Here is a 47,005-nt window from a genome sequence, read left to right on the forward strand (position 1 = left end):
CTGCGTGACCTCCCCATCTTCCCCGCGCCTTGCCCTCGGCATCGCGACCCTGACGCTCGGCGCCCTCGCCATGGGCGCGTCGGTGCTGTTCGTGCGGCAGGCGGATGTGGGCCCGTTCGCCAGCGCCTTCTGGCGGGTGGCGCTGGCCCTGCCGGTGCTCGCCGCATGGGCCGCGCTGGCGGAAGGCCGCGCCGCGTTCCGGCCGGATCGCACGAGCCTCCTCGCCGGAGCCTTCTTCGCCGGAGACCTGATCTTCTGGCACCTCGCCATCCTCGGCACCACGGTGGCCAATGCCACGGTGCTCGCCACCACCTCCCCGGTCTGGATCACCGCCTTCGCCGTGCTGGTGCTGCGCCAGAAGGTCTCCCGGGCCGGCTGGTGCGGGCTCGGCCTGTGCATCCTGGGCGCGCTGGCGCTGGTGGGCCGCAGCTGGCAGTTCGATCCCGCCCATCTGCCCGGCGATGCCTCAGGCCTCGTCACCGCCATGTTCTTCGCCGGCTATTTCCTCGCGGTCAGCCGCGCCCGCGTCTCCCGTGGCGCGGCGGCGGTGATGCTGGTGTCGACGGCGGCGACCGCCGCGATCCTGTTCGCCGTCGCCCTCCTCGCCGAGCCGACGCTCTGGCCCGCCAGCGCCAAGGGCGCCGCCGCGCTGGTGGCGCTGGCCCTCGTCGCCCAGGTGGGCGGGCAGGGCCTGATGGCGGTGGGCCTCGCCTCCGTCCCGCCCGCCTTCGGGGCGCTGGTGTTCTTTCTGGAGGTGGTGTCGGCGGCAGTGCTGGGCGCCCTCCTTCTCCATGAGCCGATCACCGCGCTCCAGGCCCTGGGCGGGCTCCTCATCCTCGGCGGCCTTGTGGTGGCGCGGCCACGGCCGGGCGAGGCGCCGCCTCGCTCGCGCCCCGATCAGCCGGCAGAAGGAGCCGCGACGGAAGCCGGCCGGTCCGCGGAGAACGGACATTGACGGGCCGGCGCCGGAAAGGCACACACCATCCCGACATGTCCTTCCCCTCCGACGGCATGACCCTGATCGCCCCCCTGCCCCGGCGCGCCATGCGCGTGATGGCGCGCGGCCTGTCCGCAGCCATGCTGGCGCTGTGCGTCGCGGTGCCGGGCGCGGTCCTGTTCGCCACTCCCGCCGCCGCCGAGTTCCGCCTGTGCAACCGCACCCAGAGCCGCATCGGCGTTGCCCTCGGCTACAAGGACGGCGAGATCTGGACCACGGAAGGCTGGTGGAACGTGGCCGCCAACAGCTGTGAGACGCTGATGCGCGGCGACCTGCAGGCCCGCTTCTATTACCTCTACGCCGTGGATTACGACCAGGGCGGGGAATGGGCCGGCAAGGCCTATATGTGCACGCGGGAAAAGGAATTCACCATCAAGAGCGCCGAGGACTGCCTCGCGCGCGGCTTCGACCGCACCGGCTTCTTCGAGGTGGACACCCAGGAGCAGAAGGCCTGGACCGTGCAGCTGACCGAATCGGGCCAGAGCAAGCCGGCGCAGGCCAACGTGCCGCCTCCTCCGCCACCGCCCCCACCCCGGCCCCGGTAGAGCCGGCGGCGCTGCGCCCGGCAGGCGGCAGCGCGTCTCTGCGGGACCCGGATGGGCCGGGCCGTGGCGCCTGGACGGTGACGATCGGGAGATGGAATGATCGCTTGCCGGCCCGGATTTCCGGCACCCGGATTTCCGGCATTGTCGATAGCTGCATCGTCCATGGGCGCTCGGGCGAAATCCGCGCGCACCGCTCAAAGGCCGGCGACCGCAGACTCAGATGTCGCGGCCTTCCACCTTCACGGCAAGCTGGCTTTCCATCTCGTCGGCGCCGTCGAGGCGCGGATTGACGGCCCGCGCCTTGCGCAGCGCCTCCAGCGCGCGCTTGTCGTCGCCCAGCTCGCGCATGATGAGGGCGAGGCCGTAGAGCATGGAATAATGGCGCGGCTCACGCACCAGCACCTCGCGGATGTCGGCGAGGGCGCCGCCATAATCGTCGCGCATGTAGAGGATGGTCGCCCGCTTGCTGAGGGCGCCGATATAATCGGGCTCGATCTCGATGACCTGGTCGAGAAGCTGCAGCGCGAGGTCGAACGCCTTGGCCTCGGCGGCGGCGCCGGCACGCGCCATCAGGAGGTCCACGCTCGGGCTGCCCGAATCGGAGAAGAGCTGGTCGAGCCGGTCCGCGATCATCTTGGAGCTGCGGTCGTCCGGCGCCACCTTCAGCGCGGCGAACAGCCCATCGAGCTGGGTGCGCTTGTCCTTGGGCAGGCGCGGGCGCGCGGGCGCGGCATCCCCATGCGGCGAGGCAGCCGACGGCCCCATCGGCCCGCCCGGAAGCGGAACGGGAACGCGCTCTCCCGGCAGCACGGACTGGGCACCGGCGCCTGCGGACAGGGAGAGCAGGAGAGGGAATGAGAAAAGAAGCGCGACCGGCCGGACGCGCCTCTTCCATCGGCGGAAAGCACGGACGGAAGGGGCGGGAATGGGCGGCGTATCCTCAATCATCGCCTAAGTTTCGGCCCTCGCGCGGATCGCGTCAACTTGCCTGCCGGCGGGAGGCCGGGACGGCGCGGTCACGATGCGGGGAGGCGAACGACTCGAGGACGGGGACAAGAACCACGAGGTCAGGCGATGGCGCGGGCAAATTGGGGACAGCCCGCGCGCGGCTCAGCCCTGGCGCGCCTTGTAGCGCTTCTGGGTCTTGTTGATGATGTAGACGCGGCCCTTGCGGCGGACGAGACGATTGTCCCGGTGGCGCCCGAGCAGCGACTTCAGGGAATTGCGGATCTTCATGACAAACTCTTTCCGGCCGACCGCTGCGCGTCGCCGCGCGGCCCCATCGACGCCGTGTTGCTGGATCGAGCCGGCGTGATAAGGGGCGGCGGGGCCAATGTCAATGCAGGCTGGGCAGTTCGCCGGTCCGTCGTCGCCGCCTGCCCCTCACGCCCGGTGGTAGGGGTGGCCCGACAGGATGGTGACGGCGCGGTAGATCTGTTCCGCCAGCATCACCCGCACCAGCTGGTGCGGGAAGGTGGCGGTGCCGTAGGCGACCATGAGCGTGGCCTTCTCGCGCACCGCATCGCTCAGCCCGTCCGCGCCGCCGATGGCGAAGGCGAGGGCGGGCAGACCGCCGTCGCGCTGGGCGGCCATGCGGGCCGCGAAATCCTCGCTGGACACCTGGCGCCCGCGCGGGTCGAGCACCATCAGCCCCGCCCCCACGGGCAGGGCCGCGAGCAGGGCCGCGCCCTCCTCCGCCATGCGATCCTCGGCGCGACGGGCGGCGGATTCCGCAATCTCGATCATGTCGCAGGGGCCGAGGCCCAGTGGGCGCCCGGCGGGGCGGATGCGGTCCACATAGCGCGTGACGAGGTCACGCTCGGCTCCGGCTTTCAGCCGGCCGACACAGGCGAGGACGAGGCGCACGTTGTTCCTTCAGCCCGCCATCCGGGGACGCATCAGGGGCGCGTCCCGGACCACATCTTCTCGATATTGTAGAAGCTGCGGACCTCGGGCTGGAACACGTGCACGATCACGTCGTTCGCATCGATGAGCACCCAGTCGCAGGCCGGCTGGCCCTCGACCCGCACGTGCTTGATCCCCACCGCCTTCAGCGCCTCGATGAGGTGCTCGGCGACAGCGCCCACGTGCCGCTGCGAGCGGCCGGAGGCGATCACCATATAATCGGCGATGGAGGTCTTGCCACGCAGGTCGATGGAGACGATGTCCTCGGACTTGTCGTCTTCCAGCCGGGCAGTGACGAGGGCGAGAATCTCCGCAGCGTCGGGAAGCGCCTCGGAGACCGTGGCGGGCGGTGTCATCTCAGCGGCCGCCATAAGTGCCGTCGTGGACAGGGGTCCAAATCCTCTTCATGGAGGCGACGGCACACACCGTCGCACATGTACAGAATGGCGTTAAATCAACGAAAATTCAAGATGTTTGGCGCAGCGGGGCGGCAAGCCCCCTGCCGGCGGCCCTGATTCCCGTTGAAGACATGGGGGATTTCAGCCCGTGGAGGAACACCCAGGCGGGGGGCGAAAGGTCCGCCAGAAGGGGGGCGTCGGTCTCGTCGATGCGATAGCGCCCCAGCGCCTGCGCCGCCACGGAGGCGGTGGCGGCAAGGCTCTCGCCCATGCGGTCCACCACCGCCATGGGCATGAGATCGGCGATGGCCCGCCAGCGCTGCCAGCTGTCGAAGCGGGCGAGATTGTCCGCCCCCATGATCCACACGAAGCGCACCCGCGGCAGGCGCCGCGCCAGATAATCCACGGTCTCGTAGCTGTAGCGCACACCGAGATCCGCCTCGAAGCCGGTCACGTCGATGCGCGGATGGCGCGCCACCCGACGCGCGACGGCAACGCGCTCCTCCAGGGGAGGCAGCGCACGATTGTCCTTCAAGGGATTGCCCGGCGTCACCAGCCACCACACCCGGTCGAGCCTGAGGCGCCGCAAGGCGATGAGGCTCGCCGCGCGGTGCGCCTCGTGGGCCGGATTGAAGCTGCCGCCGAACAGGCCCACGCGCAGGCCGTCCGTCACCCACGGCATGTGGCGCGCGGCGCGCGGGCTCACCGCGCCGGCGTCCCGCATCCCCCCGCTGGCGGGCGGGAAGCTCACGGACGGGTCTGCCCCGAGCCGTGGATGCGGTATTTGAACGAGGTCAGCTGCTCGGCACCCACCGGGCCGCGGGCATGCATGCGCCCGGTGGCGATGCCGATCTCCCCGCCGAAGCCGAACTCCCCGCCGTCCGCGAACTGGGTGGAGGCATTGTGGAGTACGATGGCGGAATCCACCTCGGCCAGAAAGCGATCCGCCGCCGCCTGATCCTGCGTCACGATGGAATCCGTGTGGTGGGAGCCGTGGGCCTCGATATGGGCGACGGCGCCCTCCACCCCGTCCACCACCTTGGCGGCGATGATGGCGTCGAGATATTCCGTGTCCCAGTCCTGCGGCGTGGCGGGCTTCACGCGCGTGTCCGCCGCCTGCACCGCATCGTCGCCGCGCACCTCGCAGCCGGCGTCGATGAGCATCTCCACCAGCGGCTTGAGATGGGTGGCGGCCACCGCCTGGTCCACCAGCAGAGTCTCGGCCGCGCCGCAGACGCCGGTGCGGCGCATCTTGGCGTTCAGCACCACGGTCTTGGCCATGTCGAGGTCGGCGGCCTTGTCCACATAGACGTGGTTGATGCCGTCGAGATGGGCGAAGACCGGCACCCGCGCATCGCTCTGCACCCGCGCCACCAGGCTCTTGCCGCCACGGGGCACGATGACATCCATATTATTGTCGAGCCCGGCCAGCATCAGCCCCACCGCCGCCCGGTCGGCCACGGCGACGAACTGCACCGCATCCTCCGGCAGGCCGGCGGCCGCAAGGCCGGCGACGAAGGCGCGGTGGATGGCACCGGACGAGGCGATGCTGTCGGAGCCGCCGCGCAGGATCACCGCGTTGCCGGCGCGCAGGCACAGAGCGGCGGCGTCCGCCGTCACGTTGGGCCGGCTCTCGTAGATGACGCCGATGACGCCCAGCGGCGTGCGCACGCGCTCGATCTTCAAGCCGTTGGGGCGGGTCCAGCTCTCAGTCACCTCGCCCACGGGATCGGGCAGGGCCGCCACCTGCTCCACGCCATCGGCCATGGCCGCGATGCGGGCGGGGGTCAGGGTGAGGCGGTCGAGGAACGAGCCGGTCATGCCGTCCGCCTTGGCCTTGGCCACATCGCCGGCATTGGCGGCGAGGATCTCGGCCGCGGAGGCGCGAATGGCGGCGGCGGCGGCGTGCAGCGCCTGCGTCTTCGCCTCGGGCGCGGTGAGGGCGAGGGTGCGGGAGGCAGCGCGGGCACGCCGGCCCATGTCGGCCATGTAGGCGGCGAGGTCCGCCCCAACGTCCGCCGGCGGCACGGACCGGCCCGCGACGGCGGAAACATCGGTGCGGGCGGCGGAGGCGGTGGCCATGGCGGGGTCTTTCTGACGGATAAGACGATGACGCCTCATAAGATAGGCATCACCATCCTGATTAGCACGTCAGGGGCGAAATGCGACAGACCGGAACAGGGTACCGAAACTACCGGCTCGCGCCATTGTCAGCGGCGACCGGAATCGAAGCGTGGCAGTAATGCCCAGGGTCAACCCATGCGGGTTCTTCCCGCCCAAAGCGAGACTCCATCGTGCGTGCTTTACCTCTGGTCCTGCTCGGCTTTCTTGCCGCGCCGCTCACCGCCGCCACGAGCGTGAATGCCGCGGGCGAACTGCCACAGGCTCGCACGGCGCGCGGCACTGGCACCATTGCCGAGGCCAGACTCGTTCATCCCACCGACCGGTATCGACATTTCGTCCTTGGCGCCGAGGTGGAGGCCGCCGGCCTGCAGGTGCGCCTGAAGAACGGACTGACATTGGCGCTCGACCTTCCGGCCGACCAGGTGTTCGAGGACCGTCGCCCGCGCCTCGCCGATCTCGATGGCGACGGGCGCGACGAGGTGGTGCTGGTGCGGTCGTCGCTGAAAACCGGCTCGGCCATTGTCGTGGTGGCTGAACGCAATGGGACCCTCGCCATTGTCGCGGAAGGTCCGCCGACCGGCGCTCCGCGCCGCTGGCTCAACCCGGCCGGCATCGCCGATTTCGACGGCGACGGCCATCGGGACATCGCCTATGTGCAGCAGCCCCACGCCGTGGGACGGCTCCGCGTCTTCACCCTGCGTAATGGCGCGCTCGTGGAGATCGCCTCCACGGGAAACACCTCCAACCACGTGGCGGGCTCAGACCAGATGGGCCTTGACGCAATTGCCGATTTCGACGGGGACGGTGTGGCCGACCTCGCGGTGCCTAGCTTCGATCGTACCCGGCTGCGCTTCCTCTCCTTCAAGGGCGGCGTACACGAGATTGGCACGAAGCCTTTGAACGGGAAGGCGGCAACGGACTTCACGCTGGTGACAACGGCGGGTCATCCGGTGGTGGAAGTGGGCCTTGCGGGCGGGCGGCGCGAGCGGGTCTCGCCCTGAACCGTGCCCCTCACTCCACCCCCAGCGCCATGTCGTCCCGATGCACCATCTCCGAGCGGCCGGGGACGCCCAGCAGCGTCTCGATCTCGTGGGTGGAGCGGCCCATGATGCGGGCGGCGTGGGTGGAATCGTAGGCCACGAGGCCGCGGCCCACCTCGGCGCCGTCCGGGCCGCGCAGCACCACCGCGTCGCCCCGGTCGAACAGGCCTTCCACCCGCTTCACCCCGGCCGGCAGCAGGCTGGCGCCACGGCGCAGCGCCGCCACGGCGCCATCATCCAGATGCAGCGTGCCGCGCGGCTCCAGCGCCCCGGCGATCCAGCTCTTGCGGGCGCGCACCGGATTGGCGGAGGTGAGGAACCAGGTGCAGCGCCCGCCCTCCCGGATGCGCTTGAGCGGGTTCTTCACATGGCCGGAGGCGATCACCATGTGCGTGCCGGCGGAGGTGGCGATCTTGCCGGCCTCGATCTTGGTGCGCATGCCGCCGCGCGACAGCTCCGAGCCGGCATCCCCGGCGATGGCCTCGATCTCGGCGCCGATGCGCGGCACCACCGGGATGAGGGTGGCGGAGGGGTCCTGCGCCGGCGGGGCGGTATAGAGCCCGTCAATGTCCGAGAGCAGCACCAGGAGGTCAGCGCTCGCCATGGTGGCGACCCGGGCGGCGAGGCGATCGTTGTCGCCGTAGCGGATCTCGGTGGTGGCCACCGTGTCGTTCTCGTTGATGATGGGCACCGCCTTCAGGTCCATCAGCCGGCCGAGGGTGGAACGGGCGTTCAGGTAGCGCCGGCGCTCCTCGGTGTCTCCCAGGGTCAGCAGCACCTGGCCGGCGGTAATCCCGTAATGCCCGAGGATCTGCGCCCAGGTCCGCGACAGGGTGATCTGGCCCACGGCGGCGGCGGCCTGGCTGTCTTCCAGCTTCAGCGGCCCCTTGGGCAGGCCGAGCACGGTGCGCCCCAGCGCGATGGCGCCGGAGGACACCACCATCACCTCGCAGCCCCGCCCATGGAGCGTCGCGATGTCCTCCACCAGCGAGGTGAGCCAGGCGAGCTTCACCCGCCCGTGCTCGCGGTCCACCAGCAAGGCGGAGCCCACCTTGATCACGATGCGGCGGAAGTCGGTGAAGACGGGGGTCTTCGGGGCCGTCGCATCTGAAGTTGAATCTGTCGAAGTCATCGAAGTTCTGGAACCATGCTCGGGCACGCGCCGATCGGATCGCATCGCGATCTGATCGGATAACGCGTTCTCTCACCTTGAGTGTAGAGGGCGATTCACCGAACAAATTGATACAATTTGTCCGGATCGCGCTCTAGGGCCGCCATGCGTCCCGCGGGGCCTCTTCCTTCTCGGCGCCCCGCTCCTGCTCCACCACGCAGAGCAGCAGGCGCAACGCCTCCTGCACCCCCTGGCCCGACTGGGCCGAGACGAGAAGCGGCGTCTTCTTCGCCGCCCGCTTCAGGCGCTCTTTCTGCTGCTTGAGCAGTTCGGGGGACAGCGCATCCACCTTGGACAGGGCCACGATCTCAGGCTTCTCGTCGAGGCCGTTGCCGTAGGCGGCGAGCTCCGCCCGCACGGTCTTGTAGGCCTTGCCGGCGTGCTCGGAGGTACCGTCCACCAGGTGCAGCAGCGCCCGGCAGCGCTCCACATGGCCGAGGAAGCGGTCGCCGATGCCCACTCCCTCGTGCGCGCCCTCGATGAGGCCGGGAATGTCAGCCAGCACGAATTCGCGCCCGTCCACCCGCACCACGCCGAGGCCGGGATGAAGCGTGGTGAAGGGATAGTCGGCGATCTTGGGCTTGGCCGCCGTGGTGGCGGCGAGGAAGGTGGACTTGCCGGCATTGGGCAGGCCCACGAGGCCGGCGTCGGCGATCAGCTTCAGGCGCAGCCAGATCCACCGCTCCTGCCCCTCAAGGCCGGGATTGGCGCGGCGCGGGGCCTGGTTGGTGGAGGTCTTGAACTGGGCGTTGCCGAAGCCGCCGTTGCCACCTTCCAGCAGCTTGACGCGCTGGCCCACCTCGGTGAGGTCGGCGAGGACGGTCTCCTCGTTCTCGTCGAGGATCTGGGTGCCGGCGGGCACCTTCAGCACCACATCGGCGCCGCGGGCGCCGGTGCGGTTGGCGCCCTTGCCGTGGTCGCCCTTCCTGGCCTTGAAATGCTGCTGGTAGCGATAGTCGATGAGCGTGTTGAGGCCGTCCACGCACTCGATCCACACGTCGCCGCCGCGTCCGCCGTCGCCGCCGTCGGGACCGCCGAACTCAATGAATTTCTCGCGCCGGAAGGAGACGCAACCCGCCCCCCCGTCGCCGGAGCGCACATAGACCTTGGCCTGATCGAGGAATTTCATGGGTTGGAGGTAGACGGGAGGCGCCGCAAACGCAAGGGGCGCGCCAGATCCAGGGCCCCTTGCACGTCCCCTTTGACCTTTCCCGCGCCCCGGACCAAAACACCGCCATGAGTGCGCGCACGGTCGATGTCCTCCTGCCCCTGGGCCTCGACACCCCCTATTCCTACCTCCTGCCCGAGGGGATGACGCTCTCCCCCGGCGACCTCGTGCATGTGCCTCTGGGCGCGCGCGGGATGATCGGCTGCGTCTGGCCGCACAACCGCAACGACGGCCCCACCGGCAAGCCGGTGAATGCAACCAAGCTCAAGACGGTAAAGGCGAAGCTGGACTACGTCCCGCTGCCGCCGGAGCTGCTGAAACTCATCGACTGGATGGCCGACTACACCCTCGCCCCGCGCGGCATGGTGCTGCGCATGGCCCTGCGCCACGGGGAAAGCCCCGGCGCCGGCCGCGAGCGGGTGGGTGTGCGCCTCGGCGGCCCCGCCCCGGCGCGCATGACAGCGGCCCGCGCCCGGCTGCTCGATCTCCTCGCTGACGGCTTCGTGCGCGGCAAGTCGGAGGCGGCGCGGGAGGCCGGGGTCTCGCCCTCGGTGGTGGACGGGCTGGTGGACGAAGGCGCGCTCGAAACCGTGGTGCTGCCCCCGGAGCCCGCCGCCTATCCGCCCGACCCGGCTTTCGCCACGCCCACGCTGTCCGAGCCGCAGGCACAGGCCGCGCAGGCATTGAGCGCGGCGGTGGATGCCAAGGGTTTCGGCGTCTTCCTGCTGGACGGCGTCACCGGCTCGGGCAAGACCGAGGTCTATTTCGAGGCGGTGGCGCAGGCGATCCGCGACGGGCGGCAGGCGCTGATCCTGCTGCCGGAAATCGCCCTCACCCAGGCCTTCCTCGATCGCTTCACCACCCGCTTCGGGGTGAAGCCCGCCGAATGGCATTCCGGCGTCTCCACCCGGCGGCGCTCCCGCATCCTCAACGAGGTGGCCTCGGGACAGGTGAAGGTGGTGGCCGGCGCCCGCTCGGCCCTGTTCCTGCCGTTCCGCGACCTCGGCCTGATCGTCGTGGATGAGGAGCACGACCCGGCCTACAAGCAGGAGGACGGCGTCGCCTACCACGCCCGCGACATGGCGGTGGTGCGGGCGCGGCTCGCCGCAGCCCCCATCGTGCTCGCGTCAGCCACCCCCTCCATCGAGACCGAGGTGAATGCCCGGCGCGGGCGCTACCGCCGCCTCGCCCTGCCGGTGCGCTTCGGCGGGGCCAAGGTGCCCGGCCTCTCGCCCATCGACCTGCGCAAGGACGGCCCGCCCAAGGGCCGCTGGATTGCCCCGCGGCTCGAAGCGGAGATCGCCGACACGCTGGAGGCGGGCGGGCAGGCCCTCCTGTTCCTCAACCGGCGGGGCTATGCGCCGCTCACCCTCTGCCACTCCTGCGGGCACCGCATGCGCTGCCCCTCCTGCACGGCGTGGCTGGTGGAACACCGCTTCCGCCGTCGGCTTACCTGCCATCATTGCGGCTATCAGGCCCCGGTGCCGGAGGCCTGCCCCGCCTGCGGCGCCAAGGACAGCCTGATCCCCGTAGGGCCGGGCGTGGAACGGCTTCAGGAGGAAGTGCAGGCGCTGTTTCCCGCCGCCCGTTCCCTCGTCCTGTCCTCCGATCTCGCCGGCGGGGTGGAGCGCATGCGCGCCGAGCTGGACGCCGTGGCCAAGGGCGAGGTGGACGTGGTGGTGGGCACCCAGCTCGTGGCCAAGGGCCACAATTTCCCCGGTCTGGCGCTGGTGGGCGTGGTGGATGCGGACGTGGGCCTCGGCCAGGGCGACCCGCGCGCGGCCGAGCGCACCTTCCAGCTGGTGCACCAGGTGGCCGGGCGCGCCGGGCGCGGCAAGGCGGAAGGGCGCGGCTTCATCCAGACCCACATGCCCGAGCATCCGGTGATGCGCGCGCTGGTGACCGGCGACCGGGACGCTTTCTACGACACCGAGATCGCCGCCCGCGAGGAGGCCCAGCTGCCGCCCTTCGGCCGCATGGCGAGCCTCATCGTCTCCGCCAGCGAGGGCCATGTGGCGGAGGGCCATGCCCGCCGGCTCGCCGCCTCCGCCCCCATAGTGGCGGGGGTGCGCATCCTCGGCCCGGCGGAAGCCCCGCTCGCGGTGCTGCGCGGGCGCCACCGCTGGCGGCTGCTGGTGCGCGCCCCCCGCGCCTTCGACCTATCGCGCTACCTGCGCGACTGGCGGGCCACGGCGCCGAAGGTGACCGGCAACATCCGCGTGGCCATCGACGTGGACCCGCAGAGCTTCTTCTGAACCATCGTCCGGCTGAGCCCATGAGACAGCGCCCCTCCTCCCGCCTTCTGGTCGTGAACGCACAGGGCCACGTGCTGCTGTTCCGGTTCGTGCACCGCACGGGCGCGCTGGCCGGCGCCATCTTCTGGGCGCCGCCGGGTGGCGGGCTCGATGCCGGCGAGAGCTTCGAGCAGGCCGCGTGCCGGGAGCTGCTGGAGGAAACCGGACTTCACATCCCTCATCCCGGTCCGCAGGTCGCCCGTCGGATCGTCACCTTCACCATGCCGGACGGGATCGCGGTGGAGGCGGACGAACGCTATTTCCTCATCCGCGTCGCGACGTTGGAGGTGTCGTCGACGGGCTGGACTGCCGAGGAGCGGGCGGTCGTGGCCGATCACGCATGGTGGTCGCGCGCCGATCTGGCAGGAGCGACCGAACAGGTCTGGCCGGAAGACATGGCCGGGATGCTGGTGGAGGCGGGCGTGTGGGGCGGCTCCCGCTGAGGCCCGCGCACAGGTTATGCGTCCCGCCACTGCCCCGCTTGCCCGCTGCCGGCCATTGGGCACAATCCCCGCCATGCTCGCCCGCGCCGAATCAGTCGAATCCCCCCTCGCCACCATCGTCCTCGCGGGCGCGGAGCTGGTGCTGGACCCATCGGGCGCGCTGGCATGGCCCGACGAGAGGCTGATGGTGGTGGCGGACCTGCATCTGGAGAAGGGCTCCGCCTTCGCCCGGCGCGGCCAGATGCTGCCGCCCTATGACAGCCTCGATACGCTGAGACGCCTTGCCGCCGCCATCGCCGTGCACCAGCCGCGCATGGTGATCGCCCTCGGCGACAGCCTGCATGACCGCTGGGCGCTGGAGCGCATGGCCGATCCGGTCCGCGAGGAGATCCGCCGCATCCAGGCCGGACGAACCTTCATCTGGATCGCCGGCAACCATGACCCGGTGCCCCACGATCTCGGCGGCGAGGGAACGCAGGCGCTGGCCGTCGGCCCGCTGCTGTTCCGCCACGAGCCGGCGGAGGGCCCAGCGCCGGGGGAAGTCTGCGGGCACCTTCATCCCGCGGCCCGCATCGCCCTGCGTGGACGGGGCGTGCGGCGGCGCTGCTTCGTCACCGACGGCAGCCGCATGGTGCTGCCGGCCTTCGGCGCCTATGCGGGGGGCCTGAGCGTGCGCGATCCGGCCATTGCCGGCCTGTTTCCGCCGCGCGGCTTCACCGCCCATCTTCTGGGCGCCGGGCGCACCTACGAGATGCCCGCCTCGGCCTGCCTCGGGGATTGAGGCTCACACCGACTGAAGCTCAGGCTTTGCGCCGGCGGATGCGCACATAGAGCGCGCCTTCCCCGCCATGGCGGCGACCGGCCGATTCGAAGCCCACCACGATCATCCGCAGATCCGGCTCGGCCAGCCACAGGGGCACCGCGCGCTTGAGCACGCCCCGCCCCTCGCCGAAGGCGGGGCCGGTGCTCATGAGCCGCTCGGGATCGCCCTTGCCGGTGATGACCAGCACCACCGAATGCCCCAGCGCCTGCGCCTCCGTGAGGAACAGCCGCAGCCGGCGATGGGCGGCGGCCTGGGTGAGGCCATGCAAATCGAGACGCGCATCCACCTCCGCGCCGCGGCCGAGCCGCCGGCGGGCCTTCGGCTCCAGAGCGGCGAGAGGGGGAGCGGGCGGCACGGCAGGCGGGGCTTTCGGCCGGGCGGCCTTCACAGCCTTCGCCGGAGCAGCAGCGGCGGGCAGCTCCGGCGCCACCGGCGCCGCGTCCGGCACCAGCGGGGCGACATCCTGCGGCACCGCTGGCAGCTTCAGCGGCTTCACCGAGCGCACCACATGGTCCCAGAGCGCGCGCTCCTCAGCCGAGAGCTGCCGCCGTCGCCCGCGCCGGCTCATCGGGAGCGTCCCGGCGTCTCCGCAGGCGCGAAGCGCGGCACCAGCAAGGTGAAGGCGCCGGAATGGCGGATGCGCCCGGCCACCGCGCCGGCCTCGGGCCCGGTGCCGAAATAAAGGTCCGCCCGCGCCGGCCCGACAATGGCCGAGCCGGTATCCTGCGCGATCATGAGGCGACGGAACGGCTCGCGGCTGCCGGGGGCGGAAAGCGGCAGGTCCGCCGCCACGAACACCGGCGCGCCATAGGTGTAGAGCTTGCGATCCACCGCGATGGAGCGGCCGGCGGTCAGCGGCACGCCCTCAGCGCCCATGGCGCCGGCCTCCGCGCCGAGGTCGAGGGTCTTGAAGAAGACGTAGGACGGGTTCTCGCGCCGCAGCGCCCGGCCGGCCTCCGGATCTGCTTCCATGAAGGCGCGGATGCGGTCCATGGACATCTCCTCCCGCGGCACGAGGCCCCGCGCGATGAGAAGCCGGCCCACGGGCAGATAGGGATGGCCGTTATAGCCGTCATAGTTGAGCCGCAGCACCCGCCCGTCCGGCAGCCGGATCCGGGCCGAGCCCTGGATCTGCATGAAGAACAGGTCGATGGGGTCCTTCAGCCATGCGACTTCGAGCCCCCGGCCGGCCAGCGCCCCGTCCTCGATGGCGGCGCGGTCGAAATAGGGCACGAGGGCGTCGCCGTCCCGCCGCAAGGCGCCGCCCGAATTGGGGGTGGGGCCGCCGCCGCTCATCAGGAGGTCGGCGGGCCGGCCATAGACCGGCACGTCGAAGCCGTTGCCGGGCGCCAGCGCGCCAGCCACCTCCGGCTCGTAATAGCCGGTGAAGAAGCCTTCGCCCCCCTTGTCCGGCACCACCCGGTAGGGGCGGAAATTGGCCTCGAAGAACAGCCGCGCCACCTGCCGCGACGGCGCCTGCGTGCCCAGCGCCGCGGCGGCGGCGCAGGCATGGGCGAGGCCTGCGACCAGCGTCGGAACCGAGGCCGGGCCCACTTCGGCCGGCGGGGTGCGGCGGGCGGCGCAGCTGTTCAGGAAGGTCCGGAAGGCGCTGGCGTGGTCGTCCGCCGCCCAGCCGTCCATGGCGCCGAAGGCCACCGGAACCAGCTTCGCCCCGTCGATGGCGGGCGGGGGAACCTCGCTCAGCATGAGCGCGCGGGCCGGCGTGGCTGCAAGGGCGGCTGCAAGCGCCACCGCCCGGCAGAGCCCGCGTGCGCGGACTCCGGCCGCACCCGCGATCCGGCGGCGACCGGCGGACCAGCCGAGGTCCCGGCCTTGCGCATCGCCGTGAACACGGGCGCGTGCATGGCCGCCGCCCACACCAGGAGTGACCACGGCCCGCCCCACCTCTGCCTCACTGGGCGGCTTCGGTGGCCACCAGCTTCCAGTTGGGATCACGCGTGCCGAGGTCGCGGGCGAAGGTCCACACGTCGGTCACGTCGGCGACCGTGTCCGGGCTGCCGTCCACCACGGCGCCGTCGGGGCCGCGGGTGACCGAGATGAGCTTGGACACGAAGCGCACCGTGAGCTGGGCATTGCGGGCGCGCACGGTCACGTCCTGGAGCTCGGCCTGCTCGATGGCGACGAAGCGCGATTCCATGGTCTCGCGGCGGCTCTCGCGGTCGGCGATGGCGGCAACGAAACCGTCATAGACATCCTTGGCGAGCAGATCCTTGAGCATGCGGCGGTCGCCGGCGGCGAACGCGGTCACGATCATTTCATAAGCGGCGCGCGCGCCGGTCAGGAAGTGCTTGGCGTCGAAGTCGGGCTCGATGCGGGCGATCTCGTCGAGGGCTGCCGCCGTGGCGGTGCCCTCCTCGGCCACGCCTTCCCAGCGATAGGCCGGCGGGGCTTCGTCCACCGGGGCCGGGGCGCCGGGCACGGGGCGCTCGGGCAGGGGCACGACCTTGTCGGTCGCCGGTTGCGGCGGGCGGGCGGTATCGCGGGAATAGGGATCGTAAGGCGGCCGCTCGCGCCCGGTCCTTTGCCCGAGCACGCTGCGCAGTCGCACGAAGATGAAGACCGCGAGGGCCAGGAAGATGATCGTGTAAATGTCGAGCACTGCGCTTCGCCATGCCTTTCGGGCGCCGCGGTGAGCCGCACCGCCCTGTTGCCGTGTACCAGTGCCACCCCGCCGACACGCCGCGCGACGACACCGATCTCCGCTTATGTACGTCGAAGCTGCGGTCCCGCCAGCCCCCGCCTGCAAGAGACGCACAATTTGACCGAACGCACAATTTCCCCGTGAGCTTACGGCACGTGAGCCACCGGCGCCACCTCGCCACCGTCGCAGCCCGGCGTTGACCCATGGAAAGCGGCCCCTTAAGGTAAATCAAAACGATTAAGTTCCGGTCCCGAAATCCGGTTCTCCAGGGAGTGAAACATGCGCCGGCTCTTGCTCGCGGGGCTTGCCCTCGCCGCGTCCACCTTTGCAACCTTCACCGCCGCGACCCTTTCCGCCCCCGCCGCCATGGCGGCCTATCCCGATCGCCCCGTCACCCTCATCGTGCCCTGGGGCGCGGGCGGCGGCACCGATGCGGTGGCCCGCATCGTCGCCTCCCTGCTGGAGAAGGACCTCGGCCAGCCGGTGGCGGTGGTCAACCGCACCGGCGGACAGGGCGTGGTCGGGCACCAGGCCATCGCCGATGCGACGCCGGACGGCTACACCATCGGCATCGTCACGGTCGAGATCGCGATGATGCACTGGCAGGGGCTGACCCAGCTGTCCGGCGCCTCCTATACGCCGCTGGCGCTCATGAACGACGACCCGGCGGGGGTGCAGGTGCGCGCGGACGCGCCCTACAAGACCCTCGACGACCTGCTGGCCGACATCAAGGCCAACCCCGGCAGGTTCAAGGCCTCCGGCACCGGGCAGGGCGGCATCTGGCACCTCGCTCTCGCCGGCATGCTCTCCTCGGTCAAGATGGATCCGAAGAGCGTGCCGTGGGTGCCCTCCAACGGCGCCGCGGCGGGGCTCCAGGACCTCATGGCCGGCGGCGTGCAGGTGGTCACCTGCTCCCTGCCCGAGGCCCGCTCGCTCATCGACGCGGGCCGGGTGAAGAGCCTCGCCATCATGAGCACCGAACGCTCCAAGCTCATGCCCGCCATCCCCACCCTCAAGGAGGCGGCGGGCTCCCCGTGGACCATCGGCGCCTGGCGCGGCATCGTCGGTCCCAAGGGCCTCGACAAGGCCATTTCCGACAAGCTGCAGGCCGCCCTCAGGAAGGCCTACGACAGCAAGGAATACCAGGACTTCCTGTCCGGCCGCGGCTTCGGCGGGCGCTATGCGGACGGCCCGGGCTTCGCCGCCTTCATGGCCCAATCCGACGCCTCCCTCGGTGCTGTGATGAAGGAAGTCGGGCTCGCCAAGTAGTCCCCGGCGCTATCCGCCGCGTCGCGCGCCCGACAGCGACACCAGGGGCCGGCCACCGCCGGCCCACCGCCGGCCCCGGCCCATCCTCCATCCCCTGCCCGCCTCCAACGCCGGAACCGCATCATGCGCTTCAGCGACCTTTTCCTCGGGCTCGTCGTCCTCGGCGGCGCGGCCCTGCTGTTCTGGGCCGCATCCGGATTGCCGTCCGTTCCGGGCCAGAGCTACGGTGCCGACACCTTCCCGGTCCTGACCGCCGCGGGGCTTGCGGCCTGCGGCTTCATCCTGACCGTGGGCGCGGTGCGTGCCGGCCCGTTCCCGCTCGTCGAAGCCACCTGGGTGCGCGAGCCCGGAGCCCCGTTCCGCGCCGGGGCCACCATCGCGCTGGTGCTCGCCTATCTCGTCCTGGCGCCGCTGCTGGGCTTCGTGCTGGCCGCGACGATCACCCTCTTCGGCCTGTTCATGCTGGTGCGGGTGCGTCCGGTGACCGGCGCCGCGGTTGCGGCCGTGACCGCCCTCATCATCCATCTGTCGTTCAGCCTGCTGCTGCGGGTGCCTCTCCCGCGCGGGCTGGTGGAGGGCCTCCTGCCATGAATGCGGTCATCGCCGGCATCGAGATGGTGCTGCACTGGCACGTGCTCGCGACCATCTTCGTCGCCGCCGCCTTCGGCCTTCTGGTGGGCGCCATCCCCGGCCTCACCGCCACCATGGCCATCGCGCTCCTCGTCCCCGTCACCTTCTTCATGGACCCCATCTCGGCGGTGGGGGCCATGATCTCCTGCTCGGCCATGGCCATCTTCGCCGGCGACATCCCCGCGACCCTGATGCGCATGCCCGGAACACCGGCCTCCGCCGCCTATTCCGAGGAGTGCTACGCCATGACCCGCAAGGGCGAGGCGGAGGTGGCGCTCGGCGCCAACGTGCTGTTCTCGGCCCTGGGAGGCCTGTTCGGCACCGCCATCCTCATCGTGTCCGCGCCGGTCCTTGCCGAGGTGGCGCTGGGCTTCTCGTCGTTCGAATATTTCTGGCTGGCGCTGCTGGGGCTCACCTGCGCCATCTTCATCGGCTCCGGCTCACCGGTGAAGGGGCTGGTCTCCCTGTTCCTCGGCCTGTTCGTGGCCCAGATCGGCATCGACAACCCGGCCGGCACCCCGCGCTTCACCTTCGGCAACACCAACCTGCTCGGCGGCATCGACTTCATCCCGGCCATGATCGGCCTGTTCGCCATGTCGGAGGTGATCCGCACCATGGCCTCCGGCGCCCGCGACTGGTCGGTGCGCCAGACCGCGCTGGGCAACCCCTTGAAGGGCTGGGGGCGGCTGATGGTGAAATACTGGCCGCAGCAGCTGCGCGGCAATATCACCGGCACCGCCATCGGCATCCTGCCCGGCGCCGGAGCCGACATCGCCGCCTGGGTCTCCTACGCCATGAGCCGCAAGCTCTCGAAGACCCCGGAGAAGTTCGGCACCGGCCACGTGGAAGGCATCATCGAGAGCACCTCGTCCAACAATGCGGCGCTGGCGGGGGCCTGGGTACCGGCGCTGGTGTTCGGCATTCCCGGCGACAGCATCACCGCCATCGTCATCGGCGTGCTCTACCTGAAGGGGCTCAATCCAGGACCGACCCTGTTCCTCAACAACCCGGAATCCATCTACGCGGTGTTCACCGTCTTCGTCATCGCCAACCTCGCCATGATCCCGCTCGGGCTCGCGGCGCTGAAGGCGGGGACGGCGCTGCTGCGCTTCCCACGCAATATCCTCATCCCGCTCATCCTCATGTTCTGCATCGTCGGCGCCTATGCGGTGAACAACTCGGCCTATGGCGTGGTGTTGATGGTGGTGTTCGGGGTGCTCGGCTTCCTGATGGAGGAGCACGACATTCCAGTGGCGCCGTGCGTGCTGGGCATCGTGCTCGGCAAGATGCTGGAGGAGAGCTTCGTCACCTCCATGATCAAGTCGGACGGCAACCTCCTCGCCTTCTTCGAGCGGCCGATCTCGGCCGGGCTCGGGGTCGTGACCCTGCTGGTGCTGATCCTGCCGGTGTGGTCGGCCATCCGCGCCCGCCGCGCCGCCGCAACCTGACGCAGCCGCTCGAAAAGGAGGCCGCCCCCGGCGGCGGCGGAGCGGCAGCAGGCGCTTGCGTCCAGCCTGCGCATGGCGCACTAAAACACGCGCGGACCGGCTTGGACGGGCTGGTCCGCGCACGCGTATGCATCAGGGCGCTCAGCGCTGTGGGCCTCGATCGCAGCCGCATCGTCGCCGGCAAGCGGGGCGCACCCATCCATCGGACTCTCCCATGGCTCCCACCGTATTGCTTGCGGACATCGGCGGAACCACCACGCGCATCGCCCGCGCCGGCGTGGACGGCGTCCCGTTCGACATCCGTCTCGAGGCCAACGATTCCTACGGCTCCATCGAGGATCTGCTGAAGACCTACCTCGATTCCCTCGGCGGCGAACCGCCCCGCTGCGCGGCCCTCGCCGTCGCCGGGCCCATCGACGGCGACGCCGTGCGGCTCACCAACCGCCCCTGGCGTTTCTCCACCGCGGCGCTGGCCCAGGAGCTGTCGTTCCTGCGCCTCACCGTGCTCAACGATTTCGAGGCCTTCGCCCACGGCCTGCCCCTGCTCACCCGCGACGACCTGATGGAAGTGGGCACGGGCCGCGCGGTGGCCGGCGCGCCCATGCTGCTGTCCGGCCCCGGAACCGGGCTCGGCACCGCCCTCATCCTGCCCCGGGAGGAAGGATACGAGGTGCTTGCGAGCGAGGCCGGGCACATGCGCCTCGGCGCCGTGACCACGGACGAGGCCCGCATCGTCGCCCATCTGGTGCGCGACCTGGGGCCGGTCTCGGTGGAGCACGTGCTCTCCGGCCCCGGGCTGGTGCGGCTGCACCGCATCCTCTCCGGCGAGCAGCAATCCTCCCACGCCATCATCAAGGCGGCGCTGGACGGCCAGCGCCAGGAGAAGGAGAGCTGCCACATCTTCCTGCGCCTGCTCGGCCGGGTGCTGGGCGATCTCGCCCTCGCCTTCGACGCCAAAGGCGGCATCTATGTGGGCGGCGGCATCGGCCGGGCCATGGCACCCCTGTTCGCCGAAAGCCCGTTCCGCGCCGCGTTCGAGGAGCACCCGCCCTATCTGGACCGCCTGTCCCTCATGCCCATCCACGTGGTCACCCACGCCACGCCCGGCCTGATCGGCATCGGCGAGATCGGCCGGCGCCTGCTGGTGGACATATAGGGATCGCCCAGGCCGCGCGCCCCTCAGGCCGCCGCCGCGCAGGCGGCCTCCCGCTCGCAGAATGCCGCCACCATGGCCGCGAGGTCCCGCGTGGCGGCGCCGGCGGGGTCCGCCACGCTGAGGGCGAGTTCCGTGGGCGGCACCGGTGACCATGCGCCCGGCCGATGCCGCCGCTCGGGCTCGTGTTCGGCTGGCTGCTCCTGGGCGAGAAGGCGCCGCCCTTCGACCTCATGGGCATCGTGCCCATCGCGCGGGGCATCCGCCTCGTCACCGCCGTGCCCGAGACGCGGGACGGTCAGAAGCGGTAGAAGCCGGTGAGCACCACGCCGTTCTCCTGCGGCGCGTTGCGGGCGAAGACGGTGGACACGAAGGCGAGCCCCAGCGCCATGGCCGCGCTCAGGTCGTAGGCCGCGCCGAGCTGAAGCTTGTAATATTCATACGAGGTGCCGAAATACGGCCCCTCCCCGGCGCCTTCCGAAACCACGTTGAAGGACTGGAAGAGAAGCTGCCAGCGCTCCGCCACGCGCACGCCCAGGGTCAGGTCGAGATGAAACTCGTCGGGCGGGTCGCCGAAGCGCAGGCGCTGCGCCGCCTCCACATCAAGGAAGGCGGCCTTGCCGAAGAACGGGAACGACCAGCCGGCAAGCAGCCTGAGGTCGAGCTCGGCATCCTCGTAACCCACCGCCGCAGCGCTCCGGGAATTGCCGGTGCCGGGCAGGCGGCCGACCACCTGCGCGGAGACCACCGTGTCGTTCTCGTTGTAGAGCCGCACCCGCGCGCCAAGGTCCGTATAGCCCGGACCGGCATAGGACGAGGGGAACGGGTCACCCAGGTCCACGGCGAGGAATTGCGGGGCCGCGATCAGGGTCAGCCAGTCGGACACGCCGTACTCGAAGGCGAGGGTCACCTCCACCTTGTCGTAGGGCCGGCTGTCGTAGAGATCGGAGGACGGGCCGAACTCGGAACCGGAATGGACGGCGCTGCCCTGGAGGATGACCTGCCCGCGTCCCTCCTCCTGCGTCCAGGCTCCCGCCTCCGCGGCGCGCGGCGCGACGGGCAGAATTGCAAGGTGCGCCGCAGCAACGATCAGCGCGCGTGAAGCCGCGACGCCCCATGGCGCCCGGCGCCCGCAATGCCCCGCGGCACAAGGCTGTCCTTCGCTCCGGCCGCGCCCCACCGCCGTTTCCATGAAACCGTCGCCCCCACCAGATGCAATTATATGCAGGTGCGAAGGCAGGTCACCACCTGACGTAAAGTGACCTTGCGTAAATTTCATCCCGGCTTGTCTTGCCGCCCCTTCGCGAACCCACCATATTGACGCCGGATGCGAAGGGATGGCCTCGGCTACCGGCGCATCACTCGATTTCTCAAAGGGGAACGACGATGTCCGATTATGATCGCAACGTCGCCGGGCGTTTCAACCCGTCGGTGGCACGCTCGCAGGCCGCGATCGACCAGGGCCTCCGCGCGTACATGCTCAGCGTCTACAACTACATGGCGCTGGGCCTCGCCATTACGGGTGCGGCGGCGCTCGGCATTTACCTGCTGTCGGTGACCACCGATCCGAGCCAGGCGGCCGGTCGCGTGGCAGGCGGCATCATGCTGACGCAGTTCGGCTACGCGCTGTTCGTGAGCCCGCTCAAGTGGGTGGTGATGCTCGCCCCGCTGGCCGCGGTGTTTTTCCTGAGCTTCCGCATCGAGCGCATGAGCGTCTCGGCAGCGCAGATCACCTTCTGGGTGTATGCGGCGCTGGTGGGCGTATCGCTCTCCACGATCTTCCTCGTGTATACTCACGAGAGCATCGTGCGGGTGTTCTTCATCACCGCGGCTTCCTTCGGCGCGCTGAGCCTCTACGGCTACACCACGCAGAAGGACCTGAGCGGCATGGGCTCCTTCCTGATGATGGGCCTGTTCGGCATCATCATCGCCTCGCTGGTGAACATCTTCCTCGGCTCGACGATGCTGCAGTTCATCGTCTCCGTAGTGGGCGTGCTGGTGTTCGCGGGCCTCACCGCCTACGACACCCAGCGCATCAAGGAGATGTACTTTGCCGGCGACGACGTGGCCGTCGCGGGGAAGAAGGCCATCATGGGCGCCCTCGCGCTCTACCTGGACTTCATCAACCTGTTCATGATGCTGCTCCAGCTGTTTGGCAACCGCGGCAACGACTGACGCCAAAAGCCTCACGGGCTTGAGGATCATCCTTTCAGGGCCCCGGCATTTGCCGGGGCCTTTTCTTTTGGGCTCCCCCGCCCCACGCCTGCCGCGGCTCGCTCCGAAAGGGCCCTAGGCATCCGCCTTGATAGATGATATATCATATTTTATTAAACGACGGAGCCGCAGCGCCACCCGGCCGGCAACCTGCCGGCCCGGGGAGCGCCCAGACAGAGAGCCTTCATGAGCGTAAGCGAACGCACCCTGGCCCCCGACACGCGGCGGGCCTCCAATTTCCGCCCGACGGCGGAAACCCTTGCCATGCTCCGCGAGAAGGCGCGCTTCGTGCGGCTGGAGACCATCCGGCTGATCGAGGTGGCGAAGGTCGGCCACTACAGCTCGGTGTTCTCCGCCGCCGAGATCTTCGCCGCGCTCTATTACGACGTCATGGACATCACCAAGGGCGCGCCGCGCCGGCCCGACCGCGACCGCTTCCTGATGGGCAAGGGCCATGCCGCCGTGGGCCTGTTCCCCATCCTCGCCGAGCTCGGCTACATCGACCGCGAGACGCTGGACAACTACACCCGCCTCGGCAACCCGCTGGGCGACCACCCGGACATGCGCAAGGTGCCGGGCATCGACTTCTCCTCCGGCTCCATCGGCCACGCGCTCTCTGCCGGCCTCGGCATGGCCTTGGGCGGGCGGATGCAGGGCCGCGCCTTCAACGTCTTCGTCATGCTCGGCGACGGCGAGATGCAGGAGGGCCAAGTGTGGGAGGCGGCCATCTCGGCGGCCCACCACAAGGCCTCGAACCTCGTCGCCATCGTCGACCGCAACGGCTTCCAGCTCGATGGCGCGGTGGACGACGTGATGGGCATCGAGCCCCTGGACGAGAAATGGCGCGCCTTCGGCTGGGATGTCCATACCGTGGACGGCCACGACCTCGACGCCCTCACCACCCTGCTGCGGCAGGTGAAGGCGGACGAGGCGCGCACCAGGCCCTGTTGCATCATCGCCCGCACCCTGAAGGGCAAGGGCGTCTCCTACATGGAGACCGAGCCCGGCTGGCACCTCGGCTATCTCGATCCCTCGGACGCCGCCCGCGCCGTCGAGGAAATCATGACCCGCACCATCTGAGCCGAGGACACGCCCTCCATGACCCGTCCAGCCAACCGGCCCCTTTCGCCCAATTCCTGGCAATACCGCGAGTTGAACGCCAAGACCCCCGGCCTCAGCCATCTCTCCGACGCCCTGATCTCCCTCGCGGAGGCGGGCGAGCCGGTGGTCGCGGGCTCCGCCGACCTGCAATATTCCAACGGCCTCAACACGTTCGCGGCGCGTTATCCGGATCGCTACATCCAGTTCGGCATTTCCGAGCAGAACATGGTGACGGCCGCCGCCGGCCTCGCCACCACCGGGCTCAAGCCCTATGTGGCGACCTTCGCCTCCTTCCTCGGGCTGCTGTGCTGCGAGCAGATCCGCATGGACGTGGCCTATTGCGCCCAGCCGGTGCGGCTCATCGGCCATCACACCGGCATCTCGCTGGGCTTCTACGGCACCTCCCACCACGCCACGGAAGACATCGCCACCATGCGGGCCATCGCCGACCTCACCGTGGTCTCGCCGGCTGACGGTCCCCAGCTCGCTGCCGCCATCAAGGCGTCGGCGGACTATCCCGAGCCCATCTATTTCCGCATCGGCCGGGGCCGCGAGCCGGACGTGTACCCCCTCGACACCCCCTTCACCTTCGGCAAGGCCATCGAGCACCTGGTGGGTGAGGAGATCACGATCATCGCCTGCGGCATGACCGTGCATCCGGCGCTGGAAGCGGCGCGGACGCTGAATGCGCAGGGCCACAGCGTGGGCGTCATCGACATGCCCACCATCAAGCCCCTCGACCGGGCCGCCATCCTCGCCGCCGCGGCACGCTCGAAGGTGCTGATGAGCGTGGAGGAGCACAATGTGCTGGGCGGACTGGGCAGCGCCATCGCCGAGGTGTTGACTGACGAGGGCGCGGGCGTGCGCCTGGTGCGCCACGGCATCCACGACGAATACAGCCTGATCGCGCCGCCCACCCACCTCTATGCCCATTACCGCCTCGACGCGGCGGGCATCGCCGAGGTGGCGCGGGGTGCCATGGGTCTGCGCAAGGCGGCCTGATCACGGCTCTTAGCTCAGAACAGCGCCCCCGTGGCACGGGCCGTGGGGGCGATCACGGGAGGATCAAGAATGACCACCGCTGAACAGCGTGCCCCCGCACCCGTCGACGAGCGCTGGCAGCCCTATCGCAAGCCCCAGCCCGCCGAAGCCGTCCCCGAGCTGGTGGTGGCCCCGGCGGTGCCCGAAGACGAGCGGCTGTGGGTGCCCATCGAGGAGAATGTGTGGTTCCGCCCGCTGCTGCTCTCCGCGTCGTCCGGCTACTGGATGAGCGTGCTGCGGGTGCGGCGCGCCGGGGTGCTCTCGCGCCACCGCCATCCGCAGCCGGTGCACGGCTACGTCATCAAGGGCTCCTGGCGCTATCTGGAGCACGACTGGGTGGCGAGCGAGGGCGGCTATGTCTACGAGGCGCCCGGGGAGACCCACACGCTGGTGGTGGACCCGCACGTGGACGAGATGATCACCCTGTTCCAGGTGAACGGAACCATGATCTATGTGGACCCGGACGGGGCGGTCACCGGCTTCGACGATGTCTTCACCCGCATCGACAAATGCCGCGCCCACTATACGGCCGCGGGCCTCGGCGAAGGCTTCATCGACCAGTTCATCCGGTGATGAGGCTGCGGGCCGGCAGGGGGCCGGCCCGGCTCGCTCCGGAGGCAGGATCAGCCCCGGCCGATGAGGGGCATCTTGGTGGCCATGATGGTCATGAACTGCACGTTGGCATCCAGCGGCAGGCTCGCCATGTAGACCACCGCGCTCGCCACATGGGCCACGTCCATCACCGGCTCCACCTTGATGGAGAGGTCCGCCTGCGGCACGCCGGCCTTCATCTTCTGCGCCATGGGGGTATCGGCATTGCCGATGTCGATCTGACCGCAGGCGATGTCGTAGGCGCGCCCGTCCAGCGACGTGGACTTGGTGAGCCCGGTCATGGCGTGCTTGGTCGCCGTATAGGGGGCCGAATAGGGCCGCGGCGAGGTGGCCGAGATGGAGCCGTTGTTGATGATGCGCCCGCCGCGCGGCTCCTGCGCCTTCATCACGCGGAACGCTTCCTGGGTGCACAGGAACGGGCCGGTCAGGTTGGTGTCCACCACCTGCTTCCACTGGGCGAAGGTGAGGTCCTCCATGGGCACGGCGGGCGCGCCGGTGCCGGCATTGTTGAAGAGGACATCGACCCGGCCGAACTTCTGCACCGTGGCGGAGAACAAGGCGCGGACCGAATCCGGATCGGTCACGTCGGTGGGCACGCACAGCGCGTCGGCGCCGATCTCCGCGGCGGTCTCCTGAAGGGCTTCGAGGCGCCGGCCCGCCAGAGCCACGCCGTAACCCGCCTTGGCCAGCGCCACCGCCACGGCGCGCCCGACGCCCGACCCCGCGCCGGTCACGATGGCGATCTTCTTCCCCGTCCTGCTCATGGCCGTTCCTCCCAAGTCCCCTGCCACGTCTTGCCCCGCGTCTTGTCGCACGGGACCTGGGCGGTTTTAAATCGTTTTGAATACCCCCGACAACCAGCTGGCGGCTTTTTTCACGTGCCGGAACGTCAGTCCGGAGCGCGGGCGGCCAAGGCGTCGAAATCGATATAGTGGCCGGCGCGGTCGCGCTTGGAGGCAAGGTAGCGCACATTCTCGGCGGTGGGGCGGCCCAGCACCCGCTGGTCGGAGACCACGTCGAGCCCCGCCGCCTTCAGCGCCGCGATCTTCTGCGGATTGTTGGTGAAGACGCGCACCGCCTTCACCCCCAGCTGGCGCAGCATCTCGGCGGCGAAGTCGAAGCGCCGCTGGTCGAGGTCGAAGCCCAGCGCGGCGTCGGCGTCGTAGGTGTCGTAGCCCTGGGCCTGCAGGGCATAGGCCCGCATCTTGTTGGAGATGCCGTTGCCGCGCCCCTCCTGGTCCAGATAGAGCAGGATGCCGCCCTCGCCCTCCGCCATGCGGTGAACCGTGTCGCGCAGCTGGTCGCCGCAATCGCACTTCAGCGAGCCGAACAGGTCGCCGGTGAGGCAGGCCGAGTGCAGCCGCACCGCCACCGGCGCGGCAAGGTCCGGACGGCCCACCACGATGGCCACCTGGTCGCGCAGACCCTCGCCGCCGCGAAAGACCACGAACTCCGTCTCCGGCGCGCCTTCCAGCGGCACCGGCGCGCGGCCGACGATGGCGAGCCGCGCCACCTGGGCGGCGCGATAGGCCATCACGTCCGCCGCGTCCACGACGAGGAGGCCGGGCCCCGCTTCGGCCGGCACCGCGGACACCACGGCGGCGGGCAGGACCAGGGCAAGGCCGAGAAGCTCAAGGGCGGCGAGATCGGCGGAGCCGGCCGGCGCCACCGGCGCATCCACCCGCGCATCGGGACGCAGCGCAAGGGCGGCGACGCGCTCCGCGTCGAGCGACGGCAGGGCCACGGTACCGGACTGCGCGCGGGGGGCACCCATCTTCAGAAGGCGCGGCGCCGGCAGAACGAGACGGGCGTCGGATGCGCCCGCCGCAGCGAGGGCGGTGGCCGCGCCGGCATCGAAGGCCTCGGCGCCGATGACCAGCGCGGTCGCGCCCTCCGCGGCGATGCGCACGGCACGCCCGGCGCGCACTTCGCAAAGCGCCCGCTCCACCGCCAGTTCCCCGGCACCCCGACCAAGGCCGAGGCCGTCAACCACCGAAGTCATGAAGCCCCCCTTGCGGACAGAGGCGGCGCCGCCATGCGCCTAAAAAGATCCATGGATGCAGCAGGGGCGTAACAAACGCGGGCGTATAGCGTTCCTGCTCACATGCTCCATCTCTACGGCGGGCGAGGACCGATGGATGACAGGACCCCGCGGCGGCCGCCGCACCACGCGACGGTATCGCCTGAAGTGGCGACGGCCCGTCCGATCCACAAGGGCGAAGGCCCCTTCGTGGTCGCCCAGCTCGGCCAGTCGCTGGACGGGCGGATCGCGACGCCATCGGGAGAGTCCAAATATATCAACGGCCCGCACGCCCTCGACCACCTGCACGCCTTGCGCGCCGGCGTGGACGCGGTGGTGGTGGGGGTGGGCACGGTGTGTGCCGACGATCCGCTGCTCACCGTCCGCCGCGTCGCGGGGCGAAGCCCGGCGCGGGTGGTCATCGACCCGTCCGGCCGCGCCGATCCCGCCGCCCGCTGCTTCATGGCCGACGGCGCCCGCCGCATCGTCCTGCGCCGCGCCGGGATCACCGCCCCGGTCGCCGCGGGGGTGGAGGTGATCGCCTTCGCGGATGCCGGCACCTTCGATCCTGCGGCGATTCTCGAAGCCCTGGCGGCCCATGGCCTGACCCGCATCCTGGTGGAAGGCGGCGCGCGCACGCTCTCGGCCTTCATGGAGTCCGGATGCCTTGATGCGCTTCACGTTTTCGTGTCTCCGGTCATCCTTGGCGCCGGCCGCATCGGCCTGACGCGCAAGGCATGCGACACTTTGGCAGACGCCCTGCGGCCGGCCGCGCGGGCGCATGTATTTCCGGACGGCGACGTGCTGTTCGCGTGCGACTTCGCCCGAGCCGCGGGCCACGCTGGCGACCTCGACCGTCCGCAACACGCCGGGAGGGAGGCCCAAGCCCATGACGCCAGAGCCCATGACACCCAACCCCATGACACCCAACCCGACCGCGCCCAACCCGACCGCGCCCAACCCGACGACGGTCGGCCCGGAGGCGTCCGCGTCCATCGTGCCCGCCGCCTACGTGCGGCCGGCTAGGTGGCTCCACTGGATCATGGCCGTGCTGGTCCTGTCCGTGATCCCGGCCGGCTTCACCATGATGAACCTGCCGTCCGGGCCGGCGCAGGACCGGTTCTTCGACATTCACCGGTCGATCGGCTTCACCATCCTGTGCCTCGCGGTGCTGCGGGTGGTGGTGCGCATCCTCAATCCGCCCCCGCCCCGCCCCGCCAACCTGCCGTTCGCGCTCTGGCTCGGGGCCGAGGTGATACATTACGCCCTCTACACGCTGCTGCTGGTGATGCCGGTGCTGGGCTGGCTTGCTTCCAACGCCTTCGGCTCGGCGGTGCGCGTCTATGGCCTGTTCACCCTGCCCATGCTCGTGGGCAAGGACGACGCCCTCGCCGACCTGTTCGGCGTGACGCACCAGCGGCTCTGCTACCTGATGATCATGCTGCTGGTCCTGCACATCGGCGGTGGCCTCTGGCACGGCATCATCCGGCGCGACGGGGTGCTCTCGCGCATGCTGCCCCATCTCTCGCGCCCACGGGCGTGAGAGCCGAAGCGCGAGCCCGGTGGCCTTCCTCGGGCGGCTTCGGCCTGTGCTTCGCTTGCGTCTTCCGTTGACATGCCGGCGAAGCACTCCTACCACTTGTACTGCCGGCCGGTTTGTAATGCAGGGATGGGTCGAGATCTCGGCCCGTCCATAGGGGATCAAATCGCATGGCCCTACGCGTGTCCGGAAAGAATATCGACGTCGGCGAAGCCCTTCGCCAGCGTCTCACCGAGCGGGTCTCCGAAGTCCTTGCCAAATATTTCGACGGCGGATGGTCGGGACATGTCACCGTCTCCAGGGACGGATCGGGCTACCGCTCCGAATGCCTGCTCCATCTTGATTCAGGCGTGAACCTGCAAGCGCATGGCAGCGCCCAGGATGCCAATTCCTGCGCCGATTCGGCGGTGGAGAAGATCGAGAAGCGCCTGAGGCGCTACAAGCAGCGACTCAAGGATCGTCACGGCCATGGCAACGGCGCGAACGACTTCGCGGCCCAGAGCTACGTCCTCAGCGCCGCCCCCGAGGGGGAGACGGAAGAGGAGCTCGCAGGCTGGAGCCCCACTGTCGTGGCCGAACAGGTGACGCGCCTGCGCTCGCTGTCCGTCGCCGACGCGGTGGTGGAACTCGACATTACCGGCGCGCCGGTGGTGGTGTTCCGCCATGCCGGGCACGGGCGGGTGAGCGTGGTCTATCGCCGCCCGGACGGTCATGTGGGCTGGATCGACCCCGCCGCCGAAGATCTCCACTGAGCCTTTCGGCCCGCACGCGGGCCGTGGCTTGAGCCTGGAGCGCGATCCCATTAATGGAGGCCGCAACGACGACCTCCGGGAGGGGACGACCCTCCGCGTGTTGAACAGAGACGGATCTGGCCGGGTGGGGAAGCAAGGCCTTGCTCCCCGCCCGGCATCCGGCTCTCGCGTCCGCCGCTTATTTCGAGCCTCGGCCGCTCGCCGCAGGGATCCGATCCATGCCTCTCGCCGACCTTCTCGCCCCGGAAGCCATTTTTCCCATGCTGCGGGCGAGCAGCAAGAAACAGGCGCTCCAGGAATTGTCGCACCACGCGTCCCTCCTGATGGGCCGCGACCAGCGGGAGATCTTCGAGACCCTGCTCCAGCGCGAGCGCCTCGGCTCCACCGGCGTCGGCAACGGCATCGCCATCCCCCACGGCAAGCTGCCGGGGCTGACGAAGCTGTTCGGCCTGTTCGCGCGGCTGGAAAAGCCCATCGACTTCGAATCGCTGGACGGAGCCCCCGTGGACCTCGTCTTCCTGCTGCTGGCGCCGGAAGCGGCCGGCGCGGACCATCTGAAAGCGCTCGCCCGCGTCGCCCGCATGCTGCGCGATCCGGACGTGGTGGAAAAGCTGCGGGCCAACCGCGATGCCGGCACCATTCACACGCTGCTCACGGCGTCATCTGCATCCAACGCGGCCTGAGGGCCATTCAGGGCCTCAACCCGCGTTTCGAGCGAGGCGGATACCACCTCGCTCGAAAAAACGCAGGAAGCCGGATACTTCAGTGGACGCTGACGGGCACCAGCTGGTGCTGAACCGCATTGGCTAGGGCGGCCTCGCGGCTGTCGGTGAGCATGATGGGCGTGCCATCCGCCGCGTGCAGGGTGAACAGCGTCATCCCCGGCGCGATCTGCGGCGCCTGCGGAAACAGCGCCTGCACATCCTCTGAGCGGATGGTGCGCACATAGGCAATCTCGCCGCCGCCCAGAATCGCGAGGGCTTCGGGGGTGATCGCCTCGGCGGCGATCTGGTGTTCGGTGTCGTGGGTCATCTCAATACTCCTCACTCCGGGCAATGCGGCACAGCTCCCCTCAACGGCGGGAGACGATGTCGATGCGCTTGGCGTGGCGAGCAGGTTCCGGGCGAACCAGATCCACCGAAAGCAGACCGTTCTTCAATTCCGCCCCGAGCACATTCATGCCTTCGGCGAGAACGAAGGTGCGCTGGAATTGCCGGGCCGCGATCCCCCTGTGCAGGAAGACGCGGTCCTGCCCATCCTCGACCTGACGGCCCCGGATGGTCAGCTCCTTCTCCTCGAGAACGACTTCAAGCTGGTCCGCCGTGAAGCCCGCCACCGCCAGGGTAATCCTGAGGCGCAGCGGCTCGCCGGCGGCTTCGATCCTCTCCACATTGTAGGGAGGATATCCCTCCGCGCTCTTGGCGACCCGGTCGAGCGCCCGCTCGACCTCGTCGAACCCCAAGAGGAAGGGGGACGACAGCGAAGACATCCGCGACATCGGTCAAAGCCCTCGTCAAGCGACTTTGCATTGCCGGGCGCGCACCTATCCGGCCGCGCCCGCCGGGGCCCTTACGGCACCCCGACGCAACGGATATGGGAAGGCCCGGGCGGCACCGCAAGACATGTCGCCGTGCCTTCAGGGGGGAGCTTTCCATGCGCGGGCATGGGCCGGCATTCCCTTGGCCCGAAACGTTTCACGCGGCCCGGCGGGGACCCACGGCGGCGCGGGGGGCGAAGCTGTCGGCGTCCGCCGCCTGCCAGTCGGGCCCATAAGGCGTCTCGTCCGGCGCCTCCAGCAGCGCGCCGGCGGCCACGAAGGGATAGAGCCGGTCCAGCGGCTTCACCTCGATGGGGCTCACCCGGTGCCACACATGGTGCGGCAGCAGCTCGCCGGGATGGAAGAGGCCCGCCGCCGCCACCAGCTCGGCGAGGGCGTGCACGGTGCGGCGGTGGAAGCTCTCCACCCGCTCCGCCTTTTCCGGCACCACCAGGCCGCGCTGGAGATGGGGGTCGTTGGTGGTGACGCCGGTCGGGCAGGTGCCGGTGTGGCACCGCATGGACATGACGCAGCCCAGCGAGAACATGAAGGCGCGCCCGGCGTTGCACCAGTCGGCGCCGATGGCCATGTTCGCCGCCATGGAGAAGCCGGAGGTGACCTTCCCCGACGCGGCGAGCTTCACCTCCCGGCGCAGCCCCGTGCCCACCAAAGCATTGCGCATCAGGATGAGCCCCTCGCGCAGCGGCATGCCGAGATGGTCGGCCAGCTCCGGCGGCGCCGCCCCGGTGCCGCCTTCCGCGCCGTCCACGACGATGAAGTCCGGGCGGATGCCGGTCTTCAGCATGGCCTTGGCGAGGGCGAACACCTCGCTCGGATGGCCGACGCACAGCTTCAGCCCCACCGGCTTGCCGCCGGACAGCTCGCGCAGCCGGGCGACGAACTCCATCATCTGCGCCGGGGTCGAGAAGGCGGAGTGGCGCGCGGGGGAGATGCAGTCCTCGCCCATGGGAATGCCACGGGTCTCGGCGATCTCCGGCGTCACCTTGGCGGCGGGCAGCACGCCGCCGTGGCCGGGCTTGGCGCCCTGGGAGAGCTTGATCTCCACCATCTTCACCTGGTCGTCGGCGGCGCGCTCGGCGAAGCGCTCGGGCGAGAAGGTGCCGTCGCGGTTGCGGGCGCCGAAATAGCCCGAGCCCAGCTCCCACACGACGTCGCCGCCATGGGTGCGGTGATAGGGCGAGAAGCCGCCCTCCCCGGTGTCGTGATAGAAGCCGCCGTTGCGCGCCCCGAGATTGAGCGCCTCGATGGCATTGCGCCCCAGCGAGCCGAAGCTCATGGCCGAGATGTTGAGAACCGAGGCGGAATAAGGCTTCGTGCAGGCCGGCCCGCCCACCGTAACCCGGAACGGCTCGTGCACCACCGCTGCCGGGGCGAGCGAGTGGGTCATCCACTCATATTCGGCGGAATAGGTGTTGAGCTCGGTGCCGAAGGGCTGCCGGTCCTCCTCGTTCTTCGACCGGGCATAGACGATGGAGCGCTCGTCGCGGTTGAACGGGCGTTCGGAAAGGTCGTCCTCCATGAGGTACTGGCGCAGATAGGGCCGCAGCGCCTCGAACATCCAGCGCACGGAGCCCACCACCGGATAGTTGCGCAGCAGCGAATGCTCGGACTGGATGATGTCGAACACGCCCACCAGCACCAGCGGGAACAGGACGCAGAACCCGATGAGCCAGCGCGCGTGGTCCGTGAAGGACAGGACGAGGCTGAGCGCGGCCAGCGCCACCAGCGCGATGAAGACGCTGTAGCGGGCGAGAAGCGCGGCGAGGCTGGGCGAGATCAGGCGGCCGCCGGCGGCGGGGGCCGGTACCGGGATGGGAGGCGCAAGCGTGGGCTTTTCCGTTCTGGACGCGGCAGCGAGTGGCTCTTCGGCTCTGTGCATGGGCGATCCTCCCCAGCGCCAAGCTAGAGCATTCCCGCGGCCCGATGAAACGCGAAATGCTCTAGCACATTGTTTTGCCGTGTTTTCTCCCCACCCGCGGGGGAAGGCCGCCTCAGGCGGACGCGGTGGCGCCCGCGGTGGCGGCAAAGCGCTCGGCGAGGGCGCGGACGACCGGGATCTGGGCGGGAAGCTCGCTCCAGTAGCGGCGGTGAAGCTCCAGGTTCACCACGGTGCCGGGAGCGAAGCGGCAGCGGGCGGCCACGTCGTCCCATTTGATGCCGCCCCAGCCCACCGGCAAATGCAGGTCGCCCTCGCCCAAAGCGAGGCGCTCGGCCTCGTCCATGGTCCAGCTCTCCAGTGGACGGCCGAAGCTGTCATGCACATGGACGTGCCGGGCAAAGGGAGCCAGAGCACTGATTTCGTTCATGAAATCCACCCGTGCCTCGGTGGCCCGCAGGAAGGCGTGGCTCACGTCCAGGGTGGCGCGCACATGGGGATGATCGAGGGCGTCCAGCTCCCCGGCAAGGCGCGAGGGCAGCGCGGTCTCCCGCATGGGCTCGAAGCGGAATATGTTTTCAACGCAGAGAGTTACGCCCACCTCCGCAGCCTTGTCGCCGGCCCGGGCGAGGGCGTCGCGCTGGCGGGAATAGGCCACGTCCACGTCGTCCTCGCCGCGCACGCAGCCGGTGTGGAGGACGAGATTGACCGCGCCCAGGGCGCCGGAGATGGCGATCATGGCATCGAGCAGGGCGGCATGGCGGGGCAGGCGCGCCACCGGGGACATCAGATTGATGGCGAGCGGGCCATGGACCGTATAGCCGAAGGGCCGCTCCCGGGTCATCCCGACCAGCCGGTCGAGCCGGTCCTCGAGCACCCGCCCGTTTACCACGAGGTTCCAGGCGAATGCCGGAAGCTCAACGAAATCAACGCCTAGCGCCTCCGCCTCGTCGAGCTTTTCGGGCAGGTCCTCGAACTCCGGCGCACTGGCGCGGATCGAATAGCCGATGCCGCGAATGGGGGCGGCGGGCGTGCGGGCATCCATGGTGGATCTCCAGGTCGGCGCCGCCGGACCGGCGGTAACAAGGATCGCTACGCCACCATACCCCATGTGGATGACAATCGTGCGGGGCCCGGCCGCCATATCGGGAAGTTCGTCACCATCGGCAGGGTTCAGGCCGACTTCGGTTCAACTGGCCCGGGGCAGGGACCCAGAAAGGCATCGAGGAACGCGTCGAGCCAGCGGCACACCGCGCCATCGTACCGCCCCCACCCCTCCAGATGCGCCTCCCGGGGCTGGGCCCCCGGACTGGTGAGCCGGTGGGCGCCGCGCTCGGTCCAGGCGCACATCATCTCCCGCGTGACCTCCGGATGGAACTGGAGGCCGTAGGCGGAACCGCCATAGCGGAAGGCCTGGTTGGGGAAGGCCGCGCCGGTGGCGAGCAGCTCCGCCCCGGCCGGCAGGTCGAAGCCCTCGGAGTGCCAGTGATAGACATGGCTCGGCCACGGCATCAGGGCAGCGCCGGCCGCGGTGGCTTCCAGCGGATAGTAGCCGATCTCGCAGGCGCCCTCCTCGTGGGGGGCGACGCGGGCGCCGAGCGCGCGGGCCATGAGCTGGGCGCCAAGGCAGACGCCGAGGCTGGGGGTGGCGCAGGCCAGCGCCCGCTCGAGGAGGCGGATCTCCTGCGTGATGAAGGGAGCCGGATCGTTGGCGCTCATGGGGCCGCCGAACACCACCACTCCGTCATGGCCGTCGAGCCGGTCGGGCAAGGCGTCGCCCAGGGCCGGGCGGCGCACATCGAGGGCATAGCCGCGCCGCTCGAGGCGCTCGCCGATGCGACCGGGGGTAGAGCGGGCCTGATGCAGCACCACCAGCACGGTGCCGGCCGCAGGCGAGGCACCTGTTGCCGTGGCGATGTCCGCGGCCGTGTCGCCGGTCGGCTCCAGACCCGCCACCGTAACGCCTCTGCCAGAGCTATTCCGGTTGCTCACCGCCTGTTTCCGTTTCCTCCCGGACCTCGCGGCGGATGCGGATGCGATCGCGCGAGCCGACGTTCAGAAGCTCAGCCGCGCGCCACACGAGGTTGTCCTCGAACTCGCTGAGGCCACCATCGGCATAGGCGACCTCGAACATCATCTCCACGATGCGGCGGCGGCCCTCGTCGTCCAGCGCACGATTGAGCACGCTGGTGAAGGCATAAAGATCCACCGCCTCGGCATCCTTGGCAATGGCAAGCTCGACCAGAGCCTCGCTCTCCTTCCCGTCCAGCCCGAAGCGGCTGGCGAGGATGGCCTGCAGCACGGCCTGCTCCTCGGCGGTCACCGCGCCGTCGATGGACATCACATGCACCAGCAGGGCCGCCGCGGCGAGGCGATAGTCGGTCTCGTCGAATGCCGCCGCCTCGCGGGCGCCGCCGGTGATGTCGGTGATGAAGTCGGAGAGGGTGCGGAACATGCGCCTTCAATCCTTGGTCGGGGCTGATCCGCCTGTGCCATGCCGCCTTTCCGCGCGCAAGGGTCCCGCGGCGCTCGTGCCCGGACCGGGCGGGGAGGGCGACCCGGCGACGGCCCGTCCGGGCCGGCGGCTCCATGCACGGCGCAAGGACCTTGCCCGGCCGCGGCGCGCCACGCCGGCGCTTGCTGGCCCCCTTTCGCGGGGGCCGTGCACAAAATCAAGATTGGAACCCACCCCGGTGGACAGAGTTTATGAAGCAGCAGACGGAAGATGAAAGTCTTCCGCTGTCTGCAAGATTGGCACGAGTGATCGTCCAGCTTCCGGACCAGACGCACGGGAGCTTCATGCCCGACCGGTGAAGCTTTCGCCTTGGTGACGGCAATCTGGACCACTCGCGCATCCCAACAATCCATGAGGAGGACAACATGAAGAATACCCCGATCTACGCTGCCATCGCGACCATTCTTCTTTCCACCACCGCCCTGGCGCAGACCGCGACCACGCCGGCGAGCCCCACTCCTCCGGCCGCCACCACTCCGATGGCGCCGGGCGCGACCATGGGCCAGTCCGGCCAGGCCTTCATCCAGCAGCAGCGCGCCGACCAGCATCTCGCTTCCAGCCTCATCGGCATGTCCGTGCACGGCGCGGCCGACGAGACTCTCGGCGAGATCAACGACCTCCTCCTCGACCGCAACGGCATGGTCTCGGCCGCGGTGATCGGCGTCGGCGGCTTCCTCGGCGTCGGCGAGAAGGATGTGGCGGTGCCGTTCCAGGCGGTGGAGGTCACCCGCAATGCCGACGGCAAGAACCGGCTGGTGCTGCGCAAGACCAAGGACGAGCTGAAGGCCGCGCCGGAGTTCGCGAAGTACGAATCCGCCCCGGCCACCACCGGCAGCGTGGCCAAGCCGGCCACCACGCCCCCCGCTACCGCCCGCTGACGAGCGGGCGCAATCGGGGCTCCGCGGGACGGCATGCCGGAGGCGGAGCATCCGGACGGGGGAACGGGAGCCGCGCGGCTCCCGTTTTCATTTACCCGGCGCAGCGTGCTCCTTCTTGCGTTTAGAGGGCGATTCACCGAAACGGATGGTACCCATCCGTTTCGAAAAGTTGACCCACCAGATCAAAGAGTTGTGGTTCGACCTGCTCGCGACAGATGGGTTCCATCTGTCGCGGTCGAACCACCAGGCGCCGCCTGAAGGCCGCCGCAGGCCGTTCCACAGGAAACGTCAGAGCAGGGGCCTTGTCATGGAAACCGTGCGGCGGCTTGAAGGTTGAACCTTCCGCCCCTTCAAGGGCATTGTTGCCGCCCACCGCCGCAGGAGCATGGATGGACCTGTCCAGCCGGGGCCTGGCCGGCCTTTTTCTGAAGATCATCTCGGAGCCGCGTTCGCTCAAGTCGCGGCTCGGCTTCGCATGCGTCGTGCTTGCCGCCGCATTCGCCCTGCGATTCGGCCTCAGCCTCTCCATGCGGGAACTGGCGCCCTTCCTGTTCCAGCTTCCGGCCATCGTCGTGGTGACTCTGATCAGCGGCGCGCGGGTCGGCTTTGCCGCCGTCGCGCTCCTCGTCGCCGCCAACGCCGCGCTGCTGCCCGCCAGGGCCTGGAGCGACCTCGACGGCAGCTTCGGCGCCGTGGCGGGCCTGTTCTCCTTCACAGTGAACGGCTTCGGCCTGTGGCTGATCGGCACGCTCATGCGGGTCAGCGTCCGGCGCCTGAATGCCACCCATGGCGCGCTCCGCGCCGCCGTGGCCGAGCAGAACACCGTCGTCGCGACCCTGGAGGCGCTGCTGCAGCACGCCCCCGTGGGCTTCGCCTTCTTCGACCGGCGGCTGCGCTTCATGCGGGTCAACGAGACGCTGGCGCGCATGGTGGGCATTCCCGCCGGCGAGCATGTGGGCCGCTCGCTCATGGACATGCTGCCGCACCTGTCAGGCGCGATCACGCCGGGGCTGGAGCAGGTGCGCGCCACCGGCGCCGTCCTCGCCGACGTGGAGGTGGAAGGCGCCACCCCGGCCGAGCCGGGCGTGTGGCGGCACTTCCTGGTAAGCTTCTTCCCGGTGCGCACGAAGGGCGGCCCGGCCGCCACGAAAGGCGAGGCCATCGGCCAAGAACTCACGAAAGGCGAGGCCATTGGCCAAGAACCCGTGAAAGGCGAGGCCATCGGCCTCGTGGGCATGATCGTCACCGAGATCACCGGGCGCAAGAAGGCGGAAAAGGCGCTGGGCGAGAGCGAGCAGCGCTATCGCCTGCTCGCCGAGGCCCTGCCCAAGATGGTCTGGACCGCCCGGCCCGACGGCACGGGCGACTATTACAACCGCCGCTGGGGCGAATATACCGGCGTCACCGCCCCGGCGGGCGAGGTGGTGGAGTGGCACACCTTCCTGCATCCGGATGACCAGGCGGCCGCCCTCGATGCCTGGAAGTGCTCCCTCGCCTCGGGTGATCCCTACAGCCGCGAGTGCCGGTTCCGGGCCGGCGACGGCAGCTATCGCTGGTTCCTGTGCCGCGCCGTCCCGGTGCGCGACGAGGACGGGCGCATCGACCGCTGGTACGGCAGCTGCACCGACATTTCCGAGATCGTCGCCGCCCGCCAGGCCCTCGCCCGCACCAACGAGGACCTGGAGCGCATCGCCAGCGCGCGCACCGCGGAGCTGGCCCGCGCCAACGCCCTGCTCAAGCAGGAGATGGAGGACCGCCTGACGGCCGAGGCGCAGCTGCGGCAGGCCCAGAAGATGGAGGCGGTGGGCCAGCTCACCGGCGGCATCGCCCACGATTTCAACAACCTGCTCACCGTCATCGTCGGCAATCTGGAAGCCGCGGAGCGGCGCGTCGCCAAGGACCCCGGGAACAAGGACGCGGCCGACATCCGCCGCTTCCTCGACTATGGCCGGCAGGGCGCGCTCCGGGCCGCGACCCTGACCCAGCAATTGCTCGCCTTCTCCCGCCGCCAGCCGCTGAATCCGCGCCCCACCGACATCAACACCCTCATCACCGGCATGTCGGAGATGCTGCGCAGCGCGCTGGGCGAGCGGGTGACGGTGGAGACCGTGCTCGCCGGCGGCCTCTGGCGCGCCGAGATCGACCACAACCAGCTGGAGAACGCCATCCTCAACCTCGGGGTCAACGGCCGCGACGCCATGCCCTCGGGCGGCACGCTGACCATCGAGACCGCCAACGCCTATCTGGACGAGGCCTATTGCGCCGCCCACGAGGACCTGGTGCCGGGCCAGTACGTGGCCGTCTTCGTCAGCGATACCGGCACCGGCATGGCGGAGGAGGTGCGGGCGCGGGCGTTCGAGCCCTTCTTCACCACCAAGGGCCCGCGCGAGGGCACCGGGCTCGGCCTCAGCCAGGTCTACGGCTTCGTGAAGCAGTCCGGCGGCCATGTGGTGATCCACAGCGCGCCCGGCGCGGGCTCGACGGTGAAGCTCTATCTGCCGCGCCACCCCGACGCGGCCGCCCCTGAGCCCGCCGCCGGGCGCCCCGAGCGCCCGCGCCGCCGGGGAACCGCCCGCGTGCTCCTGGTGGAGGGCGACGCCGACCTCAGGGCCCGCGACGCCGCCACCCTGCGCGCCGCCGGACATGCGGTGACGGAAGCCGGGGACGCCGCCGCGGCCCTCGCGGCGCTCGACGGCGGCGCGGCGCCGGACCTGCTCGTCACCGACCTCGACCTCGACGCCGGCGAGGCCGGCCGGATGGACGGCCGCGACCTGGCCACGGCGGTGCGGCACCGGCTCACCTCGGTAAGGGTGCTATTTACGGCCGCCTATGCCAGAAATGCCGTCGTCCATCCCGGACGGCTCGACCATGGGGCGCGTCTCCTGAAGAAGCCGTTCAGCCAGGCGGAGCTCGTCGCGAAGGTGAAGGACGTTCTGGAAGCGCCGGGAATCCGTGGCACCGTCCTGCTGGTAGAGGACGAGCCCTTCGTCGCGCTGGTGGCGCGGCAGATCCTGGAGGATCACGGCTTCGAGGTCACGGTGGCCTCCCACGGCCACGCCGCCCTCGCTTATGCCGAGGCGGGCGTGGCCGACCCGTCGCGCGACGCCCTGGTTCTGGCGGTGGTGGATGTGGGCCTGCCGGACATGCGCGGCGACGAGGTGGTGCGCCGGCTCGCCGTCATCGCCCCTGCGCTGCCGGTCATCATCGCTACCGGCTACGGCACCCAGGATCTGGAAGGCGAGTTCGGCGGCATCGGGCGGATCGCGCTCATCGGCAAGCCCTATGACGGCGCCACCCTGCGCGGCGCCCTGCGCAACCTGGGCTTCGACATCGAAAGCGAATGAGGGAGCGGGCGGCGCCCACCCCCTCCCTCCGGCATGCGCTCCCGCTCGCGGCCCGGCGGCGGCGCGCTCAGCGCCGCAGCAGGATCTGGCCGAGGATGACGCCGACGCCGGCGGCGATAGCGCAGGCGGTGATGGGCTGCTCGCGGATGCTCTCGCGCAGGGTCATGTACTGACCCTCGGCCCAGTCGGACACATCCTCCGCGGCGCTTTCCGCCTCGCCCTTGGCACCCTTGACGCCGCTGCTGGCGGTCTTGCCGAGGGTCTCGATCAGCTGGGCGAAATCCGCCCTGAGCTGGTCGAGGTCCGCGCGGACGTCACTCAGGCTCGGCTCGGCGGTGGTGCTCACGATCTCGGGCTTCTGGACCATGTGGTGTCTCCACGGATGAACGGGTGTGACGGATGCGCCTTCCGGCCGGCAGGTGGCCCTATGGGCCGCCCGCGCTGCTGCCACAGGACTGCTGCCATAGTGCTCCTGCCGGAAATAAGGAATGGCCGGCCGGATGGTTCCCCTTCGGACCGCGCTTCAGGCGGTCCTTGCCTTGAGGTTCTCCGGCTCGGCCCGTGCCTCGTGGAAGAACAGCGCCTGGGCGATGGTGGCCTTCACCGTCTCGGTCAGGAACGGCTTGGTGATGAGATAGGTCGGCTCCGGCCGCTCGCCGGTGAGCAGGCGATCCGGGAAGGCGGTGATGAAGATCACCGGCACGTTGAAGCTCTCCAGGATCTCCGTCACCGCCTCGATGCCCGACGAGCCGTCGGCGAGCTGGATGTCGGCCAGCACCAGGCCGAAATTGCCCGCCCGCGCCAGCTCCACCGCCTTGGAGTGGGTGGGGGCGACGCCGATCACCTCGTGGCCGAGCTCCGCCACCAGGGTCTTCAGGTCGAGGGCGATCACCCATTCGTCCTCGATGATGAGGACGCGGGTGGCGAGCTGGCGGTCGATCTCGCGCTGCGCCGCCACCACCTGGGCCTCCACCTCGTCGAGGCCGGTGCCGAGGATGTTGGCGGTCTCGGCGAAGGAGAAGCCTTCCATGGCGGTGAGCAGCAGCGCCACCCGGGACGACAGGTCCATGGCCTGCAGGCGCTGGTCGGCGCGCAAGGCCACCGCCCCGCCTTGCGGCTGGCGGTTCCAGACCTCGTGGAACGCCTTGTAGAGCGCCACCCGGGGCGAGACCGCGGCATCCACCACCACCTTGCCGTCAAGGATGGCCTGGAGCGTATTCTGGACGAGGAGATCGCCGGCCGCCTGAGAGCCCACGAGCGCCCGCGTGTAGCGGCGCAGGAACGGAAGCTGCTTGACGAGCGAGTTCGATGCCATGCGAAATCCCTTGGAAGCTGACGTGTTGGACCCTGTCCAGCCGGGGCCGCCCTGGGACGGCCGGCCGATGCGGAAAGGGCTGTCAAAACCCAGTAACGCTTGGGCTGGGTGCGAAGTTCCCGAACCGAGGGGGAACCTCTCCCGGCGCGCCGCATTATACTGCAAGCGCAGACGAGCTTAAGCGGCGAGTTTCCGGCAGCGCCGGGACCGCGGAAGTGAGGCGTGGACACGGGTCGCCGACAGTCGGATGGTCTTTGAGGTCCTTGCGGAGCGATCATGGATTTGGGCAAGGCGGAGGCCGCACGGGCACGCCACAGGGAGCGCAATGCCATTTTTGCGTCGGCAGCCGGCCAGCCCCGCACGCTCTTCGACAGCGTGCGGCGGCGTCTCGTCCTCGTCGTACTCCTCGCTCTGGCGCCCATCGCGGCGCTGAACATCGCCCAGGGCGTGATGCAGCTGAACAATGCGGAGGAGGACGCCCGCCAGCGCCTGCTCCAGCATGCCGTAAGCGCCGCCGCCTCCCAGCAGAACATCTTCGCCTCCGCCGAGAACGTGCTTTACGCGCTCAAGAACGTGGAGGACGTGCGCTCGGCGGGGCCCAGTTGCGCCGCCACGCTGCGGGGCGCGACCCTGAGCCTGCCCTTCGCCGCCAATATCGGCGTGCTCACCCCGCAGGGCGTGGTGACCTGCGCCGCCCTGCCCTTCCCCGGCCGCTCGGTGGGCGAGGAGGCCTGGTGGCAGGCCGCCGTGGCGCGGCCGCGCTTCAGCCTGGTGGGCCCGGTCCGCAGTCCGGGCGCCAATGTGGACGTGCTCGTCGGCGTGCTGCCCTTGCGCGACGCCGCGGGGCGGCTCGAGGGCGCGGTGGCCCTCGGGATCGAGGTCAACTGGCTCGACAACCTGCTGAAGCAGCAGACCCCGCCCTCCGGGGGCATCGTCGCCCTGTTCTCGGACACCGGACAGGAGCTGGTGTCCAACGCAAGGTCCATGAGCGCCGCCCTGTTCGACCGCGCCACGTTCCGGGCCACCGGCCAGGAGCCGCGCAGCACGCTTTATGAAAGCACCGACCCGTCGGGCAAGAGCTGGACCTTCGCCACGGCCCCGCTCGGGCGCGACGGGCTCACCGTGGCCTTCGCCCTGCCCTCGGACCGCCTGTTCGGCTGGACCTTCGTGACGGTGGCGGCGAGCATCCTGCTGCCGGCCCTCATCATCATCCTGTCGCTCATCGCCCTGTGGGTGGCGGTGGACCGCGTCATCCTGCGCTGGCTGCTCTATCTGCGCCGGGTGACGGCGGTCTATGCGCAGGGCCATTACGGCTTCCGGCCGACCCGCCTCGATGCCGCGCCCTCGGAATTCCGCGTGCTCGGCCACGCGGTGGAGAACATGGCCTTCGCCGTGCGCCACCGCGACGCGCGCCTGCGCGAAAATCTCGCCGAAAAAACCGCGCTGGTGCGCGAGATCCACCACCGCATCAAGAACAGCCTGCAGGTGGTGGTCAGCCTGCTCAGCCTCTACGGATCCGGCATCGGCAAGAGCGAGGACCGACGCCGGTTCGACCAGCTGCGCCTCAGGGTCAACACCCTCGCCCTCGTGCACCGCATCCTCTACGAGGCCAATGACGGCTCGCAGGTGCACCTGCGCGAGCTGCTCGGCGAGCTGGCCTCGCTGATCGAGGGCAGCACCGACACCAATGTGCGCATCGCCGTGGAGGCCGAGGACGTGCCCCTGCCCACGGACATGGCGGTGCCCCTCGCCCTCATGGTGGTGGAGGTGGCGCTCAACCTTGCCTTGCCCCACGGCACCGCTCCCATGCCCTCGCCCATGGTGCTGAGCGGAAGCCGGAGCGGCGAGCGCCTTCACCTCGCCCTGCGCAGCACCGCCGGCCGCTGGGACGAGAAGGGCACCGCCACCGACCTCGCCGCCGGCTTCGCCTCCCAGCTCGGGGGCAGCCTCAGCCGCCACGCCGAGGCGGGGGGTGCGCTGGTGGTGGCCGGGGACTTTCCCTGCCGCCCCGCGTTCGGGCCGAAGGCCGCCCGGACCGCGTCCTGAGCTTTTTCCCTGAACGGTTCTGCCGCGCCAAACCCATGACCAGCCCGCGCGGCGCTGGTCGCGGGAGCCACGGGCCGGCGCATTCTCGGCCGCATGAATCGGAACCGGAGCCGCCCTCGCTCGTTGTTCTACAGCACGTGCCGGTCGGCCTGCGCCGCAGCCGGACCGGCCAACGTTTTCGTTGGATTGGGAGGCGGGCGACCGATCAGGCCAAAGGCCATCCGGTCGGGTCCGGCTCCAGGGGTATCGCCATGGCGATACGGTCCCAATTGGCAGGAGCAGAGCACATGGACAAGGCTCGAACCAAGGGCACGTCGCAGCGCGGGTTCGCCGCCATGGACGCGGAGAAGCAGAAGGCCATCGCCCGCAAGGGTGGCGAAAGCGTTCCCGCCGAAAAGCGCAGCTTCTTCCAGAATCGCGCGCTGGCGGCGGAAGCCGGACGCAAGGGTGGCCAGAGCGTCGCCGACGAGCATCGCAGCTTCTCGCGGGACCGCGCGCTGGCCTCGCAGGCCGGCCAGAAGGGCGGCCAGAAGAGCAGCCAGTCGGGCGGAACCCCCTCCACCGGCGGCAACTCCTGATCGCCGCCTCCGGATACCGGCGCCGGGGATGGAACCGGAGAGCCCGGACGGACGTTGACCCTCGTCCCGTCCGGCAAAGGTCCGGTTCGGCGTGGGGTCCGTCGGCAGGGACATATTCGCGGGCCGTGCGGCATTCGGGGAGGTCGCAGCCATGTGACGGACGGTTTCTTCCACGCGGCTCCCTCGCCCGTGCACCGGAGGCGAGCGCGCACCATATGAGATGGAGCGCCGAACGCCTGCCCGAGCGGATGGCCCGAGCGTCACCATGTGCGCGTCGAGCCGCCCAACCGTTTCGCCCGACAGATAGGCCGCCGAATGGACTTGCTCGCGGATCGCGAAGGGAATCACCAGGAAAGGGGTCGTCGAGAGATGGATGCCGCCGCCCTGCGCACGCAGGTGCTCGAATTCCTTCCGGCACTGCGCGCCTTCGCGCGATCGCTGACCCGGAACCGCACGGAGGCGGACGACCTGGTGCAGGAAACCCTGCTCAAGGCGCTCTCCAACATCGACAAGTTCGATCCCGGCACGAACCTGCGCGCGTGGCTGTTCACCATCCTGCGCAACACCTACTACACCGAGATCCGCAAGCGCCGCCGCGAGAATGACGGCATGAGCGCGCTGGCCCAGCAGGACACCAATGTGGGCCCGAGCCAGGAATGGTCGGCGACCCTCACCTCGCTCAAGGAGGCCCTCACCCGATTGCCCGACGACCAGCGCGAGGCGCTGGTGCTGGTGGGCGCTGCGGGCCTGTCCTACGAGGAGGCCGCAGAGGTGTGCGGCTGCGCCCTCGGCACCATCAAGAGCCGGGTGAACCGCGCCCGCGCCAAGCTCCTCGTCCTCATGGGCGCGGAGCAGACCTCGGACGTGGTGGAAGGCGACGCCGTCGCCCTGTCCGCCGCACGCAGCATCGGCTAGTGGATCAACCGAAACGGATGGTACCCATCCGTTTCGAAAAGTTGACCCACCAGATCAAAGAGTTGTGGTTCGACCTGCTCGCGACAGATGGGTTCCATCTGTCGCGGTCGAACCACTAGAGGGCGATCCGATCAGATTGCGAGGCAAGCTGATCGGGAAATCGCCCTCCAAATTCAAGAAAGAGCACGCGCCTGCTGCTTCACTCCGGCTCCCAGCCGGGCGGCGCCAGCTCGAACCCCTCGAACCGGAAGGCCGGCGCCACGGTGCAGCCCACCAGCGTCCAGGCGCCCCGGCTTTCCGCCGCCTGCCACGCGAATGCCGGCACCACCGCCTGCGGCCGCTCGCCGGCCGCGAGGTCCGGACCCAGCATCACCGCGCGCCTTCCCTCCGCATCGGCGATGGCGAGCGTCAGCGGCGCGCCGGCATGCCAGTGCCAGATTTCGGCTGCATCCACCCGGTGCCAGTGGGAGCGCTGGCCTGCCGCCAGCAGGAAATAGATGGCCGTGGACGCGCCACGCCCGCCGTCCGCAGGCAGATCGCGGAAGGTCTCGCGGAAATATCCGCCCTCCGGGTGCGGCCTGAGATCGAGGAGGGCGACCACCTCCTGCGCCGACAGGCCGGGGCTTGCGTCGGCCACCGTTCAGCCCTTGAAGGCGTTCTTGCGGGCGCGCAGCTCGGTGAAGACGGCGGCCGGCTCCGCGCCCGCCATGCCGAGGCGCTCCGCCATGGCGGGATCGTCCGCGCGCAGGAACGGATTGGCGGCCAGCTCGTCCCCGAGGCGCGAGGGAATGGTGGGGGTGCCGGCATCCCGCTTCCTCTGCGCCTCGCCGTAGAGGCGCACGAGGGTGGGGTTTTCCGGATCCACCGTGGCGGCGAAGCGGGCATTGGCAAGGGTGTATTCGTGGCCGCTGTAGAGATGAAGGTCCTCCGGCAGCGCGCGCAGGCGCTGGAGCGAACCCCACAGCACCGGCGGCTCGCATTCCAGCGGCCGGCCGCAGCCCAGCGTGAACAGGGTGTCGCCGGCGAACAGCAGCTTCTCGCCCTCGAACAGGTAGGTGGCGGGGCCGGCGGTGTGTCCGGGCGTCTCCAGCACCCGCCCCACCAGCGAGCCCACCGCGACGGGGTCGCCGTCCACCACCTCGACATCGAGGCCGGGAATCCTGTCGGCCTCGGATTTCGGACCCACCACGGTGGCGCCGAACCGCGCCTTCACGGCCGGGATGCCCTGTGTGTGGTCGGCATGGTGGTGGGTGACGAGGATGTGGGTGAGGTTCCAGCCTTCCGCCTCCAGCGCCGCGATGACCGGGGTCGCCTCCGGCACGTCCACCACGGCGGTCGCCTCGGTGACCGGGTCGTGGATGAGCACGGCGTAATTGTCTTCGAGGCAGGGAACGAGGCGGATCTCGGCTGGCACGGTCGCGGGTCTCCGGAGCGCGGGCGGAACACGAATCGGCAGGACGCCCGAATGGGTTGCGGACGCGCGCGGCATGATCCTCTATTAAGCCGCCGAGCGAAAGAGCGGCACGCGCGCCGCGACGCGACCTCCCGCTGCGGCCGGAAGAAGAGGATCCATGTTTCTCGACGTCGTCGACCTGCGCAATTTCTACGCCCAGCCCCTCGGCATCATGACGCGGCGCCTGCTGGGCCGGGCCATCCGCTCGCGCTTCGACGACGTGACCGGCCTGAGGGTGCTGGGCCTCGGCTATGCGACGCCCTATCTGGGCGTGTTCCGCGAGGAGGCCGAGCGCTGCATCGCGGTGATGCCGGCGGCACAGGGCGTGGTGCGCTGGCCCTCCGCCGCCCCCACCCTCGCCACCCTCGCCGACGAGACGCTGCTGCCCTTCCCCACATCGAGCATGGACCGGGTGGTGGTGGTGCATGCGCTGGAGATGACCCCCAACGCCGCCGAGATGCTGAACGAGGTGTGGCGGGTGCTGGCGCCGGGCGGCCGTCTGCTTGCCGTGGTGCCCAACCGGCGCGGGGTGTGGGCGCGCATCGACACCACGCCGTTCGGCAACGGCCGGCCGTTCTCGCGCGGGCAGGTGGTGACGCTGCTGCGGCAGGCCCTGTTCACTCCGGTGGGCTGGAACGAGGCGCTGTACGCGCCGCCGAGCCGCTGGTTCCTGCGCACGGCGGTGGCGTGGGAGCGCGTGGGCGCCCGGCTGGCCCTGCCGTTCTCCGGGGTGCTGGTGGTGGAGGCGACGAAGCAGCTCTACCGCCCGGTCCCGGCGCGCAAGCCGCGCCTCGCCCCGGCGCTGGAGCCGGCCCTGGACGGCAGCCTCGTCGGAGGAGTGGCGCCGGCGGGCCGGGTGCAGCTCCCCTTGTCCATGCGCGACTGAGGACCCTCTTTGGGACATTGGATACGACCGCAACCACGACCGGACCGTCATGCCCGGCCTTGTGCTGCGTTGCGGAGCGTCGCGCCTGGCCGACCACGTGAATGGCCGGAACCCGCAAGCTTTCGGGTCCCGTTCGCAAGGGCGGAAATCGGCAACAGCCGACTTCCGGCCCCCCGCATGACGGGGGTGAAGCGCCGAAGGAGGCTGCAAGCGCCCATCCGGCTGCATCTTCAAGCGGGCTCCAAACCCGCTCAAAGGGCTGATGGCGCGGTCCTGCCCCCTCCCCATCCC

Annotated in this window: 49 protein-coding genes; 25 read left to right on the forward strand and 24 right to left on the reverse strand. The window is 69.9% G+C overall.

Translation table 11 applies throughout. From position 1 onward, the window contains the following. Positions 1 to 4: 4 nt before the first annotated feature. Together K9U40_RS06855 and K9U40_RS06860 are read left to right on the forward strand one after the other, a co-directional pair. Positions 5 to 955: a DMT family transporter gene (locus K9U40_RS06855; protein ID WP_282889508.1), complete on the forward strand. Its 951-nt coding sequence runs from the start codon at positions 5 to 7 to the stop codon at positions 953 to 955. Between the two features lie 35 nt (positions 956 to 990). Continuing rightward, a complete protein-coding gene (locus tag K9U40_RS06860; RefSeq protein ID WP_414114923.1) occupies positions 991 to 1,542 on the forward strand; it encodes a DUF1036 domain-containing protein in 552 nt (183 codons plus the stop codon). A gap of 216 nt (positions 1,543 to 1,758) precedes the next feature. On the opposite strand, the gene K9U40_RS06865 is transcribed toward K9U40_RS06860, so the two are convergent. From K9U40_RS06865 to K9U40_RS06890, 6 genes are all read right to left on the reverse strand, one after another. Further along, positions 1,759 to 2,307 carry a tetratricopeptide repeat protein gene (locus tag K9U40_RS06865; protein ID WP_282889465.1) on the reverse strand — a complete coding sequence of 183 codons (549 nt, stop codon included), beginning with the start codon at positions 2,305 to 2,307 and terminating at the stop codon, positions 1,759 to 1,761. Positions 2,308 to 2,652: 345 nt separating this feature from the next. Then, positions 2,653 to 2,778: a type B 50S ribosomal protein L36 gene (gene ykgO / locus K9U40_RS06870; RefSeq protein ID WP_012114086.1), complete on the reverse strand. Its 126-nt coding sequence runs from the start codon at positions 2,776 to 2,778 to the stop codon at positions 2,653 to 2,655. A gap of 147 nt (positions 2,779 to 2,925) precedes the next feature. Further along, positions 2,926 to 3,408: a 23S rRNA (pseudouridine(1915)-N(3))-methyltransferase RlmH gene (gene rlmH / locus K9U40_RS06875; protein ID WP_282889466.1), complete on the reverse strand. Its 483-nt coding sequence runs from the start codon at positions 3,406 to 3,408 to the stop codon at positions 2,926 to 2,928. A 32-nt stretch (positions 3,409 to 3,440) separates the two neighbouring features. Next, positions 3,441 to 3,803: a ribosome silencing factor gene (rsfS, locus tag K9U40_RS06880; RefSeq protein WP_349239418.1), complete on the reverse strand. Its 363-nt coding sequence runs from the start codon at positions 3,801 to 3,803 to the stop codon at positions 3,441 to 3,443. A 109-nt stretch (positions 3,804 to 3,912) separates the two neighbouring features. Then, on the reverse strand, positions 3,913 to 4,569 hold the full coding sequence (locus K9U40_RS06885; RefSeq protein ID WP_282889510.1) for a nicotinate-nucleotide adenylyltransferase: 657 nt from the start codon (positions 4,567 to 4,569) through the stop codon (positions 3,913 to 3,915). Between the two features lie 23 nt (positions 4,570 to 4,592). Continuing rightward, positions 4,593 to 5,834, reverse strand: coding sequence for a glutamate-5-semialdehyde dehydrogenase (locus tag K9U40_RS06890; protein ID WP_282889511.1), 1,242 nt, complete (start codon positions 5,832 to 5,834; stop codon positions 4,593 to 4,595). Between the two features lie 305 nt (positions 5,835 to 6,139). On the opposite strand from K9U40_RS06890, the gene K9U40_RS06895 reads away from it, so the two are divergent. Next, positions 6,140 to 6,970, forward strand: coding sequence for an FG-GAP repeat domain-containing protein (locus tag K9U40_RS06895; RefSeq protein ID WP_282889468.1), 831 nt, complete (start codon positions 6,140 to 6,142; stop codon positions 6,968 to 6,970). Positions 6,971 to 6,980: 10 nt separating this feature from the next. Here K9U40_RS06895 and proB read toward each other — a convergent pair whose 3' ends face one another. Next, positions 6,981 to 8,141, reverse strand: coding sequence for a glutamate 5-kinase (gene proB / locus K9U40_RS06900; protein ID WP_282889469.1), 1,161 nt, complete (start codon positions 8,139 to 8,141; stop codon positions 6,981 to 6,983). 133 nt (positions 8,142 to 8,274) lie between these two features. Next, on the reverse strand, positions 8,275 to 9,309 hold the full coding sequence (gene obgE, locus K9U40_RS06905) for a GTPase ObgE (protein ID WP_282889470.1): 1,035 nt from the start codon (positions 9,307 to 9,309) through the stop codon (positions 8,275 to 8,277). 107 nt (positions 9,310 to 9,416) lie between these two features. On the opposite strand from obgE, the gene K9U40_RS06910 reads away from it, so the two are divergent. From K9U40_RS06910 to pdeM, 3 genes are all read left to right on the forward strand, one after another. Beyond that, positions 9,417 to 11,603 carry a primosomal protein N' gene (locus tag K9U40_RS06910; RefSeq protein WP_282889471.1) on the forward strand — a complete coding sequence of 729 codons (2,187 nt, stop codon included), beginning with the start codon at positions 9,417 to 9,419 and terminating at the stop codon, positions 11,601 to 11,603. A 20-nt stretch (positions 11,604 to 11,623) separates the two neighbouring features. Next, positions 11,624 to 12,085, forward strand: coding sequence for an NUDIX hydrolase (locus tag K9U40_RS06915; RefSeq protein ID WP_282889472.1), 462 nt, complete (start codon positions 11,624 to 11,626; stop codon positions 12,083 to 12,085). 73 nt (positions 12,086 to 12,158) lie between these two features. Continuing rightward, on the forward strand, positions 12,159 to 12,866 hold the full coding sequence (gene pdeM / locus K9U40_RS06920) for a ligase-associated DNA damage response endonuclease PdeM (RefSeq protein WP_282889473.1): 708 nt from the start codon (positions 12,159 to 12,161) through the stop codon (positions 12,864 to 12,866). Between the two features lie 19 nt (positions 12,867 to 12,885). Here the strand turns inward: pdeM and K9U40_RS06925 are convergent, their stop codons facing one another. From K9U40_RS06925 to K9U40_RS06935, 3 genes are all read right to left on the reverse strand, one after another. Continuing rightward, positions 12,886 to 13,476 carry a Smr/MutS family protein gene (locus K9U40_RS06925; protein WP_282889474.1) on the reverse strand — a complete coding sequence of 197 codons (591 nt, stop codon included), beginning with the start codon at positions 13,474 to 13,476 and terminating at the stop codon, positions 12,886 to 12,888. Beyond that, a complete protein-coding gene (mltA, locus tag K9U40_RS06930; protein ID WP_282889475.1) occupies positions 13,473 to 14,660 on the reverse strand; it encodes a murein transglycosylase A in 1,188 nt (395 codons plus the stop codon). The genes K9U40_RS06925 and mltA overlap by 4 nt, the downstream gene beginning before the upstream one ends. Positions 14,661 to 14,820: 160 nt before the next feature. After that, positions 14,821 to 15,528 (reverse strand): Tim44/TimA family putative adaptor protein, encoded by a 708-nt coding sequence (locus K9U40_RS06935; RefSeq protein WP_282889476.1) that lies wholly within the window; start codon positions 15,526 to 15,528, stop codon positions 14,821 to 14,823. A 321-nt stretch (positions 15,529 to 15,849) separates the two neighbouring features. Here K9U40_RS06935 and K9U40_RS06940 point away from each other — a divergent pair, with 321 nt between their 5' ends. From K9U40_RS06940 to K9U40_RS06960, 5 genes are all read left to right on the forward strand, one after another. Then, positions 15,850 to 16,839 carry a tripartite tricarboxylate transporter substrate binding protein gene (locus tag K9U40_RS06940; RefSeq protein WP_282889477.1) on the forward strand — a complete coding sequence of 330 codons (990 nt, stop codon included), beginning with the start codon at positions 15,850 to 15,852 and terminating at the stop codon, positions 16,837 to 16,839. 123 nt (positions 16,840 to 16,962) lie between these two features. After that, on the forward strand, positions 16,963 to 17,430 hold the full coding sequence (locus K9U40_RS06945) for a tripartite tricarboxylate transporter TctB family protein (RefSeq protein ID WP_282889478.1): 468 nt from the start codon (positions 16,963 to 16,965) through the stop codon (positions 17,428 to 17,430). Continuing rightward, on the forward strand, positions 17,427 to 18,917 hold the full coding sequence (locus K9U40_RS06950) for a tripartite tricarboxylate transporter permease (protein ID WP_282889479.1): 1,491 nt from the start codon (positions 17,427 to 17,429) through the stop codon (positions 18,915 to 18,917). Before K9U40_RS06945 ends, K9U40_RS06950 begins: the two co-directional genes overlap by 4 nt. Before the next feature lie 214 nt (positions 18,918 to 19,131). After that, the gene (locus tag K9U40_RS06955) at positions 19,132 to 20,073 is read left to right on the forward strand and encodes an ROK family protein (RefSeq protein ID WP_282889480.1); all 942 of its coding nucleotides are present in this window, start codon (positions 19,132 to 19,134) and stop codon (positions 20,071 to 20,073) included. Positions 20,074 to 20,237: 164 nt separating this feature from the next. Further along, the gene (locus K9U40_RS06960; protein ID WP_282889481.1) at positions 20,238 to 20,381 is read left to right on the forward strand and encodes a hypothetical protein; all 144 of its coding nucleotides are present in this window, start codon (positions 20,238 to 20,240) and stop codon (positions 20,379 to 20,381) included. Here the strand turns inward: K9U40_RS06960 and K9U40_RS06965 are convergent. Then, positions 20,369 to 21,262 (reverse strand): hypothetical protein, encoded by an 894-nt coding sequence (locus K9U40_RS06965; RefSeq protein WP_282889482.1) that lies wholly within the window; start codon positions 21,260 to 21,262, stop codon positions 20,369 to 20,371. The two genes, K9U40_RS06960 and K9U40_RS06965, sit on opposite strands and share 13 nt — an antisense overlap. Positions 21,263 to 21,456: 194 nt before the next feature. Here K9U40_RS06965 and K9U40_RS06970 point away from each other — a divergent pair, with 194 nt between their 5' ends. From K9U40_RS06970 to K9U40_RS06985, 4 genes are all read left to right on the forward strand, one after another. After that, positions 21,457 to 22,245 (forward strand): Bax inhibitor-1/YccA family protein, encoded by a 789-nt coding sequence (locus tag K9U40_RS06970; RefSeq protein WP_282889483.1) that lies wholly within the window; start codon positions 21,457 to 21,459, stop codon positions 22,243 to 22,245. Between the two features lie 225 nt (positions 22,246 to 22,470). Then, positions 22,471 to 23,364, forward strand: coding sequence for a transketolase (locus K9U40_RS06975; protein WP_282889484.1), 894 nt, complete (start codon positions 22,471 to 22,473; stop codon positions 23,362 to 23,364). A gap of 18 nt (positions 23,365 to 23,382) precedes the next feature. After that, positions 23,383 to 24,387: a transketolase family protein gene (locus K9U40_RS06980; protein ID WP_282889485.1), complete on the forward strand. Its 1,005-nt coding sequence runs from the start codon at positions 23,383 to 23,385 to the stop codon at positions 24,385 to 24,387. Positions 24,388 to 24,456: 69 nt separating this feature from the next. Next, positions 24,457 to 24,999, forward strand: a complete 543-nt coding sequence (locus K9U40_RS06985; protein ID WP_282889486.1) for a 2,4'-dihydroxyacetophenone dioxygenase family protein — start codon at positions 24,457 to 24,459, stop codon at positions 24,997 to 24,999. A gap of 50 nt (positions 25,000 to 25,049) precedes the next feature. On the opposite strand, the gene K9U40_RS06990 is transcribed toward K9U40_RS06985, so the two are convergent. Both K9U40_RS06990 and ribA read right to left on the reverse strand, forming a co-directional pair. Next, positions 25,050 to 25,802, reverse strand: coding sequence for an SDR family oxidoreductase (locus K9U40_RS06990; RefSeq protein ID WP_282889487.1), 753 nt, complete (start codon positions 25,800 to 25,802; stop codon positions 25,050 to 25,052). 125 nt (positions 25,803 to 25,927) lie between these two features. Continuing rightward, on the reverse strand, positions 25,928 to 27,040 hold the full coding sequence (ribA, locus tag K9U40_RS06995) for a GTP cyclohydrolase II RibA (protein WP_282889488.1): 1,113 nt from the start codon (positions 27,038 to 27,040) through the stop codon (positions 25,928 to 25,930). Between the two features lie 132 nt (positions 27,041 to 27,172). Between ribA and K9U40_RS07000 the strand changes: the two genes are divergently transcribed. From K9U40_RS07000 to ptsN, 4 genes are all read left to right on the forward strand, one after another. Then, positions 27,173 to 28,084 carry a RibD family protein gene (locus K9U40_RS07000; RefSeq protein WP_282889489.1) on the forward strand — a complete coding sequence of 304 codons (912 nt, stop codon included), beginning with the start codon at positions 27,173 to 27,175 and terminating at the stop codon, positions 28,082 to 28,084. A gap of 22 nt (positions 28,085 to 28,106) precedes the next feature. Beyond that, positions 28,107 to 28,601: a cytochrome b gene (locus tag K9U40_RS07005; protein WP_432715910.1), complete on the forward strand. Its 495-nt coding sequence runs from the start codon at positions 28,107 to 28,109 to the stop codon at positions 28,599 to 28,601. Between the two features lie 167 nt (positions 28,602 to 28,768). Then, positions 28,769 to 29,350 carry a ribosome hibernation-promoting factor, HPF/YfiA family gene (gene hpf / locus K9U40_RS07010; protein ID WP_282889491.1) on the forward strand — a complete coding sequence of 194 codons (582 nt, stop codon included), beginning with the start codon at positions 28,769 to 28,771 and terminating at the stop codon, positions 29,348 to 29,350. 218 nt (positions 29,351 to 29,568) lie between these two features. Then, positions 29,569 to 30,033, forward strand: coding sequence for a PTS IIA-like nitrogen regulatory protein PtsN (gene ptsN, locus K9U40_RS07015; RefSeq protein ID WP_282889492.1), 465 nt, complete (start codon positions 29,569 to 29,571; stop codon positions 30,031 to 30,033). 79 nt (positions 30,034 to 30,112) lie between these two features. Here the strand turns inward: ptsN and K9U40_RS07020 are convergent, their stop codons facing one another. From K9U40_RS07020 to K9U40_RS07045, 6 genes are all read right to left on the reverse strand, one after another. Continuing rightward, the gene (locus tag K9U40_RS07020; RefSeq protein WP_282889493.1) at positions 30,113 to 30,382 is read right to left on the reverse strand and encodes a DUF1150 domain-containing protein; all 270 of its coding nucleotides are present in this window, start codon (positions 30,380 to 30,382) and stop codon (positions 30,113 to 30,115) included. Between the two features lie 40 nt (positions 30,383 to 30,422). Then, on the reverse strand, positions 30,423 to 30,848 hold the full coding sequence (locus K9U40_RS07025; protein ID WP_282889494.1) for an Hsp20 family protein: 426 nt from the start codon (positions 30,846 to 30,848) through the stop codon (positions 30,423 to 30,425). A 196-nt stretch (positions 30,849 to 31,044) separates the two neighbouring features. Further along, positions 31,045 to 32,787, reverse strand: coding sequence for an FMN-binding glutamate synthase family protein (locus K9U40_RS07030; protein ID WP_282889495.1), 1,743 nt, complete (start codon positions 32,785 to 32,787; stop codon positions 31,045 to 31,047). A gap of 112 nt (positions 32,788 to 32,899) precedes the next feature. Next, a complete protein-coding gene (locus K9U40_RS07035) occupies positions 32,900 to 33,829 on the reverse strand; it encodes a sugar phosphate isomerase/epimerase family protein (RefSeq protein ID WP_282889496.1) in 930 nt (309 codons plus the stop codon). A 128-nt stretch (positions 33,830 to 33,957) separates the two neighbouring features. Then, a complete protein-coding gene (locus K9U40_RS07040) occupies positions 33,958 to 34,731 on the reverse strand; it encodes a glutamine amidotransferase (RefSeq protein WP_414115028.1) in 774 nt (257 codons plus the stop codon). A gap of 28 nt (positions 34,732 to 34,759) precedes the next feature. After that, complete coding sequence (locus K9U40_RS07045) at positions 34,760 to 35,239, reverse strand: TerB family tellurite resistance protein (RefSeq protein ID WP_282889497.1); 480 nt, start codon at positions 35,237 to 35,239, stop codon at positions 34,760 to 34,762. Positions 35,240 to 35,664: 425 nt separating this feature from the next. On the opposite strand from K9U40_RS07045, the gene K9U40_RS07050 reads away from it, so the two are divergent. Both K9U40_RS07050 and K9U40_RS07055 read left to right on the forward strand, forming a co-directional pair. Then, a complete protein-coding gene (locus K9U40_RS07050; RefSeq protein WP_282889498.1) occupies positions 35,665 to 36,177 on the forward strand; it encodes a PRC-barrel domain-containing protein in 513 nt (170 codons plus the stop codon). Between the two features lie 389 nt (positions 36,178 to 36,566). Continuing rightward, the gene (locus K9U40_RS07055) at positions 36,567 to 39,521 is read left to right on the forward strand and encodes a PAS domain-containing protein (protein WP_282889499.1); all 2,955 of its coding nucleotides are present in this window, start codon (positions 36,567 to 36,569) and stop codon (positions 39,519 to 39,521) included. A gap of 67 nt (positions 39,522 to 39,588) precedes the next feature. Here the strand turns inward: K9U40_RS07055 and K9U40_RS07060 are convergent, their stop codons facing one another. Both K9U40_RS07060 and K9U40_RS07065 read right to left on the reverse strand, forming a co-directional pair. After that, on the reverse strand, positions 39,589 to 39,888 hold the full coding sequence (locus K9U40_RS07060; RefSeq protein ID WP_282889500.1) for a DUF883 family protein: 300 nt from the start codon (positions 39,886 to 39,888) through the stop codon (positions 39,589 to 39,591). A gap of 156 nt (positions 39,889 to 40,044) precedes the next feature. Next, entirely contained in the window at positions 40,045 to 40,836 is a 792-nt protein-coding gene (locus tag K9U40_RS07065; protein ID WP_282889501.1) for a response regulator, read from the reverse strand. Positions 40,837 to 41,112: 276 nt separating this feature from the next. Between K9U40_RS07065 and K9U40_RS07070 the strand changes: the two genes are divergently transcribed. From K9U40_RS07070 to K9U40_RS07080, 3 genes are all read left to right on the forward strand, one after another. Continuing rightward, the gene (locus tag K9U40_RS07070; RefSeq protein WP_282889502.1) at positions 41,113 to 42,882 is read left to right on the forward strand and encodes a sensor histidine kinase; all 1,770 of its coding nucleotides are present in this window, start codon (positions 41,113 to 41,115) and stop codon (positions 42,880 to 42,882) included. Positions 42,883 to 43,169: 287 nt separating this feature from the next. Then, entirely contained in the window at positions 43,170 to 43,460 is a 291-nt protein-coding gene (locus tag K9U40_RS07075; RefSeq protein WP_282889503.1) for a general stress protein, read from the forward strand. A gap of 369 nt (positions 43,461 to 43,829) precedes the next feature. Next, the gene (locus tag K9U40_RS07080; RefSeq protein ID WP_282889504.1) at positions 43,830 to 44,375 is read left to right on the forward strand and encodes a sigma-70 family RNA polymerase sigma factor; all 546 of its coding nucleotides are present in this window, start codon (positions 43,830 to 43,832) and stop codon (positions 44,373 to 44,375) included. A gap of 199 nt (positions 44,376 to 44,574) precedes the next feature. On the opposite strand, the gene K9U40_RS07085 is transcribed toward K9U40_RS07080, so the two are convergent. Beyond that, positions 44,575 to 45,012 (reverse strand): cupin domain-containing protein, encoded by a 438-nt coding sequence (locus K9U40_RS07085; protein ID WP_282889505.1) that lies wholly within the window; start codon positions 45,010 to 45,012, stop codon positions 44,575 to 44,577. Between the two features lie 3 nt (positions 45,013 to 45,015). Continuing rightward, the gene (gloB, locus tag K9U40_RS07090; RefSeq protein ID WP_282889506.1) at positions 45,016 to 45,789 is read right to left on the reverse strand and encodes a hydroxyacylglutathione hydrolase; all 774 of its coding nucleotides are present in this window, start codon (positions 45,787 to 45,789) and stop codon (positions 45,016 to 45,018) included. A 157-nt stretch (positions 45,790 to 45,946) separates the two neighbouring features. Between gloB and K9U40_RS07095 the strand changes: the two genes are divergently transcribed. Beyond that, on the forward strand, positions 45,947 to 46,714 hold the full coding sequence (locus K9U40_RS07095) for a class I SAM-dependent methyltransferase (RefSeq protein ID WP_282889507.1): 768 nt from the start codon (positions 45,947 to 45,949) through the stop codon (positions 46,712 to 46,714). Positions 46,715 to 47,005: the final 291 nt, after the last annotated feature.

It is taken from the genome of Xanthobacter autotrophicus (genome assembly GCF_030015065.1).
GTDB classification, from domain to species: domain Bacteria; phylum Pseudomonadota; class Alphaproteobacteria; order Rhizobiales; family Xanthobacteraceae; genus Xanthobacter; species Xanthobacter autotrophicus_D.

Coding starts and splice junctions, on each gene's coding strand:
- K9U40_RS06860 (WP_414114923.1), top strand. CDS start 991: ATGTCCTTCCCCTCCGACGGCATGACCCTGATCGCCCCCCTGCCCCGG.
- K9U40_RS06865 (WP_282889465.1), bottom strand. CDS start 2,307: ATGGGGCCGTCGGCTGCCTCGCCGCATGGGGATGCCGCGCCCGCGCGC.
- ykgO (WP_012114086.1), bottom strand. CDS start 2,778: ATGAAGATCCGCAATTCCCTGAAGTCGCTGCTCGGGCGCCACCGGGAC.
- rsfS (WP_349239418.1), bottom strand. CDS start 3,803: ATGACACCGCCCGCCACGGTCTCCGAGGCGCTTCCCGACGCTGCGGAG.
- K9U40_RS06885 (WP_282889510.1), bottom strand. CDS start 4,569: ATGCGGGACGCCGGCGCGGTGAGCCCGCGCGCCGCGCGCCACATGCCG.
- K9U40_RS06890 (WP_282889511.1), bottom strand. CDS start 5,834: ATGGCCGACATGGGCCGGCGTGCCCGCGCTGCCTCCCGCACCCTCGCC.
- proB (WP_282889469.1), bottom strand. CDS start 8,141: ATGACTTCGACAGATTCAACTTCAGATGCGACGGCCCCGAAGACCCCC.
- obgE (WP_282889470.1), bottom strand. CDS start 9,309: ATGAAATTCCTCGATCAGGCCAAGGTCTATGTGCGCTCCGGCGACGGG.
- K9U40_RS06910 (WP_282889471.1), top strand. CDS start 9,417: ATGAGTGCGCGCACGGTCGATGTCCTCCTGCCCCTGGGCCTCGACACC.
- K9U40_RS06915 (WP_282889472.1), top strand. CDS start 11,624: ATGAGACAGCGCCCCTCCTCCCGCCTTCTGGTCGTGAACGCACAGGGC.
- pdeM (WP_282889473.1), top strand. CDS start 12,159: ATGCTCGCCCGCGCCGAATCAGTCGAATCCCCCCTCGCCACCATCGTC.
- K9U40_RS06925 (WP_282889474.1), bottom strand. CDS start 13,476: ATGAGCCGGCGCGGGCGACGGCGGCAGCTCTCGGCTGAGGAGCGCGCG.
- K9U40_RS06940 (WP_282889477.1), top strand. CDS start 15,850: ATGCGCCGGCTCTTGCTCGCGGGGCTTGCCCTCGCCGCGTCCACCTTT.
- K9U40_RS06945 (WP_282889478.1), top strand. CDS start 16,963: ATGCGCTTCAGCGACCTTTTCCTCGGGCTCGTCGTCCTCGGCGGCGCG.
- K9U40_RS06950 (WP_282889479.1), top strand. CDS start 17,427: ATGAATGCGGTCATCGCCGGCATCGAGATGGTGCTGCACTGGCACGTG.
- K9U40_RS06955 (WP_282889480.1), top strand. CDS start 19,132: ATGGCTCCCACCGTATTGCTTGCGGACATCGGCGGAACCACCACGCGC.
- K9U40_RS06960 (WP_282889481.1), top strand. CDS start 20,238: ATGCCGCCGCTCGGGCTCGTGTTCGGCTGGCTGCTCCTGGGCGAGAAG.
- K9U40_RS06965 (WP_282889482.1), bottom strand. CDS start 21,262: ATGGAAACGGCGGTGGGGCGCGGCCGGAGCGAAGGACAGCCTTGTGCC.
- K9U40_RS06970 (WP_282889483.1), top strand. CDS start 21,457: ATGTCCGATTATGATCGCAACGTCGCCGGGCGTTTCAACCCGTCGGTG.
- K9U40_RS06975 (WP_282889484.1), top strand. CDS start 22,471: ATGAGCGTAAGCGAACGCACCCTGGCCCCCGACACGCGGCGGGCCTCC.
- K9U40_RS06980 (WP_282889485.1), top strand. CDS start 23,383: ATGACCCGTCCAGCCAACCGGCCCCTTTCGCCCAATTCCTGGCAATAC.
- K9U40_RS06985 (WP_282889486.1), top strand. CDS start 24,457: ATGACCACCGCTGAACAGCGTGCCCCCGCACCCGTCGACGAGCGCTGG.
- K9U40_RS06990 (WP_282889487.1), bottom strand. CDS start 25,802: ATGAGCAGGACGGGGAAGAAGATCGCCATCGTGACCGGCGCGGGGTCG.
- ribA (WP_282889488.1), bottom strand. CDS start 27,040: ATGACTTCGGTGGTTGACGGCCTCGGCCTTGGTCGGGGTGCCGGGGAA.
- K9U40_RS07000 (WP_282889489.1), top strand. CDS start 27,173: ATGGATGACAGGACCCCGCGGCGGCCGCCGCACCACGCGACGGTATCG.
- hpf (WP_282889491.1), top strand. CDS start 28,769: ATGGCCCTACGCGTGTCCGGAAAGAATATCGACGTCGGCGAAGCCCTT.
- ptsN (WP_282889492.1), top strand. CDS start 29,569: ATGCCTCTCGCCGACCTTCTCGCCCCGGAAGCCATTTTTCCCATGCTG.
- K9U40_RS07020 (WP_282889493.1), bottom strand. CDS start 30,382: ATGACCCACGACACCGAACACCAGATCGCCGCCGAGGCGATCACCCCC.
- K9U40_RS07025 (WP_282889494.1), bottom strand. CDS start 30,848: ATGTCGCGGATGTCTTCGCTGTCGTCCCCCTTCCTCTTGGGGTTCGAC.
- K9U40_RS07030 (WP_282889495.1), bottom strand. CDS start 32,787: ATGCACAGAGCCGAAGAGCCACTCGCTGCCGCGTCCAGAACGGAAAAG.
- K9U40_RS07035 (WP_282889496.1), bottom strand. CDS start 33,829: ATGGATGCCCGCACGCCCGCCGCCCCCATTCGCGGCATCGGCTATTCG.
- K9U40_RS07045 (WP_282889497.1), bottom strand. CDS start 35,239: ATGTTCCGCACCCTCTCCGACTTCATCACCGACATCACCGGCGGCGCC.
- K9U40_RS07050 (WP_282889498.1), top strand. CDS start 35,665: ATGAAGAATACCCCGATCTACGCTGCCATCGCGACCATTCTTCTTTCC.
- K9U40_RS07055 (WP_282889499.1), top strand. CDS start 36,567: ATGGACCTGTCCAGCCGGGGCCTGGCCGGCCTTTTTCTGAAGATCATC.
- K9U40_RS07060 (WP_282889500.1), bottom strand. CDS start 39,888: ATGGTCCAGAAGCCCGAGATCGTGAGCACCACCGCCGAGCCGAGCCTG.
- K9U40_RS07065 (WP_282889501.1), bottom strand. CDS start 40,836: ATGGCATCGAACTCGCTCGTCAAGCAGCTTCCGTTCCTGCGCCGCTAC.
- K9U40_RS07070 (WP_282889502.1), top strand. CDS start 41,113: ATGGATTTGGGCAAGGCGGAGGCCGCACGGGCACGCCACAGGGAGCGC.
- K9U40_RS07075 (WP_282889503.1), top strand. CDS start 43,170: ATGGACAAGGCTCGAACCAAGGGCACGTCGCAGCGCGGGTTCGCCGCC.
- K9U40_RS07080 (WP_282889504.1), top strand. CDS start 43,830: ATGGATGCCGCCGCCCTGCGCACGCAGGTGCTCGAATTCCTTCCGGCA.
- K9U40_RS07095 (WP_282889507.1), top strand. CDS start 45,947: ATGTTTCTCGACGTCGTCGACCTGCGCAATTTCTACGCCCAGCCCCTC.